Source organism: Bacteroides caecigallinarum, assembly GCF_021531075.1.
GTDB classification, from domain to species: Bacteria; Bacteroidota; Bacteroidia; order Bacteroidales; family Bacteroidaceae; genus Phocaeicola; species Phocaeicola caecigallinarum_B.
Window position 1 is genome coordinate 1 of sequence record NZ_JADYTJ010000029.1, and the last position, 42,827, is coordinate 42,827.

Genomic DNA, 42,827 nt, shown 5'->3' on the forward strand with positions numbered 1-42,827 from the left:
AAATGATTATGAGCCGATTTAATTTTATGAGAATTAAATTTAGAATTATCTGAGCTGTATGCGGTGAAAGTCGCACGTACAGTTCTTAATGGGGAAAGCGGCAGCAATGCCGCCGACCTACATAACACAATAATACTTTACAATATGGAAGATTTGATTAAACTGGATAGTGTCGATAAGTACAACAAATTGTTCGGACTGGAAACATTACATCCTATGGTTGCGGTCGTTGATTTGTCGAAAGCAACTGTATGGCCGGAACATTTCAAAATCAATTATGGAGTGTATGCCCTGTTTCTGAAAGATACAAAATGCGGAGATATTACCTATGGCCGTCAGCCTTACGATTACAAAGAAGGAACCATTGTCTGTTTTGCTCCTGGACAGGTAGCTGCAATGGAAATGTTGAAAGGAATCAGACCTACGGCACATGGTGTATTGTTCCATCCTGATTTTATTCGTGGAACGATATTGGGGCAAGAGATAAAAAAGTATTCTTTCTTCTCATACGAGACCAATGAGGCGCTCCATTTATCTGAGAGCGAACGTGAGACCATCATAGATTGTTTCCGTAAAATAGAGGCCGAGCTGGAGCATAATATTGACAAACACAGCCGAAGACTGATAACTGCCAATATAGGATTATTACTTGATTATTGTATGCGCTTCTATGAACGTCAATTTACTACACGGGAGGTGTCCAATAAGGATGTAGTTGTCCGATTTGAACGTCTGCTTGATGAATATTTTGATAGCAAAGCTCCACAAGAGAACGGTCTGCCAAGCGTGAAATACTTTGCCGACAAGGTTTTTCTTTCACCCAATTATTTCGGTGATATGATCAGCAAACAGACCGGAAAAACTCCCACGGAATATATCCAGGACAAGCTGATAGGACGTGTAAAAGAGTTACTGCTCTCTACCTCTAAACCTATGAGCGAGATAGCTTACAGTCTCGGATTCCAATATCCGCAACACATGAGCCGTATGTTTAAACGTATAGTAGGAATCACCCCGAATGAATTCAGAACTCAAGGAGCATGATTTATTATAAGTCATGGAAATACTTTAGGAAGTAAAATCCCGCATAAAAAATCGGGACCTACAAAAACATAGTTAATAAAGGAATACTTATTACAGAGAGTAAAGTAGTAAGAAAAGTTCCTTCTGCCATAATAATCTCCCCTTTCTGATATTGTATACAGAAAAGTGTACCATAAGAAGCTACAGGCATGGCCGACAGCACTACATTGATATTGGCTATTGTTTCGTCCACACTACAAAGCCGCGAGAGAAACAGTATCAGGAGAGGGACCAAGAACAAGCGTAGGAAAGACATCATGTAAATGGCAGGATTGCCGAACATTCGACGAATAGGTACCTGTGCTATGGAAGAACCTATGATAAGCAAAGCTGCAGGCACAGTAATATTGCCTAGCAAAATGAAGGGGAGTGCTAATGACACGAGGTGGAATCCATCCGGTCACGACTATAATTATGGAAAGATATGATGCTATCATGGCAGGACAGTAGAGAGTGCGCCAGTCAAATTGCATTTTCTCCTGACTTCCTGCTATGAACAGAGTACCGAAAACAAAAACCAGAAGTGTACTTGGAAAGTTAAGAATACTGGCATAGAATACTGCACTGGAGCCGAAGATGGAAGCCACTATTGGATAGCCAATGAAACCTACATTTCCGAATGCCAGCATGAAACTGTAAATACCCCTTTCGGATAACTTTACGGGCAAATAGCGAGGCAATAGAAAAGCTGCTCCTATAAGAACCACATAAGTGGCAAAACCAACCAAAAGCAGTGGTACTATCAATTCCTTATCCGGAAGTGCGTCCCCCATAACGGACGAAAGTATCAAACTCGGACATGTCACATTAATGACCAGCCCGGAAAGTTTACGGTCGAAATCCGCCCCCATCATTTTCTTCTTATTCAGAAAATAGCCAATAATTACCAGAATGAACAGGATAATCATCTGCGTAACGATTGCATCCATATTGTTTTCCTTTCACCTTAAAAAAGTTGTGCAAAGATACGCATTATCATATTCGGGTATTCATCCTACAAATAATTTTTTTCCTCCCTTTAAATCCGATTTAAGACTCTCATGAGTATAGATTTGTCATTTAATGATTAATTTTGCACTCCTGTAATTTTTTATATATATCAACACATGAAAAAACTAAGCAAAAACGCCATTATCGGCTATCCTGCCGGAATCATCACCGGTATTACTTACGGATTGAATCCTTTGTTTGCGGTTCCGCTGATGAAAAACGGAGCAGCCACCGAATCCATACTATTTTTCCGTTACTCATTTGCTGTCCTGCTTTTAGGGCTGTTTCTTATGTTCCGAAAACAGAGTTTCAAGGTTTCCGGAAAACAGATTGGTGTGTTATTTGTACTAGGACTACTTTACACAGGGAGCAGTATCTTTCTTTTTGATGCATACGAATACATAGCATCCGGACTGGCTACAACTCTGGTGTTCCTCTACCCTGTCCTTGTGGCCATCATAATGGTATTTCTTAAGATTGTCCCCTCATGGCCTGTATGGCTTGCCATTGCAGCTACATTCGGGGGAGTGCTTATTATGACACAAAGTGACGGTACACAAACCATCAATCCCATAGGTGTTCTGCTTTCTATCGCATCGGCATTGGTTTACGCACTTTTCATTGTAATAATAAATCGCAGTAAAGCTATTGCCGGCATATCAAATACATTACTTACATTCTATGCTCTTACAGTGGGAGCAATTGTATTCATCGGAAAAATCATTTTTTCTGACACTACAATTACGGCTGGAATCACTACCGGAACAGACTGGCTTAACCTGATAGGTCTGGCACTGTTCCCAACAATAGTTTCAACAGCTACATTAGCCATTGCCTCACGTAATATCGGAGCAACAAAAGCATCTGTTCTCGGTGTATTCGAACCTATTACAGCCATCGTTGTAGGTACAGTAATGTTTGGCGAACCGCTTACTGCAAATATTATTTTAGGAATCTCCATTGCTATAGTGGCTGTTACATTCATGATTACAGTTACAAAACGATAAGTATATAATCAATATGAGAAGAGAGAAAGATATGAAAAAAGTGCTTTTCTTACATGGTTTCTTTGCCAGTGGAAGTTGCCCTATGGCATCTGCTTTGAAAGAGGCTTTGGAAGGTCATGCCATAGTGCTTACTCCGGACCTACCTCTGCATCCCAATGTGGCACTTGAGCAGATACGTTCAATTATTGACACAGAAAAACCCGACTTGATAATAGGCAACAGTTGTGGGTCGTTTTACGCACAGATGCTTGCCCCTATTGTTGGTATACCGGCTTTGCTCGGAAATCCTTATTTCCTCATGACACATTTTCTGAAGGAACGTATCGGAGAGCATCAGTATAAGGCTCCCCGAAAGGATGGCAATCAGACTATTATTATAGATGATACACTGATCAATGAATTTGCCGGGTTGGAGACTAACCAATTCAATTATGTAAACCCATACTACAAAGACCGTATTTGGGGAATATTCGGAGAACAGGACACTCTGGCTCATTATGAACCTTTATTTCTGGAGTATTATAACAACGCATATCATTTTCCGGGAGGTCACACACCAACCGAGCAGGAAGTCAAGACATGGTATGCTCCCTTGGCCATAAAAATGATGATTAACTTTCCAATCCGTACAGAAAGATACTTTCGTCATTTCAAGGGAGGTATGTACCAATATATACATTCCGCATTCGATAGTGAAAGTCAGGAACGAATGGTCGTATATCAGGCTTTATACGGAAACATGGCATACTGGGTAAGGCCAGAAAAAATGTTTTTTGAAAATATAGAAAGAAACGGAAAGTGTTTTGCCAGATTCACAGAAACCGATATATAAATCCTGACTCATATTATATCAAATCATGAAAATAGAAGAAGCCATCGTTTACGTCATAGCGAAAAGGAATGGAGGTATGACTACCGACCAAATAGCAGAAGCCATAAATCGTTCGAGTATTTATGTACGAAAAGACCACCAACCTGTGACTGGCAAACAGGTTTATGCAGTCGTTTCACGTTTCCCGGCTATATTCACAAAAGAAGGTGGCAGAATAATGTTGCTAATATAAGATACTTGGCAAGAAATTAGATAATTACATCATTCATCTTAAATTCTATCTTGATATCCGGCATTCCAAAGTACAACACTATTTCTTACGTTTCATAATATATGCCGAATTATCAATAGCCCACGATATAAGATTGTTCAATATAGGGATTAGACTCTTGCCAAGTTCGGTCAAAGAATATTCCACCTTGGGCGGTACTTCTGCATAAAGTTTTCTGCTAATCAATCCATCAGCCTCAAGACTCTTTAATGTCTCGGTCAATACTTTAGGAGAGATATCCGGAATTGCCTTGCTTATTGAATTGAAGCGAGTAGCTTCATTTTCCGAAAGAACACACAGAATAAGCATAGCCCATTTACTGGAAAAGCGGGACAATACGTTGCGGATAGGGCACTCCTCTATCCGAGTATATTTTTTTAAATTTTCTTGTAATTGTAAATTGCTCATTTCTAATAATAATTACCTTAAAGTAAGTGGGTTACATTTTCGTAACTTCTTGTTTATCAATGTTTAATAGCGTATTTTTGCACTATCAAAACGAAAGTATGTTTACGATACAAAGTTAATCAACTTTATAAATAACAAAAAATATGAGCAACATTAAAATTATGAACAAAGGCGAAAAATTCGCTCACGCAACAGTTGGTTGCATCAAAAATTTCGAGGGTAAACAGTTTGTAAAGGAAGCTACAGAAGCAACCTCATGCGAGATTTCATTTGGAACATTGAATTCAGGCGAAGCTGTTCCTTTTTTTCACAGTCATAAGGCTAATGAAGAAAACTACATTATCCTGTCAGGAGCTGGAAAGTTTCAAGTAAATAATGAGGTTTTCGAGATAGGCGAAGGTTCAGTCGTACGTGTATCGCCGGAATGCGACCGTAACTTGAAATGTACTTCAGTCGAACCAATGACCTATATCTGCATTCAGGCTAAGGATAAAAGTCTGGAAGGTTACACCATGACAGATGCTGAAATAACAGAACGCGAAAATCTGTTATAATACATAACGTTATTCTAACGTTACATCTATAAGTTTAATTCCTTTATAGAGACAGCTGTTCTTCATAGGCAGCTGTCTCTTCTATTTTGGCACAATATTACCATCAAACTTTTTTAATAATAATTTCATCAAAATATTATCTGATATTTAATTCAAACTGAAAATTATCATATACCTTTGAGAGCAGTTTTTAGTTCCGTTATTTATCATGTAACGGCATTACAACATAAAGTATACATAAACAAAAAGATATAATAACTTACTAAATCATTTTTATAATGACACAACAAACAATACTATCCCAACTGATGAGGGAAATGATAAAATATGATAGCGGTGACGTACGACGCATACAACATCTGGTTAAAGTACACGACTTTGCACGCATTATCGGTATTGCCGAAGGCATGAATGAAGAGGAACTGTTCGTTCTAGAAGCGGCAGCAATACTGCATGATGTAGGCATACACGCAGCTGAAGCGAAATACGGAAACTGTAACGGTAAGTATCAGGAAGAACTGGGACCTGATGAAGCAAGGAAAGTTCTGTCCGGAGTAGAAGGTTTCAGCGACGGACAGATAGAAAGAATATGTTGGCTTATTGCCCATCACCATACGTATACAGGTGTAACTTCCAAAGATCACCGCATCTTGCTTGAAGCGGATTTCCTGGTAAATTCATTCGAGGCTAACATATCTACAGACGGTATCATTGCTTTCAGAAACAACGTATTCCGTTCTCAGTCGGCAATTACGATACTGAACGATATGTGGAATATAAAGTAGTTGCAGGTTTATTAAATGTTCCTCTGAAAACCGTCTTGCAGGAATCAATAGGAACTATTCCTTATATCCAACGTAACGTCTATGTACGAGCGCTTCCCTTCTATATAGTCTGCATACAGTGTCTCCGGGTCCCTACCCTTCAAGATACGGCATTTGCCACACGACTCACAGTCATGCATACATTCCCATGCGCTTAGCACATATTCCCTGCGCTCTTCTTCTGTTGACTCTTCTGTTTTTGGAGGTACCATTTATCCTTTTTATTTTCTACTTTGTTCATAGGGCATAAGCCCGGTACTATACAATATGCAAACATACGGAAAATATCATTGTCTCCATTAATTCCTTTACGAAAAAGAAAATTTTTCCGTAATTTTGTACTAACGATAAATACATACTGATATGGAAAAAGAACTCTTTCACTCCTGCCCTGAACTGATTGACTACATCAACGTAATAGGGTTTCTCCCGCTTTTAAGTATGGGTATACCAGGATGGTCGGCCGAAGACGTTGTAGATGAAGATTGTCAATACAACCGTCTGCCTGACGGCGGATGGGAATGGCCTTTATGGGAATGGAAAGGTTCTATACTGCAGGATAGCGGATGTGCGTACGGCAAGTTTTTCAAACGTAAAGCAGCATTTATCAGCCGTGAGTGGTGGCCCGATTTCTGTAACTTCAGAAGAAGCATTTATCCACGCCCTGAAGAAGGAAGCATAGAAGACACTATTCTAGATATATTGAGGACCGAGGGTAGCCTCATCACACGCGAACTGCGCCACGCCTGCGGATTTACAGGTCATAAAATGCGCAGCCGGTTTGATGCATATATCACACGGCTCGAAATGGGCGGATATATAGTGACAGAAGATTTCGTTTATCCGCAAGACAAACATGGCAGAGATTATGGTTGGGGATGGTCTCTTCTAACTACTCCCGAATCACTATTCGGTAAAGAAGTTTGCTGTCCGGAACGTACGCCACAAGAATCATACGACAGAATACTTCAACACTTCAGAAAAATCTTACCCGAAGTTTCAGAACAATCACTAAAAGCATTGCTCAAGTAAACTCCACAAAATGTACTGTCGTTTTACTTCTGGTGATTTAATTGCAAAAATAAACATGAAAATAATCCTTGCCATAGATTCATTCAAAGGTTGTATGACCTCGGAAGAAGTTGAGAATGCCATATCCTCTTCGCTCAACTCAAAAGAGATTGAGATTCACAACATACCAATGTCAGACGGAGGAGAAGGAATGCTTGAAGCTTTTATATCAGCCATGAACGGCAGAATAGTAGAGACAAATGTACACGACCCTCTTATGCGCCCTATAACTGCACAATACGGTATAACTCCCGGTGGAATCGCAATAATAGAGACAGCAAAAGCCTGTGGACTGACATTGATGACACCGCTTGAGCGTAACACCATTAAGGCCAGCACTTATGGTGTGGGGGAACTTATTATCCATGCGTTTCGCAACGGTTGCAAAGATTTCATAATAGGCCTAGGTGGAAGTGGAACAAGCGACTGTGGAGCAGGAATGCTAAAAGCTGTCTCAGACAGTTTCGCATCCGAATGCACTATAAAGGACATCATAAGCAGAAAGATGAAAGACTGCCGGTTTACACTGGCAAGCGACGTACGAAACCCATTATATGGTCCAAACGGTGCAGCCCATATATATGCTCCACAGAAAGGAGCAACAGAGAGTATGGTTATCGAATTGGATAACAGAGCTATGACGTTTGCCAGAGAATCTGCACTCCTCATGGGCAAAGACACATCGCATGAACCCGGAGCAGGTGCTGCCGGTGGATTGGGATATGCCTTCATGCAATATTTTGACGCTACTTTCAAATCGGGTGCCGATTTACTTCTCGACCTTACAGACTTTGACATCCTGCTTAATGGAGCCGACCTCATCATAACAGGCGAGGGTCATGCCGATGCCCAAACGCTGATGGGTAAACTGCCGGAACGAATTCTAAGGCGTGGACAAAAACACAAAGTACCGGTATGGCTCATTGCAGGCCGGGTAGAACAAAGCGAAAGACTCGTTTCAGAAGGGTTTGAAAGAGTGTATGGCATCACACCTGAGTCTATGTCCACAGAAGAAGCCATAATCCCCGGCAATGCCATAAAAAACATAAAAAGGTGGACCGAAGCCCACCTTATGCCTATTATAGGTTAATCCTTCTTCAGACGGAATATTTTATACCCGAATGCTGCTACAAGTATACTCATCAGCGGACTGATGTAATTGAAGAAAGCATATGGCAGATACGCCAAAGTAGGTACGCCCAATATAGTAGCCTGAGTCATTCCGCAAGTATTCCACGGGATAAGTACAGACGTTACTGTTACGGCATCTTCTGTAGTACGGCTTAGCAGGCGACTTTCATATCCGTTATTCTTGTATATATCCCTGAACATATTCCCTACAAGGATTATGGATATATACTGGTCGGCTGTAGCAAGGTTCAGGAATATACCGGAGCCGACTGTAGAAGCCACCATGCCCGTCAGTTTTCTGGTAAACCTTACAAATACTCCTGTTATGCTGGCCAGCATTCCACAAGCAGTCATGGCTCCTCCCAAACACATGGCACAGATAATCAGCCATATAGTATTCATCATACCGCCCATGCCTCTTGTGGCAATAAGTTCTGTCAGCTGTGCTGTTTCAGCCTGAAGGCCGGACGAAGTGAACAAAGTCTGTAAAGTAGCCTTGAATATAGACTGTATATCGCTGTTTCCTCCTGCCAGTTCTATCACATTATCCATCTGGAAGACAAGCATAAAGACAACAGCCATTGTAGTAGATACGAACAGTGTGATTATTGACGGAACCTTCTTGGCTATGAGAATACCTGTAACTATAGGAACAAGCAGCAACCACACTGAAATGTTGAATCTGTCTGCAAGTCCATTGGCAAACTCTGCCATTTCGGCTGTATTTCCTGCCTCATGATTAAAACCGGCCACTAGAAATATAACCAGTGCTATCGCTATGGAAGGCACTGTAGTTATCATCAGATACCTTATATGTGTGAAAAGCGGCGTATCAGTGACCGACGAAGCAAGTATTGTTGTGTCAGATAATGGAGAAACCTTGTCGCCGAAATAGGCTCCTGAGATAATAGCTCCTGCAATCCATCCTTCCTCAAATCCCTGAGCTTTTCCTATTCCCATCAGCGCAATACCTATGGTTGCAATCGTAGTCCACGAACTTCCTGTCATGACAGACACTATGGCACAAATCACACAGCACGATGCCAGAAAGATGTTAGGATGTATCAGCTGTACTCCGTAATAAATTAAGGTAGGCACTACCCCACTGAGCATCCATACAGCCGACAGAGCACCGATAATCAACAGTATGATAAGCGCCGAACTTACTCCTGCTATGTTATTCACTATTGCATGCTCTATGTCTTTCCATTTTATTCCATATCCCGTCATACCTATAGCTGCACATATTGCTGTGGCCACAAGCAGACATACCTGACTGGCACCGGAAAGAGCGTCGGAGCCGAAACTTCCAATAGTAAAATACAGTAACACTACCAATATGGCTATTGGCAAAATAGAAAAAAAGGGAGAGGGATAAGTTGTCAATTTTTTCATCCTCAAAAACAATCTTAATTATAAACCGGTGCAAAGGTCTGAATATTTTCTCTTAATCTCACAAAAATGATACCTATATTCCATTTTTTTTTGCAAAAATTCTGAAATATCATAAGCATTTATAGGTGCATAAACATGTAATTTGTATTTTTGTAGTGCTTTAAACACAATAATGAGAAAGTCCACCCTGCTAAAACATACATTCAGAACCATTATAATATCAATGATGGTTATATATTTCGGATTGATAGCTTTGCTTAATATTCCTTTCATTCAGCAAAGCATCAGCAGTATTGCCGTACGTGAATTATCCAAAATATTAAATACTGAAGTAAAAGTAGGGAATATCGATTTGGGATTATTGAACAGAGTTATAATAAATGACCTCGAGATATATGACAGAGACGGTGAGAAAATGGTAAATATAGCCAGATTTTCAGCCAAATTCGATATACAGGCCATAGTCAGAGGGAAAATAAGCATAAGCAGCATACAGCTTTTCGGTTCGGATTTCAATCTTGAGAAAAAAGACAAGGAGTCCGATATCAATATAAAATTCATCACAGACCTTTTTATCAACAAGGACAAAGACAAGGAAAAGAAAGCCCTCAATCTGCGAATCAACTCAATTCTGATAAGAAGAAGCAACGTTAATTTTAATATTCTATCAGAGGCAGAGACCGACGGGAAATTCAATCCGTCACATCTGTCCGTAAAAAACATATCGGCCAATATATCTTTAAAGGCACTGACTGAAGACTCACTCAATATTCATGTCAAGCGTCTTAGTATGGCCGACAAATCGGGACTGGCATTGAAAAAGCTGTCTTTCAAGGCTATAGGAAATAAAAAGAATTTACACATTGATGAATTCGAGCTTTTGCTTCCCAATAGCAACATACGTATTGACAATCTGGTCTCAGATTTTGACAACCTGATGGAAATAAAAGAGATTTCGGATGTTAATTACAAATGTAACCTGTCTGCCATTATTGTGCCTTCGGACATTAAACCATTAGTTCCGGAGCTGAAATATTTCAATGATACAATAAACTTGAATGCCCGTTTGGCTAACGAAGGAACAAGCCATATAATAAACAACCTGAACATTTATTCAAATGACAGGAACGTAAATCTGGCTTTAGGCGGAATTATGACTGCTGCCAATGATTCTACAGACACATTTTTCAACTTCGATGTAAAAAAGATAGAAGTTAACGAGAACGGTGCAAAATGGATTTTCAAGAACATTAATGGGAATGAAAACCTTCCGGACATAGTCCAAAGAATAGCTTCTGTAAGTATTTCCGGAAATATAAAGGGAACACCTGATAAAATTGACAACAGACTGATTATATACACGCCTAACGGCAATATACAGTCCCAATTCATAATGAACAGAGATTCTATAAACAAAAGAAGATCGTATACAGGAAGGTTCTATTCCGAAGCTCTGAATTTGGGTAAACTGACAAAGAAAGAGGACATATTGGGAAAGGCTTCTTTCAATATAACTCTGAATGGGCTCACTTATATGGACAACAAACCGGAATCGCACGTAAAAGGTGAAATAAAGTCGCTGAACGTAAAAGGATATACATACCGTAATATCAAGCTCAACGGCAGGTACACTCCGGGCGGTTTCAACGGACATATTGCCATTAATGACGAAAATCTGAAATTGGATATCGACGGAAAATTTTCTACAGCAGAAAAAATACCGGTATTCAAGCTTTCTGCCGGACTAAAGAAAATAAGACCAGACAAGCTGAAACTTACAGAGAAATATGTCAACACCACCTACTCCATGAATCTAATGGCCGATTTCAAAGGAAAATCGCTGGACGACATTGAGGGCAATATAAATATAGACAGTTTGACGTGTACATCCCAAAATCCGGAAGAAAATTATTTCCTGCAGCACTTCAAACTTGCGGCCGACAAGACTCCCCAGGGAAAGAGTATCAAAATAAAGTCTAACTTCATTAATGGAGAAATAAACGGAAATTATTCGTACAAGACAATAACATCAAGCGTAATAAAGGTTGCATACAGATATATCCCTTCATTCTTTCAGGAAGACAACAAAATTATAAAGCAAAAAACAAACAATAATTTCAAACTTAAGTTTGTAATAGACAACTCCGATTTCTTAAACAGAGTAATGAAGTTGCCTATTGAAATGAATATGCCTGCAACCCTGAATGGGTATATAGATGACAGCAAAACCAAGGTTTATATAAATGCAAATATTCCGGAAATAACATACAACAACAAGAAATACGAATCGACTACATTATTGTTCGAAAACCCGGAGAAAGACCTTCACTGCCATGTAAGGTCCAATATGCTGATGAACAAAGGAGCAATGGTAAATGTAAGTCTGAATGCCCAGGCGTATAATGACACACTTGCCACAAATGTATTTTGGGGAAACAACACCAATGTGACATACAGTGGAAAGGTTTCTGCCAATACCATTTTCTCAAAAAATACAAACAATGGCAAGCTACACACCGATATAGCATTGCAACCAAGCCAGATTGTGCTAAACGACACTATCTGGAACATTCACCCGGCGCAAGTAAGTATAGACAAAGACAGTATTAAAATCAATAATTTCTTATTCGAACATGAAAATCAGTATGTGAATATAAACGGCAGACTGGGTAGAATGAATTCCGATACATGTCTTATTAACCTAAAGAATGTGAACCTTCTGTACGTAATGGATATGATACAGTTCCATGACGTAAAATTCGAAGGTAATGCCAGCGGTAAAGTAATTCTGTCGAATGTACTGAGTAAACCATTGCTAGACGCAAAATTAGACGTCAACAATTTTAGTCTGAACAGTGCCCTATTGGGAGAAGCCGAAATAAAAGGTGGTTTTGATAATGAAAAAGGCAGAATACTTCTGGATGCTGATATAAGAAAGGCTGATGGTGTGTATACAGGCGTAAAAGGCTATGTATCGCCAAAAGAAAAAGGACTTGACCTGCATATCAATGCGGGAGGTACAGACATGTCTTTCCTACAGCATTTCATAAAAGACATATTCAGCGACGTGAAAGGTAAGGCATACGGACAGGTTAGACTTTTCGGACCATTCAAGGAACTTGACCTTGAAGGAAGAGCCAAAGCAGAAATGGGCATGAAAGTCAACGTCCTTAACAGTCATTTCACAGCAAAGGCAGATTCTGTAATTATAAATTCGGGAGAATTCATATTCAAGGATGTGCAACTGAGCGACAACGAAGGAAACAGTGGAATTGCAAACGGATATCTGAGACATAAAAAGCTCAAACACCTGAGCTATATGTTCCAGTTCGACACCAACAACATGATGGTGTTCTCTTCAGATACAGAGACTCCGGATTTCCCTTTTTACGGAAAAATATATGCTTCCGGCAGAACTACCATCAGAGGTAATGAAAATACAGGTCTGATAGTGGATGGCAATGTTAGAGCCGAGAATAAAACCACATTCGTTTATGTACTGGGTACGGCTACTGAAGCAATCAGCAAACAGTTCATTACATTTGTAGACAAAACCCCTAAAAGAAGACAGGAAGAAGTTAAAACGAATCTGTATCACTACCTAAACGAGAAGAATACCAACGACATAGGAACTACGCCACCGGATATAAGGATAAATCTTCAGATAGAACCTTCGCCGCAGGCAGACATGAAAATAATCATGGATCCGGCATCAGGCGACTACATCGCAGCCCAAGGAACAGGAAGTCTGAGAATAAATTTCTTCAATAAGGGTAACTTCCAGATATTCGGAAATTACAATATATCTGAAGGAATTTACAAGTTGAGCATGCAGAATATCATCAGAAAGGACTTTGTCCTCCGACAAGGAGGTAGTGTATCGTTCAACGGCGATCCTAAAGCAGCCAATCTGAATGTACAGGCCGTATATACCGTGCCTTCTGCCTCACTGAATGACCTGATAGCAGATGCAACATCAACCAGGGGTAATATCAGAGTGAACTGTATAGTAAATCTTTCCGGACTGCTTACTTCACCAAACCTGAGTTTCGATTTGGAACTGCCTACGGTGAATGAAGAAGACAGACAGGTGGTAAAAAGTCTGACCAGTACACCGGAACAGATGAATACACAGATTATATATCTGCTGGGAGTAGGAAAATTCTATACGTACGACTATGCTGCACAAAGCGGACAGTCCGATGCTACAAGCTCGCTGGCTTTCAGTACACTGTCCGGACAGCTTAACAACATGATTTCGCAGGTTATAGACAGCCAGAACTGGAATGTCGGTACAAATCTTACCACAGGACAAAACGGATGGACTGATGTTGAAGCTGAAGCCATCTTGAGCGGAAGATTGCTGAATAACAGGCTGATAATAAACGGAAACTTCGGGTATAAGGAAAATACGCTGAGAAATACTAACTTTGTGGGCGATTTCGAAGCCATATGGTTATTGACAAAAAACGGTGATTTCCGACTTAGAGGTTATAACCAAACGAACGACAGATACTTTACCAAGTCTACACTTACTACCCAGGGTATTGGACTTATCTATAAGAAAGACTTTACCAGATGGGATGAGCTGATAGACTGGGTAAACAATTTCCGTTCGTACAGAAAGAAAAAACTATCGCAAAACAAGAAGTAAATACATATAAAATAAGAATATAATAGAAATAATGAACAATAATCTTTCGCTCCCATCAGAATGGGACAAACAGAGTTATATACAGCTTACATGGCCACATATCGATACCGATTGGGCTTATATGATAGAGGAAGTTGAAAAATGCTTTGTAAATATTGCTACAGAGATAGCCTCAAGACAGCCGCTGCTATTGGTAGCTCCAGAGTTTCCTGAAGCTCTCAAAGATTTTCCATATAAAGAGAACATCACCTTCTTTCAGTGCAAGACCAACGATACATGGGCCAGAGACCATGCATTCATAACACTGAAAGACAAGCATGGCGACCCTCAACTGCTGGACTTCTGCTTCAATGGATGGGGTATGAAATTTGCCGCAGACAAGGACAACCTTATCAACAGCAAGCTGTTCGGCAAACAGATACTTAACGGCGATTATATCAACAAACGTGATTTCGTGCTTGAAGGTGGTTCCATAGAAAGCGACGGCAAAGGAACTCTCCTCACAACATCACTTTGCCTGCTGGCACCAAACAGAAATGACACAATGGCACGCCATGAAATAGAGAATTATCTGAAAGAGACATTCAATCTGCAGCAGGTCCTATGGCTGGATTATGGTTATCTGGCCGGTGACGATACAGACAGTCATGTAGACACTCTTGCAAGGCTTTGTCCGGACGACACAATTGCGTATGTGAAATGTAGTGATACCAACGACGAGCATTACAGCGCACTCCAGGCAATGGGAAAGCAGTTAGAGTCATTTACCACACTCGAAGGCAAGCCATACAGACTCCTTCCTCTGCCTATGCCCGATGCTATATTCGATGAAGAAGGCTACAGACTGCCTGCCACTTATGCCAACTTCCTAATCATGAATGAGGCTGTGCTCTACCCTACTTATGCCCAGCCTGAAAATGACAAGGAAGCTGCAAGAGTTTTATCACTCGCTTTCCCAGGCAGGGAAATTGTGGGCGTAGACTGCAGGGCATTAATCAGACAGCACGGCTCGCTTCACTGCGTAACCATGCAATATCCAGAATCAGTTATAAAAGGCTAATAATATCAACATAACAAACAAGACATCATGAACAGAATAATAAAAGTTGGTATCGTCCAGCAGTCATGCACAGGGGATATCAAATATAATTTGGAGAAACTTCACAGGAACATAGCCACTTTGGCTAAAGCAGGAGCACAGCTGGTGGTTTTACAGGAGTTGCATAACTCACTTTACTTCTGCCAGACAGAAGATACAAGACTTTTCGACCTTGCCGAGCCTATCCCTGGTCCTTCTACAGGATTCTATAGCGAGATAGCTGCAGCATATGGAATAGTTCTTGTGACCTCATTGTTCGAACGCCGTGCAGCAGGACTGTATCACAACACAGCAGTAGTATTCGAAAAGGATGGAAGCATTGCAGGAAAATACCGCAAGATGCACATTCCTGACGATCCTGCCTATTACGAAAAATTCTATTTCACTCCTGGCGACATCGGATTTGAACCTATCCAGACTTCAGTAGGTAAACTTGGGGTACAGGTTTGCTGGGATCAGTGGTATCCGGAAGGTGCACGCATGATGGCGCTCAAAGGTGCAGAACTTCTTATCTACCCTACTGCCATAGGTTGGGAAAGCACTGACACACAGGAAGAAAAACTTCGCCAGCTTGGAGCATGGGTTACAGTACAAAGAGGTCATGCCGTAGCCAACGGTCTGCCTGTCATAGCGGTAAACCGTGTAGGACACGAGCCTGATCCATCAGGGCAGACCAACGGAATACAGTTTTGGGGAAACAGTTTCGTGGCAGGCCCACAAGGGGAAATAATTGCACAAGCCGACAATATGAAGGAAGAAAATATCATTGTTGACATCGACATGAACCGCAGCGAAAACGTACGACGCTGGTGGCCATTCCTGAGAGACCGCAGAATAGATGAATTTGGAGAACTGACAAAACGATTTAGAGACTGATAAATATTACATGACATGGGTAAACTTGCACTTAAAATCTACAAAGCATTATACGGTTTGGACATTGAAGCACAATGTACCGAACTGACCAGGCTTAGACTTGAAAACAAAAGATTGTCTGAACTACTGAGAAGTACATCGCGTGAGTACAACTCTCTGAACGACAAGTATAAAAAGAATAAAGAGAGTCTCAACAGTGAATATGGGGTAGTAACCGACGAGCTCCAAAAGCTCAAGGATAAGTACGAGGCCCTGGTCATGGAAAAAGAGAATCTGGAAAAAACTCTTAAAGAAAACTCTGATAAGTTCAACGAAGAAACAAACAAAAATTCCCTGGAATCTGAAAAGATGTCCGGGGAAATTGAAAACCTGCAAAAGGTCATCGAAGGACTGAGGGCAGATAAGGATGCTCTCGGGAAAGAGAAGGAAACACTTGACAACGAAAGAAATACTCTTACCAGAGAACTGGAAAGTGTTTGCAAAGAGAAGGAAACACTCCTTAAAGAGAAAGAAGCTATCAGTGAAGAACTTGCATCAATAAAAGAACGTTATCTTTCTGAAAAAGAAAGCCTTAGCAAAGAGCTGGAATCACTTAATGAGCTTCATAAAACCGAAAATGAGAACCGGAGCAGTGAATATGAGCTGGTGACTAACGAGCTGAATGTACTTAAGGAAAAATACGAAACCTTAGTCAAAGAAAATGAGGCTCTGGAAAAATCAGCAAAAGAGAGTTACGAAAAGCATAAGGAAGAGACCAGCAAAATTTCCTTTGAATCTGAGAAGATGAGTGGGGAAATAGAAAACCTGCAGAAAGTTATCGAAGGACTCAATGCAGAAAAGGACGCTCTAATCAAAGAAAAGGAAAATCTCTATAAAGAGAAGGAAACTTTATGCCAGGAGAAGGATGTTATCTGCAACGAAAAAGAAAACCTTGACAAAAAGATAGAAACCTTAAGCAATGAGAATAATACTTTAGGCAAAAAGCTTGAAACAATAAGCGGAGAATTGGAATCGCTCCAGAAAAAATATCAGGCAGAAAAAGAAAATCTCACCAAAGAGCTAGAATCTGTCAATAATCTCCATATGGCTGAGAAAAACAGCCTTAGTAAAGAAATAGACAGCCTTGGACAGGAAATGGCATCTCTCAAAGAGCTATATGATAAAGAGAAAGAAGAGAACACTACCCTCTCCGAGAAATTGAAAGTTCTGGAAAGTGAAATAGCCAGTCTCAGCAGTGCTGTTCCAAATACGGAAAATGTATCGACTAACGAAGAAGAGGAGTTTCACACAGTCGAGACTACCGAAGATAAAGTCGTTTCAGAAAGCACCGATAGCGAAGACTCAAAAAAAGAGACTATACAAAAGGAAATAATATCTCTAATACAAAAATACGATTATATCCGTGTTACAACAACTATAGGGAACCAGTATATCTACCAGTCAAAACATTTCCAGCTCAGTACAGGACTGTTTGATTGGGGAATAGAAGGAAAAGAGATAATCACTGACGAAATTCTATATCTCGAAAATTCTGCAGTGGCAAACATGGAGGGGTTAGACACTCCTTTTGATGGTGAGGAAATAGTATGCAACTTTGAAGACGAAGAATCCGCATCGGCAGTTGCTGACTCACTGCTTATGGCAATATGTACTTATCAGCCAATACAGGTGAACTATCATGACAAGAACGGACGTACTACACAGAAGAATCTGTACTACATAACCTTCAAACCGCTTAAGAACAAGTTCAGTCTGCCCTACAATAACCTTTTCAAGGATATGCTTGACGAGAAGATTGACGCAGAACAACTGTCGGCATTATGTCCGCACAATCCTGAACCAAGGAACTTCGCCATTCCGCAAATTCAGACTCTCCGTCGCTTCAATGCTTTCTTTACCACAAAAGAAGGTATAGCAACACTTAAGGAGGGTATAAAACTTGCGCAAGAAGCGGAACAGACAGAACTGGCAGAAGTGCTGATGAGTAAGATTAAGGAATAAGATATATTTCGGTCTAGAATTGTTCACTGAGCGTTCAGAAACCGTTCAGTGAACGTTCAATGAACACTATATGAATACATATCTGTACAAATTTATCCTTCAAACATGCACAACCTTCTAAAAAAAATTATAATTTTGCAGTATGAAAGAGCTAGCAAGACATATAGAAGTACTTTTGTTGGAAAATGACTGTGTGATTGTTCCGGGTTTGGGAGGATTCATTGCACACCACAAGTCGGCAGAGTTCAAGGACTCTGCAAATGTATTTTGTCCACCATTAAGAACAATAGGTTTCAATCCACAACTTACCATAAACGACGGTTTATTGGCTCAGTCATACATGCAATCTTACGACACCGACTTTCCTGATGCAAGCAGGAAAATTGAAAGTGTGGTATCTCAAATAAAAGAATCCTTATATAAAAACGGACAAGCCGAACTTGATAATATCGGTACACTCTATTACACTATGGCAGGAATGTATGGTTTCGAGCCATATCAGAACACATTCTTTAGTCCAAGTCTATACGGTTTAGGCAGTTTTTCAATCTCACCTCTTTCAGAATTGAAACCTGTTAAGGAGACTATAGTTGAGCCACGCATAATGATTGAAACTGTACCGTCATCAGACGAAAGCAACAAAGAAAAAGCCAAACAGCGCCACATCATCAGACGCATAACTGAACATGCTGTGGGTATAGCTGCAGCAATAATACTTTTCTTCGTACTTTCTGTTCCTGTAGAAAATACTTATCTGGACAATTCCAGCTATGCTTCATTGGGAGCCGAGACAATGCTTGATGCCATCCGAAGCAAATCTATGGCAACAACATCACTCGAAACAGCTGAAAACAGCACTGCCAAGTCACAAGCAACAGACATCAGACAAAGCAATACAACATTAAGACGTAATAATGTGAATACATTGCGTCCGGTAGCAGTCAAGAGTGTAAAGGTAGAAAAGGCAGAGCCTAAAGCCACTAAAGAGGTAAAGACATCAACTGCGGTTACCAGAAAAGAGGCTGTTAAGACTGAAGCAGTAAAAGCAGAAGCAAAAAGCACAAAAGAGATACAAAATAGCACAACTTCCTCAAATAAAGGCCTGTTTATTATTGTGGCAAGTCTGCAGACAATGCAGGATGCAGAAAGAGAACTCGCCAAGTTCAAGAAGCAGGGATATGATGAGGCTACTATTCTGGCATCTGATAACCGTTATCGTATAGCATTATGCCGCTATACAGACAAATCACAAGCATACAACAAGATTAATGAACTGAGAAAAGACGAACAGTTCAAGACAGCGTGGTTACTGAATAAATCTAAATGATTAATTTTTAAGGAATGAAAAGAGTAAGATGTCCTAAATGCGACAATTACATCCAATTCGATGAAACCAAGTATGAGGAAGGTCAGTCTTTGGTTTTCATCTGTCCAGAGTGTAAAAAACAGTTCAGCATACGTTTGGGACGTACCAAACTTAATGCAGCAACACGTCGCGAAGAAATCATAGACGAGAAAGAAGGAACAAAAGACTTCGGCAATGTGGTAGTCATAGAAAATACTTTTGCATATAAGCAAGTGATACCATTGCATGAAGGTGATAATGTGATAGGACGCAGATGTAAGGGAACTGATATAGATATAGCCATTGAAACAAACGATCCGAGCATGGACCGCAGACATTGCATAATCAATGTAAAAAGAAACAAGCAAGGAAAAATTATATATACACTAAGGGATAACGACAGTATCACAGGAACTTTTCATATGAATGAAGTTCTTGGACCTAAAGAAAGAGTTATAATAGAAGATGGAAGCATTTTCACTTTAGGTGCTACTACTCTTATTCTGCGTGGTGCAGAAGATGACAAAGAATAACGTAATTATATTTATCAACTAACAATCACACTACTTTTTTACTTATGGCATTTACTAACAACGTAATGATTGTGAGACACAAGTTACTTGAAAACCTGGTAGCGTTGTGGAAGGAAAAACAGTTAATAGAAAAAATAGACCGTATTCCATTGGAATTCAGTCCGAGACGTTCTCAGCCTGTAGGACGCTGCTGTATTCACAAGGAACGTGCGGTGACTAAATATAAATCACTTCCTCTGTTGGGATGGGATATGTCCGACGAGACTGACGAGCTTACACCACTCTCAGAATATGCCCGTAAAGCTCTTGAAAGACATGGAAAAATCAAGGAAAACATTCTCTGTGTGATAGACGAGGCATGTTCTTCATGCGTTCAGGTAAATTATGAGGTAAGTAACCTGTGTAGAGGTTGTGTGGCAAGAAGCTGTTACATGAACTGTCCTAAAGGTGCCGTACACTTCGACAAGAAAACAGGTCAGGCACGTATTGACCACGACACTTGTATCAGTTGCGGTATCTGCCACAAGAGTTGTCCTTACCACGCTATCGTATATATTCCTGTACCATGCGAAGAAGCATGTCCTGTGAAAGCAATCAGCAAAGACGAGCATAATATAGAACATATTGACGAAAGTAAGTGTATCTATTGTGGAAAGTGTCTTAACGCTTGTCCTTTCGGTGCTATATTCGAAATTTCACAGGTATTTGACGTTCTTGAAGAAATACGTGCAGGAAAACAGGTTGTCGCTATCCCTGCCCCATCTATTTTAGGACAGTTCGATGCAAAAATAGAAGAAGTTTACGGAGCTTTGAAGCAGATTGGTTTTGCCGAAGTTATTGAAGTTGCCGAAGGAGCTATGCAGACTACAAGCAACGAAGCGCACGAACTTCTTGAAAAGATAGCTGAAGGACAGAAGTTTATGACTACTTCATGCTGTCCGTCATATATTGAACTCGTGAACAAACACATACCTGCAATGAAACCATACGTTTCTACTACAGGTTCGCCAATGTACTACGCATCACGTATAGCAAAGAAGAAATATCCTGATGCTAAAGTGGTATTCATAGGCCCATGTATCGCCAAGAGAAAAGAAGCACAGCGCGATGAATGTGTGGACTATGTTCTGACTTTCGAAGAAATAAGTTCTGTCATCAAGGGTATGGGTATCGACCTTAAGGAAGTATCTCCATATCAGGTAGCAAAAGAATCTGTATGCGAAGCACACGGATTTGCACAGGCCGGTGGTGTTGCAGGAGCTGTTAAGGCATACTTGGGCGAAAAGGCCAATGGCATTAAGATAATGCAGATTTCAGACTTCAACAAGAAGAATATCGGTGTCCTTAGAGCATACGCAAAAACTGGCAAAGTTGATGCACAATTCATCGAGATGATGGCTTGTCCCGAAGGCTGTATCACTGGGCCAAGTTCACACAATGACCCTCTTTCTGGCAAAAGACAACTTAATCAGGATTTGATTAAACGTCCTTTGAAATACGAAAACTACAAGGAAGAAGAAGAAGAAGAATAAACAGAGATTTTTCATATCACATATATATGAGAAAACTTATAGAGCGACTTCATCGGGAGAAAACACTTTCTTCCGATGAATTTCGTATATTATTGGATGAGTGCGATGACGACAGTCTTGAACTGATAAACAGCATTGCACACTCCGAAACACAGAAAGTGTTCGGCAACAGGATTTTCGTGCGCGGACTTATAGAGGTGGGAAACTGCTGTCATAACGACTGCCTGTACTGCGGCATACGCCGTAGCAACAGAAACGTGGAAAGATACAGACTAGACAAAGAAACTATCCTGCAATGTTGCGATGAAGGCTACAGACTGGGATTCCGTACTTTTGTACTCCAGGGTGGCGAAGACAACTATATGACAGACGAAAGAATAGCCGATATAGTTTCGTCCTTACGCCGGAAATTTCCGGATGCTGCCATAACCTTGTCACTGGGAGAAAAGTCATACAAGGCATACAAGATGTTCTATGAATCCGGAGCAAACAGATACCTGCTCCGTCATGAGACTCACAACCCGCATCACTATTCATTACTGCATCCTGAAACAATGTCACTGCAGAACAGGCTGCAATGCCTTACAAACCTGAAGGAGATAGGCTATCAGACAGGTACCGGCATAATGGTAGGCAGTCCGGGACAGACCACAGACAATATCATAGAAGATATTCTGTTCATCGGTGAATTCAAGCCTCAGATGATAGGAATAGGTCCATTCATTCCGCATCGTGACACTCCGTTTGCCGATAAAAGCGCAGGCAGCATACGCACTACCCTATTGCTGTTGTCAATATTCAGACTTATGCACCCTCACGCGCTCATACCGTCAACCACGGCATTGGCTTCACTTGCCCCAGACGGACGCGAAAGAGGAATACTGGCAGGTGCAAATGTAGTAATGCCCAACCTCTCTCCTCCACAGGAAAGAGGCAAGTATTCGCTGTACAACAATAAGGCATCAATGGGTGCCGAAGCAGCAGAAGGCCTGGCTTTTCTTGAACAAAAGCTCAGCGCCATTGGTTATACTATTGACTACGGTCGAGGAGATTATGTCGAATAAATAATATATAAACCTACAAATATGTACAGAGCCGAATCTAAAAAGGCTGAAGAATTTATCAGCCATGATGAAATTCTTGACACACTGAAATATGCGGAAGAGAATGCCGGAAACAGGGAACTCATATCATCCATCATAGAAAAAGCAAGAGCATGCAAAGGCATCAGTCACCGAGAAGCCGCACTACTGCTTGAATGTAACGACCCGGAACTGCTGGAAGAGATATTCAGTCTGGCAAAGGAAATCAAGCAGAAGTTCTACGGCAACAGAATAGTGATGTTTGCCCCACTGTATCTTTCAAACTATTGCGTAAACAGCTGTGTGTATTGTCCTTATCACATAAAGAACAAGACTATAGCCCGCAAAAAGCTCAGTCAGGAAGATATAGAACGCGAAGTCATCGCATTGCAGGATATGGGACACAAGCGTCTGGCACTTGAAGCTGGCGAAGACCCGCTGCACAATCCTATAGAATATATCCTTGAATCCATCAAGACAATATACGGAATCAAGCACAAGAACGGAGCTATACGCCGTGTGAACGTGAATATCGCTGCCACAACAGTGGAGAACTACAGAAAGCTTCACGAGGCAGGAATAGGTACATACATACTTTTCCAGGAGACATATCATAAGGAAAACTACGAGAAACTTCATCCGCGTGGTCCTAAGAGTAATTACGCTTATCACACCGAGGCTATGGACAGAGCGATGGAAGGCGGAATAGACGATGTAGGGCTCGGCGTTCTGTTCGGTCTGAATACATATAAGTACGATTTCACCGGACTGCTGATGCACGCGGAACATCTGGAAGCCACTTACGGAGTTGGCCCTCACACTATCAGCGTACCGCGAATCTGCTCTGCCGACGATATAAATGCCGCAGACTTCGAAAATGCTATCTCCGACGAGATATTCCAGAAGATTGTAGCCATCATCCGTATAGCTGTGCCATACACGGGAATGATTATCTCCACACGCGAATCGCAGAAATCGCGCGAAAAGGTTCTTGAACTTGGTATCTCACAGATAAGCGGAGGCTCACGTACAAGTGTAGGCGGATATGCCGTAGAGGAAACACCGGAAGAAAACTCCTCACAGTTCGATATCAGCGACAACCGTACACTGGACGAGATAGTATCATGGCTATTGAAACTCGGCTATATCCCAAGTTTCTGCACTGCTTGCTACCGCGAAGGACGTACAGGCGACCGCTTCATGTCGTTGGTAAAAACAGGACAGATAGCCAACTGCTGCTCGCCAAACGCGCTTATGACTCTGCAGGAATATCTGGAAGATTATGCATCGCCTGAAACAAAAGCCCTAGGCACGAAGATGATACGTGAACAGATGGAAAAGATTCCAAACCCGGCAATAAAAAGACGCGCAATAGAAAATCTGAAATACATTGGCGAAGGGAAACGCGACTTCAGATTCTGATTATATAACTACAGTTTAAATAGCCATAATAATATGTCATTGCAAGATACTCCAAGATCAAACCGCACACATATAGCACTTTTCGGAAAAAGAAACAGTGGTAAATCGTCGTTGATAAATGCCATCACAGGCCAGGAAGTTTCAGTAGTTTCGGACATAGCCGGAACCACCACGGACCCTGTATATAAATCTATGGAAATACACGGTATAGGTCCGTGCGTATTTATAGATACTGCCGGATTCGACGATGAGGGAGAACTTGGAAATCTGAGAGTAAAACAGACACTAAAGGCTACAGAACGTACTGACATAGCTATTATGGTCTGCACAGACTGCAATATAGAAGAAGAACTGAGATGGCAGAAAGTGCTCACCGCAAAGAATACACCGGTGATATGGGTACTTAACAAGGCAGACATTCTGGACAACAAGACAGAAATAGCTCTTGCCATAGAAAAGAAAAGCGGTTCCAAACCTGTCATAGCAAGCACTCTGACAAAGGAAGGAATTGAAGAAATAAGAAAATCGCTGATAGAAAACCAGCCGGACAACTCTTCTGACAATAGTATAATAGGAAATCTTGCGGGCGAGAACGATACCGTACTGTTAGTCATGCCGCAGGACATTCAGGCTCCTAAAGGCAGACTAATCCTGCCTCAAGTCCAGACCCTGCGTGAACTTCTCGACAAGAAATGCCTTGTAATGAGTTGTACCACGGACAAGATAGAAGCAATGCTTAAGGCAATGGCAAACCCTCCGAAACTTATTATTACAGACTCGCAGGTGTTCAAGACTGTTTTCGAACTGAAACCAAAGGAAAGCATACTGACATCGTTCTCCGTACTCTTTGCCAAGCACAAGGGAGACATAGACTACTTTGTGGAAGGCGCACGTACGATAGGCAAACTGAACAACAATTCCAAGGTCCTTATAGCAGAAGCATGCACCCATGCCCCACTTACCGAGGATATTGGTCGCGAGAAAATTCCCAATATGCTACGAAAAAGATTTGGCAATGACATACAGATAGATATGGTATCAGGACACGACTTTCCTGAAAATCTTGAAGGTTACGACCTGGTTATTCATTGCGGAGCATGTATGTTCAACAGAAAGTTCATGATGAACCGTGTGGCAAAAGCCAAGGAACAGAACATTCCTATGACCAATTATGGAGTGACTATAGCTTATATTCAGGGAATACTTGATTATATTGAGTATTAAAATCCGGAATATCGTATTAATCAAATGCAAAAGTCAGTTTTTTTAGTTACATTTGCGTAAAGTACAAAAAGAATCAGGTTATGAAATTTCCAATTGGTATTCAGAGTTTTGAGCAAATTATAGAAGATGAGTATATATACATAGATAAAACTGATTTAATCTATGACCTTACTCACAACGGTAAGATTTATTTTCTCAGCCGTCCGCGACGTTTCGGAAAGAGCCTACTTGTTTCTACTCTGGAAAACTATTATTCAGGACGTAAGGAACTGTTCCGTGGCCTTGCCATAGAAAAGATGGAAACAGAATGGAACGAGTATCCCGTTTTCCATGTGGATTTCAATGCGACTAATTTTACCAATCCTGGAGAACTGGAGAAAAAACTTAACTTTTATCTTACGGAATGGGAACAGAAGTACAATCTGCCTGTACGTGAAAATGAATTGGGTCTTGGCGACCGCTTTATAAAGATTCTCGAAGCTGCTCATCTTCAGACAGGCCGACGTGCTGTGGTACTTGTAGATGAATATGACAAACCTATGCTTGATGTACTGGATGTGGATACCAATCTGGAGGACAGACATCGCAATGTTCTGAAAGCTTTTTATTCTGTTTTTAAGGGAGCGGACAAACACCTGCAGTTCGTACTGCTGACAGGTGTAACCAAGTTCTCGCAGGTAAGTGTGTTCAGCGGATTCAACCAGCCTAAAGATATAAGTATGGATGTCCGTTATGAGGCTCTGTGCGGTATAACTCAGGAGGAAATTGTAAAATATTTTGCTGGACCTGTGTCACAAATGGCAGTCGAATATCAGTGCACACCGAAAGAAATATATAAACTGCTGAAGAAACAATACGATGGTTACCACTTCAGCGATAAACTGACAGACATTTATAATCCTTTCAGCTTGTTGAATGCTCTTGACGCCAAACGTATCAAAGACTATTGGTTCAGCACAGGAACTCCCACATATCTGATTCGTCTGCTCAACCATTCACATGAGAGGATGAACGAATTTACGGGAAAGTATTACACTCCAGCAGAATTTATTGACTACAAGGCAGACGTAGAACGTCCATTGCCTATGATATATCAAAGCGGATATCTTACAATTAAGGCATACGACAGAGATTTCAATACCTTCCTTCTTGATTTCCCGAACAATGAGGTAAAAGGGGGATTCCTTACAATGGTGGCTTCGTCATATCTGCAACCATCAGAAGAAACAGGCAGTTGGATAAGAAGCCTTGTTGTAGCACTGCGCAAAGGAGAGGTGGAGCATGTACACGAGCTGTTCACTTCTTTCCTCTCCGGCATCCCTTACACAATGCGCCGCAAGGAAAACGAAGTGGAGCGTGAACGCTATTTCCAATATACCTTCTATCTCATAATGCGTTTGGTGAGTGTCTATACTGTCTATGCAGAGAAAGTCCAAAGTCAGGGACGTGTGGACTGCATAGTGGAAACATCGGACTATGTATATATCTTTGAGTTCAAACTGGACGGTACAGCGCAAGAGGCACTTCAGCAGATAGAGGAAAAAGGATATGCGCGTGAATATGCAGCCGATAGCCGAGAAGTTTATAAGATCGGAGCATCATTCTCTTCTGAAACCGGCACGATTAGCGACTGGGCAGTAAATTAGAAAAGAATAATCTACCGCATGCCGTAAAGTCATGCAATAACCATAATGAATGCAATATGAATGAAAAACTTCTTATAAAATGTGATACTACTATTTTTGCAGACGAGATTACAAATCTGCTTATTGAAAATAATATCGTTTCTCGCCAGCATGATGAGGGGAAAGACCAAAGACCTGGCGCTTATGGTCCCATTACCGGCATTGCGATATATGTTTACGAGAAAGACTATGAGAAGGCTGTTGAGACAATAAATCATATTGTTGACAAGAGAAATAATTCTGATATCTGGTGCCCTAAATGTGGAAGTTACAATGTATCAGCTTTAACCGTAAGTAATAAATACGGAACTGCAATAACATTATTATGCATCTTTCTTATTCTTATTCCGGGACTTTATATTGTATGGGCAAATGATTTTGGCCTCAGATCAGCTATTGCGGATTATATAGCATTGTCTATGTTTGTTTCGTTTCTCGTAATTACATTTTTCGGAAAAATTTCCAATGCCAATTATATATGTAAAGATTGTAATGAAAGGTTTCGCCATAAATGATTTTTCTTTTGCCGGTTAAACAAAATGCAAAAGATATGCATCATTTATTTTAAAACATCAAATCTTTTATTTTCACTTTTAGCATAGTCTTTAAAGAAATCTATAATTTTAGGATAGAAACTCTCAAAGTTTCCATACTTTGATTGTTTCTTTTCGTATTTTCTCAGCAGGCTAACCAGTTCTGGCATCCACCTGAAATTACGTTGTATCCGTTCTAACAGTTCATTTCTTGTTTCTTCCGGCTTGTACTCTTTGTCCAGCATATAGCAGATAACAGCCGCACGGACAAGTGATTCGTTTATGACGGTTTTCCAATTGCCATACGCCTGTTTTGCCATACTCCAACGTGAGGACATAAATAAGTCTGTGGCAGCCGGCTCCAGTTCTTTTACAAAATCAGGATATTTGTTTTCATCCAAATAATGATTGATGAAAGAATGGTTAAACTCATGTATTAAAGTAGGAAGATATTCTTTGTTGTACATAGGTGTATCTTCTTTATCCACGTAATAACCAACAATAGCAAATACTTCCTTCATTTTACCTGCCAATTGTCTATTTACGCCATAGTTACCACCGCCATTACAGAACCCGATTATTACAGAAAAAGTTTCCTGAGGTTCATTGCCATAGAAATCGGCATACCAGTCTATATCAAAATGTTTTATGACATTATCCTGATAAGATTTAAGTCCTCTATTATAAAGGTATTTATGTGCTTTGAAAAATTCATTGAACTTTGTGTCCTTATAAAAGTTGTTTAGATAAGACAAAAACTCATCTTTATCCACATTCTTCCATCTTTTTTCTAAGGTAGGAATATCTTCTTCAACCAAAGATAAAGTTCCGTCCTGGTTTTTCAGATGTACCGCCATTGACATAACCGCATCATAAGATATGCCATAATTATTTCTTAATTCTTTCATATACTGGACTGCAGGATGCTCTGTACTATCCTTGAAATAGCTGTCCATGTCCTTTATGTATCGGCCCGCCATATCCATATTGTATTCAGGAAAACCGGCCATACGTGACAATATACTCATAAGTTCCACATTTTCATTTACTTGTGGTATTACTGATTGCGCCATTGAACAAAGACAAAGAATGATTAAAACTAAAAATAAAATACTCCTTTTCATTTATAAAAGTTGTTTTATAAAGTTACAATCTTGTATTAGCCCTAATTTTTGTATTGTTTTTTACTTAAATGGAGGCTATATCGCAAATATAGTGTATATAATCGAAAACAGATACTATCATCTAATAATTAAATAAATGGACACATATTTTCTACGACTTAAACAATATGTATGAATTGCACATATATTCATAATACTATAAAACAAAAGCATATAAAAGTAGCCAAAACGGACCACCCTATATGCTTATAATAGGTAATATTTATAAAATCGATGTTATTATTACATACGGCTCTTCTGACTGTCGCCGGCACCGGTACCCTTGTATTTGCTCTTGGCAGTATTGAATTTATAGCGGACTGTTACCGCAAACTCCTGTCTGTCCCAAGTACTTTTCTGATACAGATAGTAATCACCGCTATACATGCTATAGCTTATCTTATTCGTATTGAAAATATCATTTCCTCTTAATTCAACACTCAAAGCATCATCAAGGAAGTTCTTTCTGACTGACACATTCACATAGCCGTTCGGTTTTTCAGAATAAATATTCTGTGTGGCTCCTGCACTCTGTATGTATGAATCAAGACCTAACAAAAAGCCAAGCGGCAATTCCCAGGTATTATTGAAAGAGGCGGTAAATATGGGATTATCCAAGTTTTTCGATTCTTTAAAATAATCTATGGTAAGCCATTGTTTTTGCATTCCGACACTCAGCATAGGAGACCAGCAACCGATTTTAGGAGTTGCAGATAAAAATGCGGTAAACATAGGAATGGATTTATCCCAATTTCGCTTACTTAGCATAGTTAGTGAAGCATCTTCATTCACCAGTTCTCCCCAGTTGAGAATCCAGTCCTTTGTCTGAGAGTAGGACAATGACATCTGAAGGAATCTCCATGCACTGGAAAGAGTTAGGTCATGTATGATTGTAGGGCGAAGAGTTGGATTACCTTTCTGGAGTGTAAATCGGTCAGAATAAAATACATTGTTACTCAACTCGCTGTAAGTAGGTCTTTGAGTTTTTGCTGTATAGCTTAATTGTGTCTGTACTTTCCCTAATTGCTTTGAGAAGGTAATGTTAGGGAAAAAGTTATCGAATGAACGACTCTGCTCGTCAATATGCTTTCCGTCTTCATAATAGTCAAACTTTACATGCTCATATCTCAGACCAAGCGACCAGTCACCCCATGGAAAGCTGCGGTTATATTCAGCATATCCAGTCGCATTAAGTTCTTCAATCTTACTGTATGAAGTCGGTACATAGTTTTCTTCATTTATATAGTCATCATTTCTATGTGTATAAGTTACTTCACTGCCTACGGCAAAAGTACCTCCACCCAATGGGAGTGATAAAGTAAGCTTACCAGCCACAAGCCGGTTCCTTACATTATTTACGGAATGTACATAACGGTTTTCCGAAGTCTGACTGATTTCCTGAAATACAGAGTTACTGATCTTACCATTCTGAAGATAATCTGCATTGAAGTCAATATTGACATCATCAAACTGTCCGTTATAATACGCATTCAGTTCATGGTCTGGATCGTAATAGTAGTTATCACAACTGTTTACCTTAATATTGTCATAAAATACATTATCCACATTTATATTGGTTTCTTTAGAAAGAGGATTTCTTTCATTAAGAGTCTTTCCGGATTTATATTTCATACCGAAAGCATGATTATCATTCAGCTGATAATTAAAACCGATATTACCGCTAAGCATCTTCGAATAAAACTCGCCATAACTCTTCATATCATGATTCCAGACTTTTGTGCCTCTCTCTTCCAGTTGTAAAGTGAAATCCTGCCAACTTTCCATCTGATTATAATATACGGAACCGAAAATATCCAGATTATTATGCCGGTAATTGAAATTAGCCTGCTCTATCAAGTCCGTGTTATCCGACTGATAATAGCTGGAACGAAGGTTGAAACCGAATCCATCACCCTGACGCTTAACAGTCTGAATGCGGACCACAGCCTTTACAGTTGCGTCATATCTCGATCCGGGATTGCGGATAACCTCCACGCTCTTGATATCATCGGAGTTAAGCTGTTCAAGTTCTGACAAGTCATGCAGTTTTCTGCCGTTAATATATATAAGAGGCGTTCCTTTACCGAAGACCTCAAAAGCATCCTGTTTCTTGGTAATACCCGGTATTTTGGTCAGTACATCATTGGCAGAACCGACTTTGCTCAACACACTGTTTTCCACACTTGTCACCATAGCATCCCCTTTCATTCGTGTCACAGGAAGATTGCCTTTTACCACAACTTCACCAAGCATCTGTGCATCCGATACAAGCCTCACCACACCAATATTGGCCGGAAATACAGGTTTATATACTGTCTTATATCCTATGGAAGATATTCTCACTATCTGATTTTCCGAAGTTGCATCCAGTGTGAAAGTTCCGTCTTCACCGCTGATGGTTCCACTCACAAACGCCGAATCAGGCAATGACAGCAATACGACATTGGCATATGGCAAGGGGTTGCTGTTCTCGTCAACTAACTTTCCGCTTACCGATTGAGCGGACAAATTCTCAGGTAATATGAAGCCTACTACTGTGAATAACAATAATTTAACAGTTTTCATTTATAATATGCAGCTTTAAGTTAAAAGTACAAAATGTACTATATTTATGGCATTACACATCTCATTTTACAAAAAATCCATGCAAAGTTAGAAATATTTCCATTTCATACTTACAATCGCTTACCTTTTGTTACAAAAAAGTCATAGTAAATAAAACGATAAGAATTATTTTTCTGAAAGGCATAGGGGTTTTCCCATAACTCTGCGTTAAGAGAGTGAAAGCAATAAAAGAAAACAGATTATTAACTTACAAGACTTACAGGATTATGAAACAAATTGCAAAAACGCCTAAGCATAATTACCGTTACACGTTCGTGTGACGCGTGTAACACCTACGTGCAACGAACGGAACACGTTCGTGTAACTCATGAAACACGTACGTGTAACGCTAAAAAAGAGCTGTCTTTTATATTTAAATTTAATGAACACTACAAAAACAGACATCAATAATTGTTATTTAGGCTCGGAAACAGTATATTTGTAAAAATGCCATCAAATATACATGCCTTAGTAATAACCACAAAAACTAATCAAATTAATAATGAAAACCGACAGAAAAGAAATCTTCAAGTCCAGATTTAATGAACATTACCCAAGGCTATGCAGCATTGCATACGAATATGTTTCCGATGCAGACGATTCGGAAGATATCGTTCAGGAACTATTCATTAATATATGGGATAAAGGCAAAGATGCCCTCCCGGACAAGGAGTTTGCAGCCTACATAACTACAGCTGTAAAGAACGCATGTATCTCGTTTCTCAGAAAAAAATGTTCTTACACGGTTTCGATAGAAGATACACCATCTGCCGGAGCACATCTCCCGGATGAGGATACATTGGACACCGACAGGAAATCGCCTGAGGAACTTTTATCGGAGGCTCTGGCTGTACTTCCTCCAAAATGTAAGGAAATTTTCCTATTATCCAAGCTTAAAGGAATGAAGTACAGAGAAATAGCAGAACAGCTATCGTTATCGGAAAAAACAGTGGAGAACCAGATGGGTAAAGCCATAAAACTGCTCAGAGAGTTTGCAGCCACATGTTCGTTCACTATCGCGGTCATTATCACATTAATCATATCAATCATTTCAAACAATATATAGAGATGAAACATACAGAAGAACATATCAATGAATTACTGGCTAAATATATTACAGGCGAGGTAATGTCGGAATCGGAAAAGAATGACATTCAGGAGTGGATAGCTACGCATGCCGATGAATACAACAGGCTGATAAAACTCATATCACCAAAGAAGGCTCCCGAATTCGCAACAGCTAAGGCGTGGTCCAGAATAGAAGAGCATATCAATAAGACATCGGCAAAGAAACCGGTAATGGGTATCTCAATAAACAAAAACAAGAATAGATCATTGGGTATGTCGGTTTTCTATGCGGCTGCTTCAGTTCTGGTTATACTGGTAATATCCATCTCATTCGTTATGAGCAACAAGGATAATAAGGAACAGCTGTATGCCAATAACACAGCAGAAAAGATGATGATTTATCTGCCGGACAGTTCGTCAGTGCTACTTTATCCTAATGCTAACGTGAGTTACAAGACCGGAGGTATAAACTCACCAAGAGAAATCAATCTGAACGGAAAAGCCTTTTTCAGTGTGAGGAAGATGCACGGAAGAGCTTTCAAGGTACAGTCCGAAAATCTGATGGTGGAAGTGCTGGGAACATCGTTCCTGGTTGATGCCACAAAAGCTGAAAGCTCCAGTGTATACGTCAAGACTGGTATAGTAAGCGTAGAATCGGAAAACAGCAAAGTCATCATAAAAGCCAATCAGAAAGCGGAACTTGACAATAATACTCTCAAGACGGGTAAAATAGAGAATCCGTATGAGGTGTTCGAAGAGAAACCCAAAGTTCTGACGTTCGAAAATGCAGGAATAATGGAAGTGGTGGAAAAGATAGAACAGACCACGGGAGTGAAAATTGAGGTAAGCAAAGAACTCCTGAATAACAAGATAACCAGCAGGATTGACACTGCCGATACGGAGGCAATAATAGTGGAACTGGCTTTCCTTTGCAGTTGCAAATACGAAACCTTGGAAGACGGAAAGCATTACAGATTATATTAACCAAGCATTTTACAGCCGGATGATACATCAATCTATGAAAGTCCTGCTGCTGTTGTCGGCAATAGTTCATGCCGGAGAAGTTTTCCCTGACACTGAAACATCCGCGATAGAAACAACTTTATGGTGGACGGCGGAAGTTATGACGAAAATATAATCCTTCTTGACGGTGTGCCTGTATTTCATCCGGGACACGTTAATGCGCTGCTGCCACAGTTCAATGGCGATGTTATAAAAAACATCGTCTTCCATAAGGGCTTCTTCCCTACCCGTCTGGAAGGCGGACTATCATCTGTTACAGAGTTCAATCTTAAAGACGGAAACAAGAACAGACATACGCGCACGTTCTCCATTGATATGCCTGCTGCATCGCTTACACTGGAAAGGCCTATCATAAAAAACAAACTGTCGTATCTGGTAAGTGTAAGAAGAAGTTGGATGGATTTCTTCGACGAACTTCTATCTGCAGAAAACAGACTGAACCACTATTCGTTCGACTATACGGCAAAGTTGTCATACTATGTGTCGGAAACAAGCTCATTAAAGTTCTTTGCGTATAATACATTTGACGAGTTCAGATTCCCACTTTACACGGAAGAAGCTATTCCGATAGTAAAATGGAACAATCAGATATACAAGGCCACTTACAACGGAATATGGGGAAAACTGGGCAATACTACCTCCGCATATTACTCCTCACATATGAGCCGTGCAAATGCTGATGTACTGGGATTTGGTATAAGTGACGACAGCTTTGGTGATGAAATGGACTCTGACAGCGGATGGGAAGACAATTGGAGTGAAGAAGGTTGGGATGAAGATTCCTTTAATCAGATAGAATATAATACAACAGCCAATGAAATAAGCAACGGAATAAAGACTATTAATTTCAACACCGAATTTACTTATAGTCCGGAAAATATATACTCCACACGTTGGGGGTTCAAGTACTCGCACGAAATGTATGAGATGACAGCTTTTGGCGGAAACATCAAGAAACAGAATGAAACCATCAACCAATATTCTCTGTACTACGACAATTATATCAGAGTAACGAATAACCTCACTACACGTGTAGGCGTACATTTCATTGCATACGATCCTGTAAACTTCCGTAATTATTACAGCATACAGCCGCGTTTTGCATTGAACTTCACACCAGGGAAAAACGACATGTTTTACCTGAACTTCTCTAAAATGGAACAGTTTTACATTACATCAGTTTCAATGGTATTTCTTTACCAACAGATTTCAGAATGCCAAGCATAGAAGGTTTCAAGCCACGTTCATCGGAACATTACGAGATAGGCTGGAAGAAGAATTTCGACAACGACAGAGGAAAACTAGAGACTTCGGCATACTATAAGACCAGAAGGAATATCGTAGCACTAAAACCGGATGCAATAGTGGAAAACGACAACTGGAACAACTACATTATGGTGGGAAACGGAGACAGTTACGGAATAAAACTGTTCCTATACTATATGTACAGTAGATGGACTATGCAACTGTCATATACTTATTCACGAAGCCGTGAATGGTTTGATGAGTATAAAAGTCTTGGCAAACTTCCTTCTCTTTACGATATGCCTCATTATGGAGCAGGAGCCTTGTCGTACAAGATAAGCAATTCATCAAGCCTGTCATTGGGATGTATAACGAAATCGGGCAGAATAAAGGTATCCGACAATTGGTTTGAAAGTGACAAGGAAATCGGGTTCAGACAAAAACGTGGAGAGTTCAATTACAGAATAGACGTAGGGTATACATTCAAGAAGGATTTCGGGGACAAATTGCTGCTCCTAAGATGTGATCTGTATAATTTGCTTGGCAATCCACCTGAGGAAGATATTGTGGATTTCTATTCGGTACATCTGTCCAAGAATTGCCTCCCTTACGGAAGTATCAGCTTCAAATTCTAAAATTTGCAACTTATATTCGCAGACTTTATCAAATACATAAACAAAAAATCCTGATCTTCACAGACCAGGATTTTTTTGTCAGATTTATTATATTAGTAACCAAGTTCTTTTTCAAGAGCTTCATATTCAGTTCTGTTCAGTTTCCAGTATATTCTCAACAAGAACTGACCCCACAAAGCCTTATTATCAGGAGCCAATTCCTTAGCTTTTTCGTAATATGGCAATGCTTTCTCATAAAGTTCTTTAATCTTTGCTTCACCTTCAGCATATTTAGGATCGTCCATAGCCAACTTAGAGTTAGCTTCTTCTACATCCTGACCTGGGAAGAAATAGCAATCACCCATCTTAGAATATGCTTCTGCTACGAAACCGTCATTCTTGTCCACAATCTTCTGCAATGTAGCCAAAGCTCCTTCATAGTCTTTATTTTCATACTGAAGTACACCCTTTACATACAAGAAATATGGTGAAGGGTTATTAGCGATAATACCGTCAATTTCAGTCAAAGCTTTTTTTACCTGTCCCTTCTGGATGTAGTTGTCCATCAAGTTACCTACGAAATATTCCTGTGCAGGGAATTTCTCTACACCTTCTTTGATAGTTGCAAGCCATTTGATAGAGTCCTTAGATTCATCTGTCTTATAAACTTCGGCAAGACACATCAAGGCTCTATATCCTTCTTCCTTATGGTTCTTTCCCATTTCAGCATACTTGATAACTGCAGCATTGTCTTTCAATGAATTTGCAGCCAATACAGCATAGTTTGCTATTAGCGGAACAAGTGTATCATTCTTAATTTCGTCCATTTCTGCAAAGAGAGGAGATACAGCAGCATCACAATACAATCCGAAGAACTTCAACGCAGCATCATATTTTCCAGTATTATATGAGTCTGATCCTGCATTTGTCAGGTTAGGACGTACAGAAGCCAAAGTCTTAGCCAGTTTCTTTCTCAATTTAGGTTTCTTCAACTCTCCACTAGCAACTTTAGCCTGTTCTACTTCGTCACACTTCATGTAGTATTCAAACATCTTGGCCAAGCTGTTATACAGTTTTGTTGTGTCAGCATTTCCACCAGGGAGATAAAGCTTCATATTCTCATCATCATAGATAGCCTTCTGAAAATCACCAGCAAGTTTCCATGTTGCAGGATCATTGGCAGTAGTTGGATCACTTAATGCCGGTTCTATAATCTGAGCCGCCTTAACAGGATCACTCTTAGCCGACTTTGCTTCTTTTACAACACTAGTCTGTGCTGATACTGCGCATGTGGTAAACATCACTGCTGCAGTTAGTAATACTTTTTTCATAATGTTTTAAATTTTAGTAAGTCAATTGTTTTGATTATTCTCTTCTTCTTGGGTTTCATTTGCATTGTTATCTATCCCATTGTCCGATAAGCCTTCAATCTGTTCTGCTTCTTCAGACTGAGCCTCTTCTTCAGGTTGAGAATCGACTTTACATACAGAACCGATACTGTCGTTTCGTTTCTCCAGGTCAATGAGTTTCACACCCTGAGTAGCACGTCCCATGATACGGAAATCAGCCACTTTCACACGGATTGTAATACCAGACTTGTTTATAATCATAAGGTCGTTCTCGTCTGTTACAGACTTGATGGCAACTAGTGAACCAGTCTTTTCAGTAATATTCAATGTCTTGACACCCTTACCGCCACGGTTTGTCTTACGGTAATCTTCAATGTCTGAACGCTTACCATAACCGTTCTCAGAAACCACCATTATAGTTTCCTTCTCAGGGTCCTTAATGCATATCATTCCTATTACTTCGTCCTTACCGTCTTCATCAAGAGTAATACCGCGCACACCTGTAGCAGTACGTCCCATTTCGCGAACAGCACTTTCATGGAAACGTATAGCACGTCCGTTGCGGTTTGCTATAACTATTTCGTTGTTGCCGTTAGTCATACGTACTTCTATCACTCTGTCGTCTTCGCGAATTGTAATTGCATTTACACCATTCTGACGAGGACGAGAATATTGTTCAAGCAGTGTCTTCTTAATTACACCCTGCTTAGTGCAGAACAATACATAATGACTGTTGATGAATTCCTTGTCATTAAGGTTCTTTACACGCAAGTAAGCTGTTACGGCATCATCACTGTCGATGTTTAACAGATTTTGGATTGCACGTCCCTTAGAAGTCTTGTTACCTTCAGGAATTTCGTATACCTTCAACCAATAGCACTTACCTTTCTGAGTGAAGAACAACATCGTGTTGTGCATTGTTGCAGGATAGATATGTTCTATGAAGTCCTCATCACGTGTTTCACTACCCTTAGAACCCACTCCACCTCTGTTCTGAGCATGGAAGTCAGCCAATGGTGTACGCTTGATATATCCCAAATGAGATATAGTGATAACCATCTGTTCGTCAGCATAGAAGTCTTCCGGATTAAACTCTTCAGAAGCATAAACTATTTCCGAACGGCGCTTGTCACCATATTTTTCCTTAACTTCTATCAGTTCATCCTTGATAACCTTCATACAGAGTTCATCGTTAGAAAGAATTTCCTGATAGTAGGCAATCTGCTTCATTATCTCTTCGTATTCGGCATGAAGCTGTTCCTGCAAAAGTCCTGTCAACTGACGGAGACGCATTTCAACAATTGCACGAGCCTGAATTTCGCTGAGTTCGAAACGGGTCATCAAGTTAGTTACAGCCTCGTTAGGAGTTTTAGCCGCACGGATAATTCTGATTACTTCATCAATATTATCCGAAGCTATGATAAGTCCTTCAAGGATGTGCGCACGTTCCTGAGCCTTACGCAAATCGTATTGTGTACGACGGATAACCACCTCGTGTCTGTGTTCGACGAACAATCTTATCAAATCCTTAAGATTAAGCAGACGAGGACGTCCCTTAACCAAAGCGATATTGTTCACACCGAAAGAAGTCTGGAGTGCAGTCATCTTGAACAGTTTGTTCAGAACTACACTTGCATTGGCATCACGTTTAACGTCTATCACGATACGCATACCTTCGCGGTCTGATTCATCGTTCACGTATGAGATACCTTCAATCTTCTTCTCGTTTACCAGAGAAGCGATATGTTCGATAAGTTCTTTCTTATTTACATTATAAGGGATCTCGTTTACGATAATCTTGTCATGGTTAGTATGAGTTTCGATTTCAGTCTTCGCACGCATAACCACACGTCCGCGACCTGTTTCATATGCATCTCTTACTCCACTTACACCATATATATATCCTCCTGTCGGGAAATCAGGAGCCTTGATGTATTGCATCAAGCCATCTACATCAATATCATTATTATCTATATATGCCACACATCCGTCAATTACTTCTGCAAGGTTATGTGTCGGCATATTTGTAGCCATACCAACGGCAATACCGGATGCACCGTTCACCAACAGATTAGGAATACGTGTTGGCATCACAGTAGGTTCCTGAAGAGTGTCATCGAAGTTGTTCTGGAAATCTACAGTTTCTTTATACAAGTCCTGCATCATCTCCTCACCTATTTTCTTCAGTCTTGCTTCAGTATAACGCATTGCGGCAGGACTGTCTCCATCCACAGAGCCAAAGTTACCCTGTCCGTCAACCAAAGGATAACGCATAGCCCAATCCTGCGCCATACGCACCAATGCACCGTATACTGATGAGTCGCCATGAGGGTGGTATTTACCAAGTACCTCACCCACTATTCTGGCAGATTTCTTATAAGGTTTATCCGAAGTATTTCCCAGTTCCATCATTCCGTAAAGAATACGGCGATGTACAGGTTTAAAACCATCTCTTACATCAGGGAGGGCGCGCGCCACGATTACCGACATTGAGTAATCGATGTACGACGACTTCATTTCCTCTTCGATGTTAATTTTTATAATTCTGTCTTGTTCTTGCATTTAAACAAATATTAATTATACATCTCTTTCGTATCACGAAAAACCATGCTAAAGTACTACTTTTAGACGATATACGAAACTTTTTGCGGAAAAATGTGTACAAGATTAAAGTTTTTTACTCAAAAGCGGAAAAAGTCTGACAATATTTCCGCATTAAAAAATGGCACAAAATTTGTTATCAGTATAAAATAGTATATATTTGCCTATTATAAGTCCTTTCTACTACATACTTATTATGAAAGACGGACTTTTTAACACAACAGAACTATCAGCTACAAACAAGATGAACGGAATATCATATACAAAAGAAGCTGCCGACGTCATAAAGTACAGTAAGGAAGAAGCTGCACGAACAGACGCCTCCAGTATAAGTCCAGAGCATTTGCTTTTAGGGATTATACGCTCCGAAGAAAGTAATGCGGCAGACTTGATAAGAAAGCTATATGGCGATTTTAAGAAAATCAGAAAAGAGCTGGAATCGGAAATAAGCGCAATGGAAGATAACCAGACTACACAAAAAACAGATATCAGAGATTTGAATTTCAATGACCAGAGTATAAGAATTTTAAGATTATGTTTCCTCGAATCGAAACTAGACAATAAAGATTCAATAGGTTCGGAACACATTTTATTAGGAATTATGAAAGAAGAAAAAAACAATGCAGCCAAAGTTTTGATTCAAAACAATATTACATACGAAAAGGTAAAAGAAAAACTATACGGCGCTCCTCAGAGTTCGCCATCGTCCGGATTAAGTTTTGACGAGGAAGACGATGACAACGGAATAGAACGACGCAGAGACGGAATGTTCGGCAATAGCGAGTCACAAAGAAAAACCGAATATGAGCAGAAGCCCGGCAACAATGACAATAAAGGCAAAAAACTGGACTTGCTGAATAAATTTGGAACTAATCTTACAGAAGCTGCCGAAGAAGGGAAACTGGACAAGGTGATAGGACGCGACAAGGAGATTGAACGCATTTCACAAATTCTGTGCAGAAGAAAGAAGAACAACCCTGTATTGATAGGCGAACCCGGAGTAGGTAAATCTGCCATCGTAGAAGGTCTTGCCATCAGAATAGCAGAAAAGAAGGTTCCCAGAAGTTTACTTGACAAAATCATTATCACACTTGATTTGACAGCACTCGTAGCGGGCACCAAGTATCGCGGTGAGTTCGAAGAGAGAATCATAGGAGTTATAAAGGAAGCCAAATCGAACCCTAACGTAATATTATTTATCGACGAAATACATACCATCATAGGAGCAGGCTCTGCCGCTGGCTCTATGGATGCTGCAAATATTCTGAAGCCATCGCTGGCCAGAGGAGAAATGCAATGTATCGGTGCCACGACATTAGATGAATACAGAAAGTCGATAGAAAAGGACGGTGCACTGGAAAGAAGATTCCAGAAAGTAACAGTAGAGCCTACCACCAAAGAAGAGACTCTGCAGATTCTTATGAACATAAAGGAACAGTACGAGGATTTCCACAACGTAAGATTCACCGACGAGGCTATAAGCAGATGTGTGGAACTGGCAGACAGGTATATAAACGACAGATTCTTCCCGGACAAAGCTATTGATGTCATCGACGAGGCCGGCTCAAGAATTCATCTTAAAGACGTATCTGTTCCGAAAGAAATAGAAGAGCAGGAAAAGCTTATCGAAGAGACCAAAGAGCACAAGCATGAGGCTATCCGACTGCAAAACTTCGAAATGGCAGCCGGCCTGAGGGACAAAGAAAAGAACCTCCAGAACGAGCTGGAAAGGATGAAACTTGCATGGAAAGAAGAGGCCAAACAAAACCGAAAAACAGTAGATACTGAGAATATTGAAGAGATTGTTTCATTAATGTCCGGAGTTCCATTGAAGAAAGTCGGAACATCGGAAAGTGACAAGCTTAGGTCAATGAAGGAAAACATTTCTTCGAAAGTTATCGGACAAGACGATGCAATAGAAAAGTTGGTAAAAGCCATAAAGCGCAACCGTGTAGGATTGAAAGATCCTAATAAGCCTATTGGTACATTCCTGTTTACAGGTCCTACGGGAGTTGGTAAGACACATTTGGCGAAAGTTCTGGCCGAAGAGCTTTTCGGTTCAAAAGACTCAGTCATACGACTTGACATGAGCGAGTACATGGAAAGACACTCTGTAGCTAAAATGGCCGGAGCGCCTCCGGGGTATCTGGGATATGACGAGGGTGGACAATTGACAGAGAAAGTAAGACGTAAGCCCTACTCTATCGTTCTGTTTGACGAAATTGAGAAAGCTCACCGCGATGTATACAACTTCCTGCTCCAGATAATGGACGAAGGACGTCTGACCGACAACTCTGGAAAAACCGTAGACTTCAAGAACACGGTCATAATAATGACATCGAATGTAGGTAGCCGCAAATTAAAAGAATTTGGCAAGGGAATAGGTTTTACAGCAATATCAAGAACCGACGACGAAGAATACTCCAACGGCATAATCAGGAAAGAGTTGGAAAGAACATTCGCACCGGAATTCATAAACAGAATGGACGAGATTATTCCGTTCAAGCAACTTTCCGGCGATGACATGATTAAGATTGCCGAAATAGAGTTAAAAGGACTGTTTGAGAGAATAGAAAAGCTGGGATACAACATTTCCATTACCGATGAAGCCAAAAAGCTGATAACCAGACTGGGATCGGACACAAACTATGGAGCACGTCCATTGAAAAGAGCCATACAAAATCACATTGAGGATAAACTGGCCGATTTAATGGTAGACGAAGAGCCTAAAGAAGGAAGCAGCATAATAATTGACACCAATTCAGAAGGCAACGAAATCATGATAAGAATTGCATAAAACAAAATGCCTTGTCATTTAAAGGAAAATGTCCTGTCGTTTTAGTTGAAACGACAGGAGATTTTATTTTAAATAAAAATGCGGCACTCTATCATCTGACAGCGATACACTCTATTTCTACCAGAGCTCCTTTAGGAAGGCCTTTTACCGCAACTGCAGAACGTGCAGGAAAAGCTCCGTCAAAATACTGTGCATAAACTTCATTCATTTCGGCAAACAATGACATATCAGCCAGGAAAACAGTAGTTTTCACCACATTAGCAGTAGTAAGACCTGCTTCGGCCAATACACTTTTGATATTTTCAAAAACCTGTGTTGTCTGCTCCTTAATACCACCTTCTATAAATGCCCCTGTAGAAGGAACAACAGGAATCTGTCCTGACATGAAAATCATTCCGTTAGCTTCTATAGCCTGACTGTATGGACCAATGGCAGCTGGTGCCTTTTCTGTAAAAATAACTTTTTTCATAAATGTTCAGAATTTATAATATTCAAAAATCGAGCGCTAAATTACCACTAAATCCCGATTTTAAGCAATACACAAGTAAAAAAAAGGCATTTTTTTTGTCCGCATAACAAAAAAACAGTACATTTGTACTCAGTTAAGCGGAGTTCGTAATTTACAACGACACATAAAGCTAGCATTTCCCTATATAAAATCAATAAATCATTTTTAATATACACAGTTTTTAGTGGAATATTACATGTTCTAAGCATGTACTAACAAAACATAGTACATATCAACATAAATATAAAACTTCTGAAATATATAATATTACTATAATATAACATTTTATACACACACTTATAT

Annotated in this window: 36 protein-coding genes; 26 read left to right on the forward strand and 10 right to left on the reverse strand. The window is 40.2% G+C overall.

From position 1 onward, the window contains the following. Positions 1-144 precede the first annotated feature (144 nt). Complete coding sequence (locus I6E11_RS08970) at positions 145-1,044, forward strand: helix-turn-helix domain-containing protein (RefSeq protein WP_235337722.1); 900 nt, start codon at positions 145-147, stop codon at positions 1,042-1,044. A 58-nt stretch (positions 1,045-1,102) separates the two neighbouring features. On the opposite strand, the gene I6E11_RS08975 is transcribed toward I6E11_RS08970, so the two are convergent. Together I6E11_RS08975 and I6E11_RS15200 are read right to left on the reverse strand one after the other, a co-directional pair. Continuing rightward, complete coding sequence (locus I6E11_RS08975) at positions 1,103-1,390, reverse strand: AEC family transporter (protein WP_235337755.1); 288 nt, start codon at positions 1,388-1,390, stop codon at positions 1,103-1,105. Further along, positions 1,278-2,012: an AEC family transporter gene (locus tag I6E11_RS15200; protein ID WP_235337723.1), complete on the reverse strand. Its 735-nt coding sequence runs from the start codon at positions 2,010-2,012 to the stop codon at positions 1,278-1,280. Before I6E11_RS15200 ends, I6E11_RS08975 begins: the two co-directional genes overlap by 113 nt. A 177-nt stretch (positions 2,013-2,189) precedes the next feature. Between I6E11_RS15200 and I6E11_RS08985 the strand changes: the two genes are divergently transcribed. The 3 genes from I6E11_RS08985 to I6E11_RS08995 are packed head-to-tail and all read left to right on the forward strand — an operon-like array spanning position 2,190 to position 4,144. Next, a complete protein-coding gene (locus I6E11_RS08985; RefSeq protein ID WP_235337724.1) occupies positions 2,190-3,080 on the forward strand; it encodes an EamA family transporter in 891 nt (296 codons plus the stop codon). Between the two features lie 31 nt (positions 3,081-3,111). Further along, positions 3,112-3,912 carry a YqiA/YcfP family alpha/beta fold hydrolase gene (locus tag I6E11_RS08990; protein ID WP_235337725.1) on the forward strand — a complete coding sequence of 267 codons (801 nt, stop codon included), beginning with the start codon at positions 3,112-3,114 and terminating at the stop codon, positions 3,910-3,912. Positions 3,913-3,937: 25 nt separating this feature from the next. Beyond that, positions 3,938-4,144, forward strand: a complete 207-nt coding sequence (locus I6E11_RS08995; RefSeq protein ID WP_235337726.1) for a hypothetical protein — start codon at positions 3,938-3,940, stop codon at positions 4,142-4,144. A gap of 78 nt (positions 4,145-4,222) precedes the next feature. On the opposite strand, the gene I6E11_RS09000 is transcribed toward I6E11_RS08995, so the two are convergent. Continuing rightward, positions 4,223-4,591, reverse strand: coding sequence for a winged helix-turn-helix transcriptional regulator (locus I6E11_RS09000; RefSeq protein WP_235337727.1), 369 nt, complete (start codon positions 4,589-4,591; stop codon positions 4,223-4,225). A gap of 143 nt (positions 4,592-4,734) precedes the next feature. On the opposite strand from I6E11_RS09000, the gene I6E11_RS09005 reads away from it, so the two are divergent. After that, the gene (locus I6E11_RS09005; RefSeq protein ID WP_235337728.1) at positions 4,735-5,145 is read left to right on the forward strand and encodes a cupin domain-containing protein; all 411 of its coding nucleotides are present in this window, start codon (positions 4,735-4,737) and stop codon (positions 5,143-5,145) included. Between the two features lie 278 nt (positions 5,146-5,423). Continuing rightward, positions 5,424-5,930: an HD domain-containing protein gene (locus I6E11_RS09010; protein WP_235337729.1), complete on the forward strand. Its 507-nt coding sequence runs from the start codon at positions 5,424-5,426 to the stop codon at positions 5,928-5,930. A 44-nt stretch (positions 5,931-5,974) separates the two neighbouring features. On the opposite strand, the gene I6E11_RS09015 is transcribed toward I6E11_RS09010, so the two are convergent. After that, positions 5,975-6,181, reverse strand: a complete 207-nt coding sequence (locus tag I6E11_RS09015; RefSeq protein ID WP_235337730.1) for a hypothetical protein — start codon at positions 6,179-6,181, stop codon at positions 5,975-5,977. 151 nt (positions 6,182-6,332) lie between these two features. Here I6E11_RS09015 and I6E11_RS09020 point away from each other — a divergent pair, with 151 nt between their 5' ends. Beyond that, complete coding sequence (locus I6E11_RS09020; protein ID WP_235337731.1) at positions 6,333-7,001, forward strand: AlkZ-related protein; 669 nt, start codon at positions 6,333-6,335, stop codon at positions 6,999-7,001. 55 nt (positions 7,002-7,056) lie between these two features. Further along, positions 7,057-8,130: a glycerate kinase family protein gene (locus tag I6E11_RS09025; RefSeq protein ID WP_235337732.1), complete on the forward strand. Its 1,074-nt coding sequence runs from the start codon at positions 7,057-7,059 to the stop codon at positions 8,128-8,130. Here the strand turns inward: I6E11_RS09025 and I6E11_RS09030 are convergent. After that, positions 8,127-9,566, reverse strand: a complete 1,440-nt coding sequence (locus tag I6E11_RS09030; protein ID WP_235337733.1) for a Na+/H+ antiporter NhaC family protein — start codon at positions 9,564-9,566, stop codon at positions 8,127-8,129. The two genes, I6E11_RS09025 and I6E11_RS09030, sit on opposite strands and share 4 nt — an antisense overlap. 172 nt (positions 9,567-9,738) lie before the next feature. Here I6E11_RS09030 and I6E11_RS09035 point away from each other — a divergent pair, with 172 nt between their 5' ends. The 12 genes from I6E11_RS09035 (at position 9,739) to I6E11_RS09090 (ending at position 27,534) form a co-directional block, all read left to right on the forward strand. Next, positions 9,739-14,220 (forward strand): translocation/assembly module TamB domain-containing protein, encoded by a 4,482-nt coding sequence (locus tag I6E11_RS09035; protein WP_235337734.1) that lies wholly within the window; start codon positions 9,739-9,741, stop codon positions 14,218-14,220. Positions 14,221-14,251: 31 nt separating this feature from the next. Then, positions 14,252-15,280: an agmatine deiminase family protein gene (locus I6E11_RS09040; RefSeq protein ID WP_235337735.1), complete on the forward strand. Its 1,029-nt coding sequence runs from the start codon at positions 14,252-14,254 to the stop codon at positions 15,278-15,280. A gap of 27 nt (positions 15,281-15,307) precedes the next feature. After that, the gene (locus I6E11_RS09045; RefSeq protein WP_235337736.1) at positions 15,308-16,195 is read left to right on the forward strand and encodes a carbon-nitrogen hydrolase; all 888 of its coding nucleotides are present in this window, start codon (positions 15,308-15,310) and stop codon (positions 16,193-16,195) included. A 15-nt stretch (positions 16,196-16,210) separates the two neighbouring features. Further along, positions 16,211-18,196 (forward strand): coiled-coil domain-containing protein, encoded by a 1,986-nt coding sequence (locus tag I6E11_RS09050; RefSeq protein WP_235337737.1) that lies wholly within the window; start codon positions 16,211-16,213, stop codon positions 18,194-18,196. A gap of 142 nt (positions 18,197-18,338) precedes the next feature. Then, positions 18,339-19,523: an HU domain-containing protein gene (locus I6E11_RS09055; RefSeq protein ID WP_235337738.1), complete on the forward strand. Its 1,185-nt coding sequence runs from the start codon at positions 18,339-18,341 to the stop codon at positions 19,521-19,523. Between the two features lie 14 nt (positions 19,524-19,537). After that, entirely contained in the window at positions 19,538-20,074 is a 537-nt protein-coding gene (locus tag I6E11_RS09060) for an FHA domain-containing protein (RefSeq protein ID WP_235337739.1), read from the forward strand. Positions 20,075-20,118: 44 nt separating this feature from the next. After that, on the forward strand, positions 20,119-21,606 hold the full coding sequence (locus I6E11_RS09065) for a 4Fe-4S dicluster domain-containing protein (RefSeq protein WP_235337740.1): 1,488 nt from the start codon (positions 20,119-20,121) through the stop codon (positions 21,604-21,606). Between the two features lie 26 nt (positions 21,607-21,632). Next, complete coding sequence (gene hydE / locus I6E11_RS09070) at positions 21,633-22,670, forward strand: [FeFe] hydrogenase H-cluster radical SAM maturase HydE (protein ID WP_235337741.1); 1,038 nt, start codon at positions 21,633-21,635, stop codon at positions 22,668-22,670. Positions 22,671-22,691: 21 nt separating this feature from the next. After that, entirely contained in the window at positions 22,692-24,110 is a 1,419-nt protein-coding gene (gene hydG / locus I6E11_RS09075) for a [FeFe] hydrogenase H-cluster radical SAM maturase HydG (RefSeq protein ID WP_235337742.1), read from the forward strand. 33 nt (positions 24,111-24,143) lie between these two features. Further along, positions 24,144-25,334, forward strand: coding sequence for a [FeFe] hydrogenase H-cluster maturation GTPase HydF (gene hydF, locus I6E11_RS09080; protein ID WP_235337743.1), 1,191 nt, complete (start codon positions 24,144-24,146; stop codon positions 25,332-25,334). A gap of 80 nt (positions 25,335-25,414) precedes the next feature. Then, on the forward strand, positions 25,415-26,980 hold the full coding sequence (locus I6E11_RS09085) for an ATP-binding protein (RefSeq protein ID WP_235337744.1): 1,566 nt from the start codon (positions 25,415-25,417) through the stop codon (positions 26,978-26,980). A 56-nt stretch (positions 26,981-27,036) separates the two neighbouring features. Next, a complete protein-coding gene (locus I6E11_RS09090) occupies positions 27,037-27,534 on the forward strand; it encodes a putative signal transducing protein (RefSeq protein WP_235337745.1) in 498 nt (165 codons plus the stop codon). A gap of 44 nt (positions 27,535-27,578) precedes the next feature. Here I6E11_RS09090 and I6E11_RS09095 read toward each other — a convergent pair whose 3' ends face one another. Together I6E11_RS09095 and I6E11_RS09100 are read right to left on the reverse strand one after the other, a co-directional pair. After that, on the reverse strand, positions 27,579-28,676 hold the full coding sequence (locus I6E11_RS09095; RefSeq protein ID WP_262911692.1) for a DUF4932 domain-containing protein: 1,098 nt from the start codon (positions 28,674-28,676) through the stop codon (positions 27,579-27,581). A 282-nt stretch (positions 28,677-28,958) separates the two neighbouring features. Continuing rightward, a complete protein-coding gene (locus tag I6E11_RS09100; RefSeq protein ID WP_235337747.1) occupies positions 28,959-31,280 on the reverse strand; it encodes an outer membrane beta-barrel family protein in 2,322 nt (773 codons plus the stop codon). Between the two features lie 541 nt (positions 31,281-31,821). On the opposite strand from I6E11_RS09100, the gene I6E11_RS09105 reads away from it, so the two are divergent. Genes I6E11_RS09105 through I6E11_RS09120 form a run of 5 tightly spaced genes read left to right on the forward strand, consistent with a single transcriptional unit; the run spans position 31,822 to position 35,290 of the window. Next, complete coding sequence (locus I6E11_RS09105) at positions 31,822-32,385, forward strand: RNA polymerase sigma-70 factor (protein WP_235337748.1); 564 nt, start codon at positions 31,822-31,824, stop codon at positions 32,383-32,385. 2 nt (positions 32,386-32,387) lie between these two features. After that, positions 32,388-33,371 (forward strand): FecR family protein, encoded by a 984-nt coding sequence (locus I6E11_RS09110; RefSeq protein ID WP_235337749.1) that lies wholly within the window; start codon positions 32,388-32,390, stop codon positions 33,369-33,371. A 19-nt stretch (positions 33,372-33,390) separates the two neighbouring features. After that, positions 33,391-33,525 carry a hypothetical protein gene (locus I6E11_RS15065; RefSeq protein ID WP_262911693.1) on the forward strand — a complete coding sequence of 45 codons (135 nt, stop codon included), beginning with the start codon at positions 33,391-33,393 and terminating at the stop codon, positions 33,523-33,525. Next, positions 33,492-34,637, forward strand: a complete 1,146-nt coding sequence (locus I6E11_RS09115) for a TonB-dependent receptor plug domain-containing protein (RefSeq protein ID WP_235337750.1) — start codon at positions 33,492-33,494, stop codon at positions 34,635-34,637. Before I6E11_RS15065 ends, I6E11_RS09115 begins: the two co-directional genes overlap by 34 nt. Continuing rightward, positions 34,625-35,290 (forward strand): TonB-dependent receptor domain-containing protein, encoded by a 666-nt coding sequence (locus I6E11_RS09120; RefSeq protein ID WP_235337751.1) that lies wholly within the window; start codon positions 34,625-34,627, stop codon positions 35,288-35,290. Before I6E11_RS09115 ends, I6E11_RS09120 begins: the two co-directional genes overlap by 13 nt. Positions 35,291-35,382: 92 nt before the next feature. On the opposite strand, the gene I6E11_RS09125 is transcribed toward I6E11_RS09120, so the two are convergent. Together I6E11_RS09125 and gyrA are read right to left on the reverse strand one after the other, a co-directional pair. Beyond that, positions 35,383-36,600, reverse strand: a complete 1,218-nt coding sequence (locus tag I6E11_RS09125) for a tetratricopeptide repeat protein (protein ID WP_235337752.1) — start codon at positions 36,598-36,600, stop codon at positions 35,383-35,385. Positions 36,601-36,621: 21 nt separating this feature from the next. Further along, entirely contained in the window at positions 36,622-39,180 is a 2,559-nt protein-coding gene (gene gyrA, locus I6E11_RS09130) for a DNA gyrase subunit A (RefSeq protein ID WP_235337753.1), read from the reverse strand. 283 nt (positions 39,181-39,463) lie between these two features. On the opposite strand from gyrA, the gene I6E11_RS09135 reads away from it, so the two are divergent. After that, entirely contained in the window at positions 39,464-42,016 is a 2,553-nt protein-coding gene (locus I6E11_RS09135; RefSeq protein WP_235337756.1) for an ATP-dependent Clp protease ATP-binding subunit, read from the forward strand. A gap of 91 nt (positions 42,017-42,107) precedes the next feature. Here the strand turns inward: I6E11_RS09135 and I6E11_RS09140 are convergent, their stop codons facing one another. Next, complete coding sequence (locus I6E11_RS09140; RefSeq protein ID WP_235337754.1) at positions 42,108-42,485, reverse strand: RidA family protein; 378 nt, start codon at positions 42,483-42,485, stop codon at positions 42,108-42,110. Positions 42,486-42,827: the final 342 nt, after the last annotated feature.

What these genes read in the sequence shown, in the direction of transcription:
- I6E11_RS09055 (WP_235337738.1), top strand. Translation starts at nt 18,339, where the DNA reads ATGAAAGAGCTAGCAAGACATATAGAAGTACTTTTGTTGGAAAATGAC.
- I6E11_RS09065 (WP_235337740.1), top strand. Translation starts at nt 20,119, where the DNA reads ATGGCATTTACTAACAACGTAATGATTGTGAGACACAAGTTACTTGAA.
- I6E11_RS08995 (WP_235337726.1), top strand. Translation starts at nt 3,938, where the DNA reads ATGAAAATAGAAGAAGCCATCGTTTACGTCATAGCGAAAAGGAATGGA.
- I6E11_RS09050 (WP_235337737.1), top strand. Translation starts at nt 16,211, where the DNA reads ATGGGTAAACTTGCACTTAAAATCTACAAAGCATTATACGGTTTGGAC.
- I6E11_RS09085 (WP_235337744.1), top strand. Translation starts at nt 25,415, where the DNA reads ATGAAATTTCCAATTGGTATTCAGAGTTTTGAGCAAATTATAGAAGAT.
- hydE (WP_235337741.1), top strand. Translation starts at nt 21,633, where the DNA reads ATGAGAAAACTTATAGAGCGACTTCATCGGGAGAAAACACTTTCTTCC.
- I6E11_RS09135 (WP_235337756.1), top strand. Translation starts at nt 39,464, where the DNA reads ATGAACGGAATATCATATACAAAAGAAGCTGCCGACGTCATAAAGTAC.
- I6E11_RS09100 (WP_235337747.1), bottom strand. Translation starts at nt 31,280, where the DNA reads ATGAAAACTGTTAAATTATTGTTATTCACAGTAGTAGGCTTCATATTA.
- I6E11_RS09000 (WP_235337727.1), bottom strand. Translation starts at nt 4,591, where the DNA reads ATGAGCAATTTACAATTACAAGAAAATTTAAAAAAATATACTCGGATA.
- I6E11_RS09005 (WP_235337728.1), top strand. Translation starts at nt 4,735, where the DNA reads ATGAGCAACATTAAAATTATGAACAAAGGCGAAAAATTCGCTCACGCA.
- I6E11_RS09140 (WP_235337754.1), bottom strand. Translation starts at nt 42,485, where the DNA reads ATGAAAAAAGTTATTTTTACAGAAAAGGCACCAGCTGCCATTGGTCCA.
- I6E11_RS09090 (WP_235337745.1), top strand. Translation starts at nt 27,037, where the DNA reads ATGAATGAAAAACTTCTTATAAAATGTGATACTACTATTTTTGCAGAC.
- gyrA (WP_235337753.1), bottom strand. Translation starts at nt 39,180, where the DNA reads ATGCAAGAACAAGACAGAATTATAAAAATTAACATCGAAGAGGAAATG.
- hydF (WP_235337743.1), top strand. Translation starts at nt 24,144, where the DNA reads ATGTCATTGCAAGATACTCCAAGATCAAACCGCACACATATAGCACTT.
- I6E11_RS08990 (WP_235337725.1), top strand. Translation starts at nt 3,112, where the DNA reads ATGAAAAAAGTGCTTTTCTTACATGGTTTCTTTGCCAGTGGAAGTTGC.
- I6E11_RS09035 (WP_235337734.1), top strand. Translation starts at nt 9,739, where the DNA reads ATGAGAAAGTCCACCCTGCTAAAACATACATTCAGAACCATTATAATA.
- I6E11_RS09095 (WP_262911692.1), bottom strand. Translation starts at nt 28,676, where the DNA reads ATGAAAAGGAGTATTTTATTTTTAGTTTTAATCATTCTTTGTCTTTGT.
- I6E11_RS09120 (WP_235337751.1), top strand. Translation starts at nt 34,625, where the DNA reads ATGCCAAGCATAGAAGGTTTCAAGCCACGTTCATCGGAACATTACGAG.
- I6E11_RS09110 (WP_235337749.1), top strand. Translation starts at nt 32,388, where the DNA reads ATGAAACATACAGAAGAACATATCAATGAATTACTGGCTAAATATATT.
- I6E11_RS15065 (WP_262911693.1), top strand. Translation starts at nt 33,391, where the DNA reads ATGATACATCAATCTATGAAAGTCCTGCTGCTGTTGTCGGCAATAGTT.
- I6E11_RS09025 (WP_235337732.1), top strand. Translation starts at nt 7,057, where the DNA reads ATGAAAATAATCCTTGCCATAGATTCATTCAAAGGTTGTATGACCTCG.
- I6E11_RS09015 (WP_235337730.1), bottom strand. Translation starts at nt 6,181, where the DNA reads ATGGTACCTCCAAAAACAGAAGAGTCAACAGAAGAAGAGCGCAGGGAA.
- I6E11_RS08985 (WP_235337724.1), top strand. Translation starts at nt 2,190, where the DNA reads ATGAAAAAACTAAGCAAAAACGCCATTATCGGCTATCCTGCCGGAATC.
- I6E11_RS09020 (WP_235337731.1), top strand. Translation starts at nt 6,333, where the DNA reads ATGGAAAAAGAACTCTTTCACTCCTGCCCTGAACTGATTGACTACATC.
- I6E11_RS09030 (WP_235337733.1), bottom strand. Translation starts at nt 9,566, where the DNA reads ATGAAAAAATTGACAACTTATCCCTCTCCCTTTTTTTCTATTTTGCCA.
- I6E11_RS09125 (WP_235337752.1), bottom strand. Translation starts at nt 36,600, where the DNA reads ATGAAAAAAGTATTACTAACTGCAGCAGTGATGTTTACCACATGCGCA.
- I6E11_RS09040 (WP_235337735.1), top strand. Translation starts at nt 14,252, where the DNA reads ATGAACAATAATCTTTCGCTCCCATCAGAATGGGACAAACAGAGTTAT.
- I6E11_RS08970 (WP_235337722.1), top strand. Translation starts at nt 145, where the DNA reads ATGGAAGATTTGATTAAACTGGATAGTGTCGATAAGTACAACAAATTG.
- I6E11_RS09060 (WP_235337739.1), top strand. Translation starts at nt 19,538, where the DNA reads ATGAAAAGAGTAAGATGTCCTAAATGCGACAATTACATCCAATTCGAT.
- I6E11_RS15200 (WP_235337723.1), bottom strand. Translation starts at nt 2,012, where the DNA reads ATGGATGCAATCGTTACGCAGATGATTATCCTGTTCATTCTGGTAATT.
- hydG (WP_235337742.1), top strand. Translation starts at nt 22,692, where the DNA reads ATGTACAGAGCCGAATCTAAAAAGGCTGAAGAATTTATCAGCCATGAT.
- I6E11_RS09010 (WP_235337729.1), top strand. Translation starts at nt 5,424, where the DNA reads ATGACACAACAAACAATACTATCCCAACTGATGAGGGAAATGATAAAA.
- I6E11_RS09115 (WP_235337750.1), top strand. Translation starts at nt 33,492, where the DNA reads ATGGTGGACGGCGGAAGTTATGACGAAAATATAATCCTTCTTGACGGT.
- I6E11_RS09045 (WP_235337736.1), top strand. Translation starts at nt 15,308, where the DNA reads ATGAACAGAATAATAAAAGTTGGTATCGTCCAGCAGTCATGCACAGGG.
- I6E11_RS09105 (WP_235337748.1), top strand. Translation starts at nt 31,822, where the DNA reads ATGAAAACCGACAGAAAAGAAATCTTCAAGTCCAGATTTAATGAACAT.